The sequence below is a fragment of the Vibrio sp. SS-MA-C1-2 genome (assembly GCF_021513135.1).
GTDB lineage: Bacteria > Pseudomonadota > Gammaproteobacteria > Enterobacterales > Vibrionaceae.
The window spans coordinates 2,595,219-2,652,889 of sequence record NZ_CP090981.1 but is presented as its reverse complement, the minus strand read 5'-3'; the positions used below and the strand labels follow the sequence as shown (position 1 = coordinate 2,652,889).

At 37.0% G+C, this 57,671-nt stretch carries 48 protein-coding genes and 5 pseudogenes (2 of these 53 cut by a window edge); 31 read left to right on the top strand and 22 right to left on the bottom strand.

From position 1 onward, the window contains the following. Positions 1-367, top strand: the final stretch of a protein-coding gene (hydA, locus tag L0B53_RS16405; protein WP_235060670.1) for a dihydropyrimidinase. 1,052 nt of this gene lie to the left of the window's left edge; the window shows 367 of its 1,419 coding nt (coding positions 1,053-1,419); its start codon lies off the left edge, out of view; its stop codon occupies positions 365-367. 101 nt (positions 368-468) lie between these two features. Further along, on the top strand, positions 469-1,371 hold the full coding sequence (gene arcC, locus L0B53_RS16400) for a carbamate kinase (RefSeq protein ID WP_235060669.1): 903 nt from the start codon (positions 469-471) through the stop codon (positions 1,369-1,371). Between the two features lie 149 nt (positions 1,372-1,520). Here the strand turns inward: arcC and L0B53_RS16395 are convergent, their stop codons facing one another. The 11 genes from L0B53_RS16395 to L0B53_RS16345 form a co-directional block, all read right to left on the bottom strand. After that, positions 1,521-1,790, bottom strand: a complete 270-nt coding sequence (locus tag L0B53_RS16395) for a type II toxin-antitoxin system YafQ family toxin (protein ID WP_235062276.1) — start codon at positions 1,788-1,790, stop codon at positions 1,521-1,523. 8 nt (positions 1,791-1,798) lie between these two features. Continuing rightward, positions 1,799-2,050 carry a type II toxin-antitoxin system RelB/DinJ family antitoxin gene (locus tag L0B53_RS16390; protein WP_235060668.1) on the bottom strand — a complete coding sequence of 84 codons (252 nt, stop codon included), beginning with the start codon at positions 2,048-2,050 and terminating at the stop codon, positions 1,799-1,801. Positions 2,051-2,200: 150 nt separating this feature from the next. Continuing rightward, entirely contained in the window at positions 2,201-3,355 is a 1,155-nt protein-coding gene (locus L0B53_RS16385) for a 3-phenylpropionate MFS transporter (protein ID WP_235060667.1), read from the bottom strand. Between the two features lie 251 nt (positions 3,356-3,606). After that, positions 3,607-4,563: a D-2-hydroxyacid dehydrogenase gene (locus L0B53_RS16380; protein ID WP_235060666.1), complete on the bottom strand. Its 957-nt coding sequence runs from the start codon at positions 4,561-4,563 to the stop codon at positions 3,607-3,609. A 140-nt stretch (positions 4,564-4,703) separates the two neighbouring features. Further along, on the bottom strand, positions 4,704-5,918 hold the full coding sequence (locus L0B53_RS16375) for a hypothetical protein (protein ID WP_235060665.1): 1,215 nt from the start codon (positions 5,916-5,918) through the stop codon (positions 4,704-4,706). Continuing rightward, a complete protein-coding gene (locus L0B53_RS16370; RefSeq protein ID WP_235060664.1) occupies positions 5,915-6,304 on the bottom strand; it encodes a GtrA family protein in 390 nt (129 codons plus the stop codon). Before L0B53_RS16370 ends, L0B53_RS16375 begins: the two co-directional genes overlap by 4 nt. After that, a complete protein-coding gene (locus L0B53_RS16365) occupies positions 6,294-6,863 on the bottom strand; it encodes a hypothetical protein (protein ID WP_235060663.1) in 570 nt (189 codons plus the stop codon). The genes L0B53_RS16370 and L0B53_RS16365 overlap by 11 nt, the downstream gene beginning before the upstream one ends. Beyond that, complete coding sequence (locus tag L0B53_RS16360) at positions 6,857-7,309, bottom strand: glycosyltransferase family 2 protein (protein ID WP_235060662.1); 453 nt, start codon at positions 7,307-7,309, stop codon at positions 6,857-6,859. The genes L0B53_RS16365 and L0B53_RS16360 overlap by 7 nt, the downstream gene beginning before the upstream one ends. Beyond that, entirely contained in the window at positions 7,299-7,940 is a 642-nt protein-coding gene (locus tag L0B53_RS16355) for a hypothetical protein (protein WP_235060661.1), read from the bottom strand. The genes L0B53_RS16360 and L0B53_RS16355 overlap by 11 nt, the downstream gene beginning before the upstream one ends. A gap of 249 nt (positions 7,941-8,189) precedes the next feature. After that, entirely contained in the window at positions 8,190-9,566 is a 1,377-nt protein-coding gene (locus L0B53_RS16350) for an L-cystine transporter (protein WP_235060660.1), read from the bottom strand. 570 nt (positions 9,567-10,136) lie between these two features. Continuing rightward, positions 10,137-11,081, bottom strand: coding sequence for a LysR family transcriptional regulator (locus L0B53_RS16345; RefSeq protein ID WP_235060659.1), 945 nt, complete (start codon positions 11,079-11,081; stop codon positions 10,137-10,139). Positions 11,082-11,873: 792 nt separating this feature from the next. On the opposite strand from L0B53_RS16345, the gene L0B53_RS16340 reads away from it, so the two are divergent. From L0B53_RS16340 to L0B53_RS16315, 6 genes are all read left to right on the top strand, one after another. Continuing rightward, positions 11,874-13,085, top strand: coding sequence for a GAF domain-containing sensor histidine kinase (locus L0B53_RS16340; RefSeq protein WP_235060658.1), 1,212 nt, complete (start codon positions 11,874-11,876; stop codon positions 13,083-13,085). Continuing rightward, positions 13,078-13,683 carry a response regulator transcription factor gene (locus L0B53_RS16335; RefSeq protein ID WP_235060657.1) on the top strand — a complete coding sequence of 202 codons (606 nt, stop codon included), beginning with the start codon at positions 13,078-13,080 and terminating at the stop codon, positions 13,681-13,683. Before L0B53_RS16340 ends, L0B53_RS16335 begins: the two co-directional genes overlap by 8 nt. A gap of 413 nt (positions 13,684-14,096) precedes the next feature. Further along, positions 14,097-14,762 (top strand): TrkA family potassium uptake protein, encoded by a 666-nt coding sequence (locus L0B53_RS16330; protein ID WP_235060656.1) that lies wholly within the window; start codon positions 14,097-14,099, stop codon positions 14,760-14,762. A 57-nt stretch (positions 14,763-14,819) separates the two neighbouring features. Beyond that, positions 14,820-16,190: a TrkH family potassium uptake protein gene (locus L0B53_RS16325; RefSeq protein ID WP_235060655.1), complete on the top strand. Its 1,371-nt coding sequence runs from the start codon at positions 14,820-14,822 to the stop codon at positions 16,188-16,190. Between the two features lie 72 nt (positions 16,191-16,262). After that, a complete protein-coding gene (locus L0B53_RS16320; RefSeq protein ID WP_235060654.1) occupies positions 16,263-16,523 on the top strand; it encodes a hypothetical protein in 261 nt (86 codons plus the stop codon). Positions 16,524-16,654: 131 nt separating this feature from the next. Beyond that, positions 16,655-16,897, top strand: coding sequence for a type II toxin-antitoxin system ParD family antitoxin (locus L0B53_RS16315; RefSeq protein ID WP_235060653.1), 243 nt, complete (start codon positions 16,655-16,657; stop codon positions 16,895-16,897). A 130-nt stretch (positions 16,898-17,027) separates the two neighbouring features. Here the strand turns inward: L0B53_RS16315 and L0B53_RS16310 are convergent, their stop codons facing one another. Together L0B53_RS16310 and L0B53_RS16305 are read right to left on the bottom strand one after the other, a co-directional pair. Then, positions 17,028-17,861, bottom strand: coding sequence for a DUF3108 domain-containing protein (locus L0B53_RS16310; protein WP_235060652.1), 834 nt, complete (start codon positions 17,859-17,861; stop codon positions 17,028-17,030). 6 nt (positions 17,862-17,867) lie between these two features. Beyond that, complete coding sequence (locus L0B53_RS16305; protein ID WP_235060651.1) at positions 17,868-19,025, bottom strand: BamA/TamA family outer membrane protein; 1,158 nt, start codon at positions 19,023-19,025, stop codon at positions 17,868-17,870. Between the two features lie 488 nt (positions 19,026-19,513). On the opposite strand from L0B53_RS16305, the gene L0B53_RS16300 reads away from it, so the two are divergent. The 23 genes and pseudogenes from L0B53_RS16300 (at position 19,514) to glmM (ending at position 44,475) form a co-directional block, all read left to right on the top strand. After that, positions 19,514-22,222 (top strand): SLBB domain-containing protein, encoded by a 2,709-nt coding sequence (locus tag L0B53_RS16300; RefSeq protein WP_235060650.1) that lies wholly within the window; start codon positions 19,514-19,516, stop codon positions 22,220-22,222. Between the two features lie 145 nt (positions 22,223-22,367). Then, positions 22,368-23,330 carry a Wzz/FepE/Etk N-terminal domain-containing protein gene (locus L0B53_RS16295; RefSeq protein WP_235060649.1) on the top strand — a complete coding sequence of 321 codons (963 nt, stop codon included), beginning with the start codon at positions 22,368-22,370 and terminating at the stop codon, positions 23,328-23,330. A gap of 356 nt (positions 23,331-23,686) precedes the next feature. After that, a pseudogene (locus L0B53_RS19625) lies at positions 23,687-25,055 on the top strand (ISAs1 family transposase). Between the two features lie 79 nt (positions 25,056-25,134). Continuing rightward, entirely contained in the window at positions 25,135-25,641 is a 507-nt protein-coding gene (gene tagD, locus L0B53_RS16280; protein ID WP_311197303.1) for a glycerol-3-phosphate cytidylyltransferase, read from the top strand. Between the two features lie 280 nt (positions 25,642-25,921). Further along, positions 25,922-26,998 (top strand): dTDP-glucose 4,6-dehydratase, encoded by a 1,077-nt coding sequence (gene rfbB, locus L0B53_RS16275; protein WP_235060648.1) that lies wholly within the window; start codon positions 25,922-25,924, stop codon positions 26,996-26,998. Further along, a pseudogene (gene rfbA, locus L0B53_RS16270) lies at positions 26,999-27,870 on the top strand (glucose-1-phosphate thymidylyltransferase RfbA). It abuts the gene before it with no gap. Next, a complete protein-coding gene (rfbD, locus tag L0B53_RS16265; protein ID WP_235060647.1) occupies positions 27,870-28,748 on the top strand; it encodes a dTDP-4-dehydrorhamnose reductase in 879 nt (292 codons plus the stop codon). The pseudogene rfbA and the gene rfbD overlap by 1 nt, the downstream one beginning before the upstream one ends. 313 nt (positions 28,749-29,061) lie before the next feature. Continuing rightward, positions 29,062-29,484 (top strand): annotated as a pseudogene (locus tag L0B53_RS16260) (transposase); the annotation flags it as partial. Between the two features lie 135 nt (positions 29,485-29,619). Continuing rightward, positions 29,620-29,871 (top strand): annotated as a pseudogene (locus L0B53_RS16255) (transposase family protein); the annotation flags it as partial. Positions 29,872-30,126: 255 nt separating this feature from the next. Continuing rightward, positions 30,127-31,314, top strand: coding sequence for an oligosaccharide flippase family protein (locus tag L0B53_RS16250; protein WP_235060646.1), 1,188 nt, complete (start codon positions 30,127-30,129; stop codon positions 31,312-31,314). Between the two features lie 7 nt (positions 31,315-31,321). Beyond that, the gene (locus L0B53_RS19470; protein ID WP_260115561.1) at positions 31,322-31,915 is read left to right on the top strand and encodes a CDP-glycerol glycerophosphotransferase family protein; all 594 of its coding nucleotides are present in this window, start codon (positions 31,322-31,324) and stop codon (positions 31,913-31,915) included. Then, positions 31,912-32,478 carry a CDP-glycerol glycerophosphotransferase family protein gene (locus L0B53_RS19465; RefSeq protein WP_311197326.1) on the top strand — a complete coding sequence of 189 codons (567 nt, stop codon included), beginning with the start codon at positions 31,912-31,914 and terminating at the stop codon, positions 32,476-32,478. Before L0B53_RS19470 ends, L0B53_RS19465 begins: the two co-directional genes overlap by 4 nt. After that, complete coding sequence (locus L0B53_RS16240; protein ID WP_235060645.1) at positions 32,475-33,686, top strand: O-antigen polymerase; 1,212 nt, start codon at positions 32,475-32,477, stop codon at positions 33,684-33,686. Before L0B53_RS19465 ends, L0B53_RS16240 begins: the two co-directional genes overlap by 4 nt. Beyond that, positions 33,679-34,293, top strand: a complete 615-nt coding sequence (locus L0B53_RS16235) for a hypothetical protein (RefSeq protein WP_235060644.1) — start codon at positions 33,679-33,681, stop codon at positions 34,291-34,293. The genes L0B53_RS16240 and L0B53_RS16235 overlap by 8 nt, the downstream gene beginning before the upstream one ends. 145 nt (positions 34,294-34,438) lie before the next feature. Further along, positions 34,439-35,026: an acetyltransferase gene (locus L0B53_RS16230; RefSeq protein WP_235060643.1), complete on the top strand. Its 588-nt coding sequence runs from the start codon at positions 34,439-34,441 to the stop codon at positions 35,024-35,026. Beyond that, positions 35,023-36,150 (top strand): glycosyltransferase, encoded by a 1,128-nt coding sequence (locus tag L0B53_RS16225; RefSeq protein WP_235060642.1) that lies wholly within the window; start codon positions 35,023-35,025, stop codon positions 36,148-36,150. Before L0B53_RS16230 ends, L0B53_RS16225 begins: the two co-directional genes overlap by 4 nt. A gap of 589 nt (positions 36,151-36,739) precedes the next feature. Beyond that, positions 36,740-36,853 (top strand): annotated as a pseudogene (locus L0B53_RS16220) (ISAs1 family transposase); the annotation flags it as partial. Positions 36,854-37,230: 377 nt separating this feature from the next. Then, positions 37,231-37,782: a dTDP-4-dehydrorhamnose 3,5-epimerase gene (gene rfbC, locus L0B53_RS16215; RefSeq protein ID WP_235060641.1), complete on the top strand. Its 552-nt coding sequence runs from the start codon at positions 37,231-37,233 to the stop codon at positions 37,780-37,782. Continuing rightward, positions 37,782-38,555: a glycosyltransferase family 2 protein gene (locus L0B53_RS16210; RefSeq protein WP_235060640.1), complete on the top strand. Its 774-nt coding sequence runs from the start codon at positions 37,782-37,784 to the stop codon at positions 38,553-38,555. Before rfbC ends, L0B53_RS16210 begins: the two co-directional genes overlap by 1 nt. Positions 38,556-39,172: 617 nt before the next feature. Continuing rightward, positions 39,173-40,243 carry a UDP-N-acetylglucosamine--undecaprenyl-phosphate N-acetylglucosaminephosphotransferase gene (gene wecA, locus L0B53_RS16205; RefSeq protein ID WP_235060639.1) on the top strand — a complete coding sequence of 357 codons (1,071 nt, stop codon included), beginning with the start codon at positions 39,173-39,175 and terminating at the stop codon, positions 40,241-40,243. 179 nt (positions 40,244-40,422) lie between these two features. Next, positions 40,423-41,520, top strand: a complete 1,098-nt coding sequence (gene wecA, locus L0B53_RS16200) for a UDP-N-acetylglucosamine--undecaprenyl-phosphate N-acetylglucosaminephosphotransferase (RefSeq protein ID WP_235060638.1) — start codon at positions 40,423-40,425, stop codon at positions 41,518-41,520. 27 nt (positions 41,521-41,547) lie between these two features. Then, positions 41,548-43,047, top strand: a complete 1,500-nt coding sequence (locus L0B53_RS16195; protein ID WP_235060637.1) for a capsule assembly Wzi family protein — start codon at positions 41,548-41,550, stop codon at positions 43,045-43,047. An 81-nt stretch (positions 43,048-43,128) separates the two neighbouring features. Further along, the gene (gene glmM, locus L0B53_RS16190) at positions 43,129-44,475 is read left to right on the top strand and encodes a phosphoglucosamine mutase (RefSeq protein ID WP_235060636.1); all 1,347 of its coding nucleotides are present in this window, start codon (positions 43,129-43,131) and stop codon (positions 44,473-44,475) included. Between the two features lie 74 nt (positions 44,476-44,549). Here glmM and L0B53_RS16185 read toward each other — a convergent pair whose 3' ends face one another. From L0B53_RS16185 to nhaC, 9 genes are all read right to left on the bottom strand, one after another. Next, positions 44,550-45,179, bottom strand: coding sequence for a hypothetical protein (locus L0B53_RS16185; RefSeq protein ID WP_235060635.1), 630 nt, complete (start codon positions 45,177-45,179; stop codon positions 44,550-44,552). Beyond that, complete coding sequence (locus L0B53_RS16180; RefSeq protein ID WP_235060634.1) at positions 45,172-46,350, bottom strand: site-specific integrase; 1,179 nt, start codon at positions 46,348-46,350, stop codon at positions 45,172-45,174. Before L0B53_RS16180 ends, L0B53_RS16185 begins: the two co-directional genes overlap by 8 nt. A 474-nt stretch (positions 46,351-46,824) precedes the next feature. After that, complete coding sequence (locus L0B53_RS16175; protein WP_235060633.1) at positions 46,825-48,039, bottom strand: 4Fe-4S binding protein; 1,215 nt, start codon at positions 48,037-48,039, stop codon at positions 46,825-46,827. Between the two features lie 647 nt (positions 48,040-48,686). Further along, positions 48,687-50,084 (bottom strand): hypothetical protein, encoded by a 1,398-nt coding sequence (locus tag L0B53_RS16170; protein ID WP_235060632.1) that lies wholly within the window; start codon positions 50,082-50,084, stop codon positions 48,687-48,689. Positions 50,085-50,167: 83 nt separating this feature from the next. Further along, a complete protein-coding gene (locus tag L0B53_RS16165) occupies positions 50,168-50,914 on the bottom strand; it encodes a hypothetical protein (protein ID WP_235060631.1) in 747 nt (248 codons plus the stop codon). 98 nt (positions 50,915-51,012) lie between these two features. Then, complete coding sequence (locus L0B53_RS16160) at positions 51,013-53,295, bottom strand: hypothetical protein (protein ID WP_235060630.1); 2,283 nt, start codon at positions 53,293-53,295, stop codon at positions 51,013-51,015. Then, positions 53,285-54,910 (bottom strand): hypothetical protein, encoded by a 1,626-nt coding sequence (locus L0B53_RS16155; RefSeq protein ID WP_235060629.1) that lies wholly within the window; start codon positions 54,908-54,910, stop codon positions 53,285-53,287. Before L0B53_RS16155 ends, L0B53_RS16160 begins: the two co-directional genes overlap by 11 nt. Before the next feature lie 870 nt (positions 54,911-55,780). Beyond that, positions 55,781-56,947, bottom strand: coding sequence for a MalY/PatB family protein (locus L0B53_RS16150; RefSeq protein ID WP_235060628.1), 1,167 nt, complete (start codon positions 56,945-56,947; stop codon positions 55,781-55,783). Positions 56,948-57,061: 114 nt separating this feature from the next. After that, positions 57,062-57,671: the 3' end of a Na+/H+ antiporter NhaC gene (gene nhaC, locus L0B53_RS16145; RefSeq protein ID WP_235060627.1), read on the bottom strand. The gene runs 845 nt beyond the window's last position; only the last 610 of its 1,455 coding nucleotides appear in the window; its start codon lies beyond the right edge, outside the window; it ends in the stop codon at positions 57,062-57,064.

The window sequence follows — 57,671 nt, the reverse complement described above, 5'->3', positions numbered from 1 at the left end:
GACTCGAATGCCAATCTTGTTTTCTGAAGGTGTATCAAAAGGACGACTAACGTTAAATCAATTTGTCTCTTTAACCAGTGCTAAGCCTGCTCAACTGTTTGGTATCTATCCTCAAAAAGGCAGTCTAGAGATAGGAAGTGATGGCGACATTGTGATTTTCGATCCAAATGCTAATTATTGCCTCTCTCATCAACAGTTACATGATAATTGTGATCATACACCATTTGAAGGAATGGATATTCAAGGTTGGCCGACCGTTACTCTATCTAAAGGACAGATAGTTGCTCAAGATGGGACGTTCTTAGGTAAAGCAGGATCAGGGGACTTCTTGCATCGTCAAGCATTCTCACGTCAACGTTTTGAATAAAAAGATAAAAGAAGAGAAAAGATAAAATTTTATTGTGAAGCTTATTATTAATTCAAACAGATAAAAATTAAAAACTAAAACAGATTATAAGGAATGAAGATATGAAACAGACCGTTGTTGTGGCTTTAGGTGGTAATGCACTGTTACGTCGTGGTGATGCACCGACTTTTGAAAACCAATTAGAAAATATCAAAATTGCTGCACAAGCTATTGCTAAGATTTCAGAAGATTACAATGTTGCCGTCGTTCATGGTAATGGCCCTCAAGTTGGCTTATTAGCACTACAAAATTTAGCTTATGATAAAGTTGCACCCTATCCATTAGATGTACTCGGTGCTGAAAGTGAGGGCATGATCGGTTATATGCTGGCTCAAGAGTTGCAAAACTTGTTACCAGCAACGCCTGTTGCAACTATTTTGACTCGTATCGAGGTGGATCCTCAAGATCCAAGCATGCTTGATCCAACGAAGTTTATTGGACAAGTTTATAACAAAGAAGATGCCAATGTTGCAGCGGAGAAAAACCACTGGATCATGAAAGCAGATGGCGAATATATGCGCCGTGTCGTTGCTTCACCTAAACCAATGGCGATTGTTGATAAGCCTTCTATTGATGCGCTATTAACAGCGGGCCAAATGGTAATCTGTTGTGGTGGTGGTGGTATTCCAGTATGCCGTGAAGGGTCTACTTTCAGAGGTGTTGAAGGGGTTATCGATAAAGATTTAGCGGCAACGTTACTGGCCAAACAGCTTAATGCTGACAAGTTACTTATTTTAACCGATGCAGATGCGGTTTATCTTGATTGGGGTAAGCCTTCTCAGAAAGCGTTGGGTGTTGTTTCTAGCGAAGAGTTAAGTAAGCATGAATTCCCAGCAGGATCGATGGGACCTAAAGTCGAAGCGGTTTGTGATTTTGCTAATTTCGGCGGTCGTGCCTATATTGGTGCTTTAGAGCAGAGCTTAGATGTTCTTGCAGAAACTGCGGGTACTTGTGTGCATAAGTAATAATCGTTATACCCTTCTTACTTGAAGTTGCTAGGTTGTTGGCTACACTCGTTCGCCCCAATCATGTAGTACACCTACATTCATGGGACCTCGCTCACTGTCGCCTACTAGCAACTCCAATTATTTTGAGAAGAGAAGACTATTTTTAATTAAAACAGGTCACTATGGGAACCTATCCTAGCTAACTGTAAGGTATTATTATCTATTCTATAAATAAGAACTAAATCCGCTCTGATATGGCAGTCACGAAATTGACTCCAATTACCAGAAAGAGGGTGGTCGACATATTTTACATCTAAAACATCACCTCTTTGGAGTTGCGAGATAATTCCCCCAATTTCTAGAACTTCTTGTATTGGTAGCTTTACAATCTTTTTGAAATCTTTTTTAAATTGAGTAGAGAACTCAATAAAATAAATTGTTTTTTTTATCCATTCATTAAATCATCAATAGAATTTGCTTTATGTCCTTTACCTGAAGTTAGTTCATGTATTGCAGCGATTGTGTCTCGATTTGGTTTATTTAACTCTACATCAAAAGGAATTTTTCCTTGCTTAATAACGGTATGGGCAAATAGCTTAATGACCTCAGAAGGAGTTAAACCAATTTCATCACAAATAGTGGTAAATGCAATTTTAGTTTTATGATCTATATTGGTACCTATCATTTCACTTCTCATGGTTTTTAGCTCCTACATAATTATTTTCAAAGTCTAACATAATCATTGCACTGTTTAAATATTGAACGATTTCATTATGTCCGAAGTCTTACTTTTGAGTTTTATTTTATGTTAATTTAATTGATGTCTTTGAAGTACAGGGAGACCCCTTTACTCTGTAGTCGCCTGTTGTTGTGGCTGTTTAAGACGCACAAACAGAGAAGCAAACCCCATTGCAGCCATTAACCAAAAGATATTCGCTCCCCATAATTGATATCCCCAACCGCTAATCGCTGTCATTGCCGCCATAAATGCACCCAATGGAATGGCATTATAAAGCGCTTGAAGCGGAACTGTTTTGCTCTCTTGCTCGAGTTGAATATATTTAATTGCCGCAATATGCGCCATCGCAAATGTGACACCATGAAGGAGTTGGATAATGATCAATGCTGATAAATTAGTCGTTGATGCGGTTAATCCCCAACGAACCATTACGCCAATTGAAGCAATAGTAAATAGGGTATTAATTGAGAAACGAGTCAGTAGGTGCTTACCATACATAAAGAGAGATATTTCAGCAACGACGCCTAATCCCCAAAGAAACCCGATGATTTCAGACGAGTGACCCGCCGCATGCCAATGAATAGAACTAAAGCTATAAAAAGCGGCATGGCTCCCTTGTATCAAGGAAATCAAAAGAAGAAAACGTAAGGTCCTAGGCTCTTTCAGTAGTGTAGATAGTTTTATGGAATCACTATTCTCAAGAGGAGCAGATACGGGTGCTGGTGAGATCTTCATAAAACTAATAATAATAGCAAATAGAAAACCGACCATTGCCGTATAGATAATCATATCTGTACCATAATGTTTGACCAAAAAGCCCACTGCTGTCGAACCGACAATAAAGGCAATTGATCCCCATAAGCGGGTACGACCATAATCGAGAATATTTAAGCGATTATAATAATTGGTTAACGCATCCATTAATGGCATCGCTGGGCCACATAAAAAGCCAAAAATAATCGTTGCCAGCATCATTAACCAGAAACTGCCACTAATAAACAGATGACAACCAATGACAATAAAGCTCAAAATACTTAACCATCGAAGCGCAGGAATAATCGTTTCAAATTTATGAAGGCGAGGCGTTAATACCATATTTGATAGACAACGGGTGGCAAAACCCGTACCAATTAAAATCCCGATATCTGAAGGCGAAACCCCCTGACCTTCAAACCAAATCGACCAAAAAGGCAGATAAACGCCATAAGCAAAAAAGAAACCGAAAAGGTACTGTGAAATCCATTTATACGGGGTAGTGAGCATATTTTAAAAGGGCTTATTATCAAAAGGGGGTATGAACTTGATTATACGCAGTTATTTTGAGAGGTGAATAGTCAAAGAAACTTTAAATATGTTTTATCCCTTCGATATTTGAAGCTGCTAGGCTTTATTTTATAACTGTAATGGTGTCGCTCATTCACCCCAATCATATACTATACCTATATGATTGGGACTTCTCTTACTGGCTTTTCGCTTGTTAATAACTCAAATTATTGAACGTATATATTGAAATATTACACTCGATTCTGCTCTTTACCTTCAACAAATGCAGTGATATTGCTGATTAATTGATTAACTAACGTCGTAATTGCAGACTCCGATCCCCAAGCGACATGTGGTGTCAAAATCAAGTTCGGTAAATCGGCATTTTGGACTAAAATATTATCATTGGGGGCAGGCTCTTGAGTAAAAACATCGACACCCGCTCCCGCGATAATGCCACTCTTTAATGCTTCAACTAATGCCGTTTCGTTGACCAACCCGCCACGTCCAGTGTTAATTAAAATGGCTTCAGGTTTCATTTGTGAGAATTCTGCAGTGTCGATTAAGTTTGTTGTGCTTTCAGTTAGTGGGCAGTGAAGTGTCAATATATCTGACTCAGCGAGAACTTGTTCAAATGGCAGATAACCCTCACGACATGAAGTTGCACCTTTTCTCTCTGCAAAGAGTACCTTCATACCCAAAGCGGTTGCTAACACTTTAATGGCTGAACCTAAACTCCCACTGCCGATAATTCCAAGTGTCGAGTTGGCCACATCTTTAATCGGATGAGTGAAAAAGCAAAACTGTTCACACTGTTGCCAAATCTGTTGATTCTTGATGTCGTTGTGATAAGCGAGTAAATTTCGGCGTAGGGCAAAAATCATCGCCACGACATGTTCGGGAACTGTTTTATCGGCATAGCCACGAATGTTTGAAACGGCAATGCCTTTTTCTGCACAATAAGCTAAATCGACATTATTGGTTCCTGTTGCAGCAATTGCAATCATCTGTAAATGAGGTAGCTGCTCAATCAACTCACGATTTAAGATGACTTTATTGGTGATAATAATTGTGGCATCTTTTGCTCGCTCAATGACTTGATTGGGTGAGGTTTTGTCAAATGCTTGCCAATGATGTTCAAATTCAGGCGTTGGAATTGAAATGAACTCTGGAATGGTTTTTCGATCTAAAAAAACAATATTATGCATCTAACATCCTATAAGATAAGTATAAGTTATGACAATATCATACCAGAGGGTGTTGCCATTTTGTTATGTAAATTCGGTTTTTGATATTGCGAGAAGAATCAGAATTTATATGATTCTCGGTCTTCTTGAAACCAAGTGACTTAAACAGCAAAAAATTGATGAGTAAAAAAAGCGATAGTGATAAATCCACTGATAACACTACCAATACAGAGTAGAGGTGTTGTTAGTTTTGATCTTTGTTCTACCAATAAAATAATAGCCAAAAAAGCAGGGTATAGCCCAAAGATATAACGAGGCATCGCATTCACGCCTGAAGATAACGGCAAGATCAACGCTATAAACATAAATATCGCTTCAGCATAAAACCTTTTTACCACCAGATATAGATTTAAACTGAGTCCGATAATTGATGCTAGAGCAAGATAAAGTTTAGCACCACCACGTTCAAAGCCATAACTTAACCAATAAATAGGGCCATGAAGTTCTCGCCCCCAAGCTATTTGAATATGACCAAATGCCAATCCATCGCCTGTTAAATAGTAGAGATAAAGCATATAGCTGAAAAAGCCCAGTGGAATAACCCAAAGTACGGCAATGATCTTGATGGCTTGCGTAGAAAATTGCAGAAAAGCGTTAATGCCATAAAAACTAATGGCAATCCATAAAACAGGGAAGACTAACATGACCCCTAAGTTACGAGTTACCGCCGCTAAACAACCAAAAACAGCCACCCATAACCATTGACGTTGATAACAAAATAAAAAAAGTGCTGAGACAAAAGTGATAAACATCGGCTCAGTATAACCACTCATCGAGTAGACGGTATAAGGGGAAAATACGATAAACCAGATCGCGAACTTAATACTTTTGATGGTGAATTTTAATTGCTGAAGCGTCAGTGTAATAACAAACAGGCTGGCGATAAAAAAGAGGTTAGTGACGATAATTAACGCTAAAGCGGTATCACCCACTATTTTTGCAACAAACGAGGCCAATAAAGGATATAGCGGCATAAACGCCCAATTTGCCCCATTTTCATGTCGTAACCATTGAGGATGAGTGTCATAACCATGTTCAATAATACGTTGAAACCAGACACAATCAAAACGACAAACCGTTTGAAAAAGGTGTTGAACAGAAATTAACTCGCCATTAATAAAATTAGCTTGGTCAGGGGTACCAAAAACTTCAACGCCAGTTAAACCAATAAAATAGAGAGCGATGCGACTTAATAGATAGGCAGATACAATTGTAAAGAATAACTCTCGAGAAATTCGTCGCGGAGGGCTCTCCTTCACCTCTTGATGACTTAAACTTTTAGGCGGACGAGGGTAATTTGGATTAGGATTTATCATGACTTAAACACCCAAACTTTGGCTAAAATAAAGATAATAATTGGCATACAGAGAGTCGAGATAGTGACAGATAGCCAACCTGAAACCAGTTGAGCCTGTAATAACCCAGTCAGAATTAAATTATTCACTAAAAAGCCCAACAGTGCCACGAGCAAAAAACGCCAAAATGAACCTGCTTTATTAAATGTAATGTAACGATGACCAAAATAGGAGACAAAAAAAGCCACTGAAAACGCCGCAATATTCGCAGTATATTCTGAAACAGAAGGGATAAAGTGAAAATAAAGTTTAACGATAGAGAGATGGACAAGTGTCGAAAGACCGCCAATGAATGCAAATCGATTGAGCTGCCAGAAAGCTTTTAGATCAAAAAATTTAGTCATCATCTCGCTCTTTATTCTCGATCTGCTCTTTGGTGTTAGATGATTTAGTCTTCTTTTGATTATAACGCCCATAAATGCCCTCGATTAAGTAAATAGGACGTTGTTTGAGTTCAATAAACATCTTACTTAAGTAACTGCCAATGACCCCTAATGAAAGCAATTGAATCCCACCTAAAAAAAGCACAACGACAATGGTTGATGCATAACCGGGTGTTTTGATATCAAAGAATATCGCTTCAATTAAAAAGACCATCATTAAAATAAATGCACCTAAGGAGATAGCACCACCAATAAAGCTCCAGATTCTTAACGGCCATGCGGTAAAACTAAAAATACCATCGATAGCGAAATTCCACAGCTTCCAATAGTTAAATTTACTCTCCCCAACGTTGCGTTCAGGTCGTTCAAAAGGGATACCGACACAACGAAAAGCCGACCAGGCGAGTAACCCTTTCATAAAACGGTTGCGCTCAGGAAGTTGTTTCATGGCTTCGATAACTTTACGGTCAATTAAGCGAAAATCACCGACATTCTCAGGGATTTTAGTTTCACTAGCTAACATATTGAAGACTTTATAAAACCCCCCGCCGTTTGACGTTTGAGCCAAGTATCGGCAGAACGATCTACTCGTACACCATAAACGGTATCGCAATCGCCTTGTAGCCATCGATCGACAAATTGTAAAATGAGTTCTGGTGGATCTTGAAGATCGACATCAATCAGCACCGCCGCATCACCTTGAACATAATCGAGACCGGCAGTCATCGCTGCTTCTTTACCAAAATTACGCGCTAAATTCACTAATGAGATCGAATCATCTTGGGTGATAAACTCTTCGATCACTTGTCGGGTTTGATCTTGGCTGCCGTCATTGATAAAGACAATATCTATGTGGTCACGAATCGTCGCTAAACGGTCATTAATTGCCTCAAGAAAAGGGGCAATACCTTGTTGTTCATTATAGACGGGAACCAGAATAGAAAGGCTATAGTTCTCTTTATTGACCATGCTGATGGATTCCTGTTGTTGTCGATAGTGGGAGCGTCGTAAATTTAATTGTCGATAGCTTCAATGGTTTTTTCGTTTCTAGTTTTAGATAGAATATTTCTGTTAAATTAGAGATATCTAATTGAGTTAACTTTGATAAAGGTATCTCAGCTTTTAGTACTAAGTTATTGCCTTTGATTGGCTGAAGCTGTGATGTTACCTGGGTTACATTCGATTGAATGAATGCTAATGCAATGGGTGATTGCTGTCGTTCTATCGTGGTTAAGGTAATCATGATATTGGATTTTGGTAACTCAGTTAAATAAAAATAGATCCCGCCATCACTCTTTAATGTGCGGAATGTTTTTTGTTCTTTTTTGTTCCAACCTTGCCGAGAAAGAAAAGGATTATCTGAAATAAGGGAAATGTCTTTATTTAGGGGAAGTTGTAGCCCTAAATTTGTGCGGTCAGTTTGCCAAAAGAGTGTCTCTTTCTTGAGGTAATAAGCTTGGTAAGCGGGAGAGACCTTCGGTGTTAATGCGTGATAGAGAACAGTAAGATAATACGCGGATAGGGAAGCAATCAGTATAATTAAACCTAAGCGGATTTTTCTTTCAGAAATTGATGCTTTAAGTGATTCTAGTTCAGACATAAAAGAAAAATACCATAAAGTTTGTTAGCTTATCTTTTGCGTTATCTAGCTACTTTATTGAAGACAAATACCTAGTTACTTAACTGAAGACAAATAGAAAAAAAGCCGGAATATACTTGTTTATCATTAAGTATAATCCGGCTTTCTCATTATATGTTGAGTTTGATAACATTATCCAATCATCAGTCGTGAATAATATTATTCCCTCTTGTTATATCTCTATTAAATTAATGGGTTATTCACCTTAACTTAACTTTTTTGAGTTGCTAACTTACTGCTGAATTTCTCTTTGGTTTTCAAAATTCGGCTGGTTAGCGTACCCGCTGTCATTGCGCCACTTACATTCAAAGCCGTACGCGCCATGTCGATAAGAGGTTCAATCGAGATAAGTAGGGCAGCAATCGTAACTGGTAGCCCCATTGCGGGTAATACGATAAGAGCAGCAAATGTCGCACCACCACCCACACCGGCGATACCAAATGAACTGATAGTAATAATAGCAATTAATGATAATAGGAAGCTAATGTCGAATGGGTTGATACCCACCGTTGGTGCGACCATCACTGCTAACATTGCAGGGTAGATGCCCGCACAACCATTTTGACCAATTGTAGCCCCAAATGTTGCTGATAAATTTGCAATCGCAGGCGGTACATTTAATTTATTGATTTGAGCTTCTACGTTTAATGGAATCGTTGCCGCACTACTACGTGAAGTAAATGCGAATGTTAATACTGGCCAGATTTTCTTAAAGTACTCTTTCGGTGTGACACCGACTAAAGAGACAAGGAAGCCATGGACAAGGAACATTAATGCAATAGCAACATAAGAGGCAACAATAAAGCTTAACAGGTTCATGATGTCAGCCATGCTTGATGTTGCAACGACTTTTGTCATTAACGCCATCACGCCGTATGGTGTTACTGCCATAATCATCTTAACAAGACGCATAACAATAGATTGAGCAACATCAACAAACTGACGAATAGGTTTAGCAAACTCTTCACGCTCACTGCTGACTTTAAGGGCTGCAATACCGACTAGAATACCAAAGATAACAACAGCAATAATAGACGTCGAACGGGCACCGGTTAAGTCTGCAAATGGGTTAGTTGGAATAAAGCTGACTAACATTTGAGGAATAGTGAGGTCACTGACTGAGCCTAAACGACTTTCCAGTGCTGATGCACGAGCTGCTTCTCTAGCACCTTCGGTCATACCTGCTGCAGAAAGATCAAATAAGTAAGTGACTGCGATACCGACCGCAGCAGAGATTGCTGTTGTCGTTAAAAGTACTCCAATCGTTAATCCACTGATCTTGCCAAGAGAAGAACTCTTTTCAAGTTTAACCACCGCTGAAATCATTGATATCAATACCAAAGGCATGATAATCATTTTCAGTAAACCAACATAGCCCTGTCCAACAACGTTCGTCCAAGCCAATGATTGTTTAATCACTTCTGGCGAGTCAGCATAGAAGAATTGGAGTAAAAGACCATAACCACTACCCGCAACGACACCTAATAAAACGAGTCGCGATAAGGTTGCTGATTTACGTTGTTGTTTATTAAGCAGAAATAGAAGTCCTGCAAAGACAAATAGATTTAATAATAGAAAAGTAGACATTAGATTCCCTTCTGGTGTTACGTCATATCCTTTAAAGCTGATATCCCTTTATTATCTTGAAGTCGCTAGGTTGTTGGCTGCGTTTGTTCGCCCTAATCATATAGTCAATCTATACTTATGGGGTTTCACTCCCTTGCTGTCTGCTCGTCACTCCAATTGCTTTAGGTATCTGCTTTAAATTACAAATAAAATGAGTAAATAAAAGTTTAGATAGAGGTAATATAGGGGAATCAGGTTTTATTAAAAGTAACTAAAAATTATTACATATAACATTTTGTTTTAAGGAAATGTTAAAATAATGATAAATGGTGGCTAGGGAGAAGTGATTTCTTAGCAAAGAGAAAAAGCCAGTATCGTGATGATTCGTCACGATGCCAGCTAATAAGAAGAGTTATTTATACCCTCATACTTGAATCGGTTAGGTTGTTGGCGTCGCTCGTTCACCCCAATCATAGAGTACACCTATACTCATGAGGCCTCATTCACTTGCCGCCTACTAGCCACTCCAATTATTTCAGGGATAGAACAACGGGGTTTAAATTGTTCTTTCAAGCTATTTTTAGCAATGAGTTAAACAACCGGTGCTTGGTATTGGTAGATATCATCAATGGATGAATCTTTAGCTTGTTCTAAACCACGTAACTGTTCACGTAACCACTTATGAGCAAGATCATTGCTACGGGAAGGATGCCAAATCATCGAGACAGGGATGTTATCTAACCCCAATGGCGATTTAGTATATTTTAAGTTAAAGACTGAGCAGAATTTTTCAGCAACTTCTTTAGTGACTAAGCCAATCAGTTCTGAGTTTTCAATAATAGAAAGTAGTTCTGTTGTCTCTTTTGCACGCCATGTCACATTACGCTGCTTGAGTAATTCAATATCCAAATCATTCGCAAGACTACCACGACGATCCCATTGTGAGTGAACAACATGCTGCTCAGCCATAAACTGCTCTACAGAAATAGAATCGTTAATACGTGGATGATTATTATTATAGACAACCACTAATTCTTCATATCGAATAACTTCACTACAAAGTGCTTCATGACTTGGATTTTCAATGCAGATAGCAAGATCATGCTTTTGAAATCTTAAGTTTGTCTCTAAATTATCAGTAAAAAGAGGCTGAGTCTCAATCGTGATATTAGGGGCATTTTGTTTAAGTGATTTCGCTAATTTTGGCATCAACGAGAAGTACGACGCACTAAACGTTGCAATATTAAATACGCGGTTAGACTGTAACGCATTAAATTGACGCAGCGTTGGAATCGTCGATGTGTAGTTATCCATTACGGCTAAAAGCATAGGATAAATATCTAACGCATAGTTTGTTGGTTCAACACCGTAATTAGTACGGTTAAAAAGTGGATCTTTATAAACATCACGCAACTTTTTTAATGCGGCACTGACTGCTGGCTGGCTAATATTCATACGTGCAGCGGCACGAGAAAGGCTATGCTCTTCCATTATCGTAATAAAAAATGGGACAAGACTTAAATCTGTATGCTTCATAATGAACTCTTCAACATATAATCGATAGGATTATTTAAAAGGTATTACATATCTATACCCTTCTTACTTGACGTTGCTAGGTTGTTGGCTACGCTCGCTCGCCTCAATCATATAGCGCACCTATACTCATGGGGCCTCACTTGCTTGCCGCCGACTAGCCGCGCCAATGACTTTGGGTATATATTTATCTGGCAACCAATTATTTTAGATATAGATATGTAAACTTAACTATTTAACTTAAATGAGATGTATCAATTTAAGTGATAATAAGTATTTGCAAATAAAATCCTTATTGTTTACTAAGATCTTTATGAAAATAAAAAGATTAATATAGATAAATTAAAATAATCTCTTATTGATAAGTTTAAAATCTAACATTTTTCAAGTGATTAGATTGATCTAGGTAAAGCAAAAACTATGGGATATATCATAGATATAATTAATTCTAATGACTACTAGGAGTATTACTAGTTATTTATTTAATGTTATAAAACAATTGATTGAGGCTTGTTATTTTTGAGTTTGTCTGTTTAATAATTAAATGGTTGGATTGGCGTAAGTTCAATTCACTATTTGGCGAGTTATGGTGATAGTTATAATTTAAATTAACTCGATTTATTTTGGGTATATACCCAAAGTCATTGGAGTTGCTAGTCGGCGGCAAACGCGTGTAGCCAACAACCTAGCGAATTCAAGTAAGAAGAGTATAAGCGTGTTTTTTAGTGTTATATTTAAAGAAAATATTCCATATCTGTTTTTCTGTATCAATAAAAAGGGTTTCTAGGCGTGTATATGAAAGATAAAAAAAGTTGGGTTGATACAGAGTTAAATGAAGTTGAAAAGTATTTCACTTCAATCTCTAATGGCTTCTTAGAAATAGAGATGAAAGATACAGTAACAAAAATAAAGTCGGTCCTTCATGAGTTATTAGATATGTTTGCTGTTGATCGTATGTCCATGATCCAATTGACAGGCGATAACCAGTTAAAGAATATGTATGTTAGTGCCAGAGATGAGATCAGTACTCCAATTATCACCCTGATACCAGACACCAATGGTATTTACTTAAATACGATACTTAAAGGCGGAATGGTTTGTGTTGATCATTCACCTAAAGATTTAATGAGTGAAGAAGAGTTTAAAGTCGCTCAGATGGAAGGCGTCATTGCACACTTAGTTTTACCTTTATCGTTTAGAGGGAAGATCTGGGGGGCATTAGCCGTGAGTCGATTCTATGAACATGATCATTGGGAGAAAGGGGTCATTGAACGACTTAAAACATTTGGTGAATACCTTGCAGCAAAAATTGAACATTATAATTTATGGTTAAAAACAGAAGAACAACAAGAAAAGCTCGTTCAACTCTCTCGGCAGTTAATGGAAAATCAAGAAACGGAAAGAAGAGCATTGTCGAGAGAACTACACGATAACTTTTCTCAACATATGGCATTTCTTACTATTAAAGCCGGTGCGGTGATTAATCGAGCTGAAAATAACACCATTGATGTTGAAGAGTTGAAAGATTTGCGTTCAGAAATCCAAGTCGTGGCGAAAGATATGCAAGAACTATCTCGTTCACTTCATCCAGCCATTTTAGAAGACTTGGGGTTAGTTGCGGCATTGAAAGCGGAATGTCGCCGTGTTGAACAATTAAAACCCTTTAAAATACACAGTATGATTAAAGCTGTGCCACAATTAAAATTGGTAGTGAAGTTAAATATTTATCGAATATTACAAGAGTCGCTGAATAATATCGCAAAGTATGCCAAAGCAAGTAATGTCTTTGTTACGTTTGAACTTCTCGATGATCTCTTGTTATTTGAAGTGTGTGATGACGGGATCGGTGCCGATTTAGCAAATCTTAATAAACATGGTCAACTCGGCTTAGTGAGTATGACTGAGCGTGCGCAGCAATTTAATGGTAAAGCCCTGTTTGAAAGCGAGCCAAATGAAGGGTTTACAGTGAGAATAGAAATACCGCTTGATAAGGATCTTTATGAGTAATTTAATTTTAGCCGACGATCACCTGTTAGTCGCTCAAGGTATTGCTAGCCTTTTAGAGCCGCAACATAAGATTATTGCAATTGCAAAAGATGGTGAAGAGTTGGTGAAGTTGGTCAAAGAGCATAAGCCGGATCTAGTTATTACCGACATTAATATGCCGGGAATGACGGGTATTGCTGCGGTTGCAAGATTAAAGCGTGATTTTAAAGAGCTGAAAACGATCTGTTTAACCATGCATGATGAAGTGGAATACGCAGAAGGCGCTTTAGCCGCCGGAGCTAATGGGTATATCTTAAAACATCAAGCTGGAGAAGAGCTGGTGGCTGCAGTTACTGCAGTATTAAATGGTCAACGTTATATCTCGAAAGCGATTAATCTCAGCTTAAATGAAGATAAGCCAGTTTTAACCGCGCGTCAGCTAAGTGTTTTGCAATTGTTAGCGCAAGGGAAGTCTGCTCGTCAAGTTGCTGAAGAGCTATTTATCTCCTCTCGAACCGTTGAGTTCCATAAATATTCCATGATGAAATTAATTGATGCAAAAACAAGTGCAGAGTTAATACAGTATGCTTTTAACTATGGCTTGGTGAAAAAAAACTAAGACACCCTTGATAGTTGAAGTCTCTAGGTTGTTCGCTGTACTCACTCAGTTGCCGCCTACTAGCAATTCCGATTATTTTAGGTATAAAAGTACACTCGATTAGGAGGGCGAAAGGTGCCCTCTATCTTAAAATAACGATAATTTTCTATTTCTCTTGCCACCTTGATCTACTCAATAACCTCTCCTTATTATTTTCTTATTGATTTTTATAGAAAAATCCTTAATCGACAAAAATGGAAAAATAGGCTGCATTATTGTAAGGAACTTACAACTTGTAAAGCTAATTCAAAAAGAGCACTATCCTGCGCTTAGTTTCAATATCAGTTCGTTTACCTTGTCTCTAGAAGGCTTTTTAGCCTTTTATTTTCGATGACAATGTTGGCTAACTTTTGGTGAAGTAGTAGAGATAAAGCATGAGTGTAGAACAGAAACAATTTGCGGTGATTGGTCTTGGGCGCTTTGGTATGGCACTTTGTGAAGAGCTAAGTGAGCAAGGTGCAGAAGTATTAGCGATTGATCTAAATGAAGATCGTGTAAAACAAGCCGATGAGATCACTTCTCAAGCAGTCGTTGCTGATTGCTCGAATGCGGATGTACTAGCAGAATTGCGTTTAGATGACTATGACATTGTTATGGTCGCGATTGGCGAAGATATTAAAGCCAGTATTTTAACCACATTGATGCTAAAAGAAGCCGGTGTCAACACGGTGTGGGTAAAAGCAAAAGATCGTTACCATCATAAAATTCTCTCTAAAATTGGCGCAGATATTATTATTCGTCCCGACCGAGATATGGGGGTTCGCGTAGCAAGAAAAATGCTTGATACTCGAGTTTTTGAATTTATCGATCTGGGTAATAATCTCTCGTTAGTTGAGCTTGTGATTTTAAAAGAACACTCAGGCAGACGTCTAAATCAACTACTTTGCTGCAAAAAGAACAGTGCTTGTGAGCTATTGGGCTTTAAGCGTGGTGCTGAGTTAATTAAAGAGCCTGATATGGAAACAGCTTTGGAGATTGGCGATATCTTAATTCTTGCTGGCCCAAATGAAATTCTAAATGAACGATTGAAAAGATTGTAATCGTTTAAATATCTGCAGTATGTTTGATTAGCATGAGTAAATAAGATTATACCCCGTATGAGAATTATTCCAGATAAAGAGCTTGCTACACTCTCACTCTCTAGTCGTAAAAAAGGTCGAAGATGGTCTGAAACGAAAATTATTTTCTTTAGTTTTTTGGCTATTTTACTTCCAGCCGCCTTACTGTTAACACTCCCTGTTTTTTCGGTTAGCGGTTTAAGTTTTATCGATGCGTTGTTTACTGCAACATCGGCGATTAGTGTGACGGGTTTAGGGGTCGTCGATACCGGAACGCATTTTACAACATCAGGACAAATCTTATTAATGCTATTGATGCAAATTGGTGGCTTGGGACAGATGACGCTATCGACGATTTTGATCATTATGTTTGGATTGCGATTGAGCCTGAAACAACAAGCGTTGGCAAAAGAGCAGTTAGGACAAGAGAAGTTTGTTAACTTACGTCAGTTAATTGTTCATATCATGACGTTTGTTTTGATTACTGAATCGATTGGTGTGCTTATTTTAACCCTTTATTGGCAGCCAACCATGGGGTGGTCAAAAGGGCTTTTTTACGCGGTTTTCCATTCTATTTCTGCCTTTAATAATGCAGGTTTTTCACTTTTCCCTGATAGCTTATCTTCTTTTGCTTCTGATCCTATCATTAACTTTACCATTGCAGGGCTGTTAATTGCAGGTGGCATTGGTTTTCCTGTTGTGTCTGATATCAAGCGTAATTGGCGTCGTGGTTTTAGGTTCTTTAGCCTTCATACCAAAGTGATGTTGACGATGACCCCTGCTTTATTGATTTTTGGGACGGTGATGTTATGGCTATTAGAACATAATAATCCCGATACCTTAGGAAAGCTCTCTTTTGGCGGTCAATGGCTAGCGGCATTTTTCCAATCTGCATCTGCACGAACTGCGGGTTTCAACACCATTAATATTGGCGCATTGACACATCCCGCGATGTTAATCATGATTATTTTAATGCTGATTGGTGCGGGTTCTACATCGACGGCGGGTGGGATTAAAGTTTCGACCTTTACTGTCGCGATGGTGGCGACCAAAGCATTTCTTAAACAACAGCCTCAAGTTATTTTGTTTAAGAGAACGATCCCTAATGCGATTGTCACTAAGTGTTTGGCAATTACGGTTGTCAGTATATTGGTACTAGTGATCGCATTATTTGTATTAATGGTGACGGAGAATGCACCGATGGATCGGGTCGTTTTTGAGACGATTTCGGCATTTGGTACCGTGGGTTTAACCGCTGGATTAACGGCTCACTTAACTGTATTAGGTAAAGTGATTATGGTGATGGTAATGATCATTGGTCGTCTTGGTCCATTAACGTTGGCTTATATGTTATCCAAGCCAAAACGAACGTTAATTCGTTATCCAGAAGATAATATTTTTGCGGGTTAATTTCTGTTACTCTTCGGTCTTTATTATCGTTACGTTAGAAGAGATATTGTGTTGCTATCGAATAAAACAAAAATGAGTTTAAGTAAACTTGTTGATGAGATAAAAGACCTTTTAGATTTCGAAAAACGAATTTGGGTCGTCAATATCTATGGATCTGGGGTAATGGAAAACACCTTTATTATCAATGAAGATAGTTTTAATGAACGTTTAGAATGGATGGTAAAGCGAGGCTACTCAGACAATCTACTGCACCGAGTTGATAAACTATCTCGCTCTCAAGTCATTGAATTTTCCACAGGTACTGAAAATCATCGTCTCATGCGAATTAAGTAACTCTTTAATACTGAATGCACACAGCCAACAACCTAGCAACTTCAAGTAAGACGGGTATGTTGGTTGTTTTTTAATCTGATTCTATTATGGTATGCTCTTATGTGCGAATCGTTAATATAGAGAATACCGCTATGAATAGAACAACAAGTGTGACAATTGGAGAATCATTGGGTGAATTTGTTGAGCGCATGATTCAATCGGGACGATATAATTCTACCAGTGAAGTCATGCGTTGCGCGTTAAAATTGCTTGAAGAACAAGAGAATAAACTTGATTTAATACGAAAAGAGCTTATAGCAGGGGAAGAGAGTGGCGAGTCTTCATTAACATTAAAAGAGATTGCTACTTTACGTAAAAGGAAGCTTAATGTATAAGCTTTCTAATAAAGCGGCAGAGGATTTTGGTTGTATATTATCGTACTCGTAAGCTTGATATATTTATTGTTCGGATTTTAAATCAAAAGATGAACCCTGAACTGCACTTTATCCCAACTGCCTTAAATCATTAATGGCACTCTTCAAAAATAGATCTTAGTCTTGCTTCACCACTGAATAGAATTCGATGATAGATAACCCTGACGATTTCATTTTCAAGATCTGGGGCGATCCAGTAAGTAATATCATCAGAGCCTGACTGTTCAACTTTAATAACCTTGATCTCTCCCCAATTTTCTGTTTTCTCGGTAAATGCGCCTAAAACTTGATATTCATAAGGTTCTAAATGGGTGGTTGCTTGTCGTGAGAGTTTAAATTCCTTTTCACCGGCAATCACACGCCGAACGATCTCCAATGACAGACCATCAATATCAAATATCGGTTCTGGACTTTGGTAACTATCGATTTCACCGTCTAAGTTAACTGACGTTTGAGTACCCATGATATTGAGATAATTAACGTTCATGTCTCGATTTCTAAAACCTGAAACAATTTGATGATAAGATTGCGTCGTCCAAACCCTGTTTTTAGGATTGAATCGTAACTGTGTTGTCTGGTCAAATTGGGTTTTAATGCCTAAAACATTAGAGCGGCTATTTGAGGTGATCGATAGCTCGTTACCTTGAACTGTTTCAACTTTTTTAACGCGACCAATATCAAAACGATTAATATATAGCTGATAATCGAGCTGTTTCTCACATCGAGATTGATTCTCCACATCGGCGGTTACGTTTTGAGATAAAGTACTTTGAGTGGATCTATTTTGATCTGAGAAGCTCGGAGTTGCCAAACTGGGGTTGCTCACCACCCCGAAAAGGGCAGTGAACAAAATTGGTGCGCTTTTGGGCACGATATTTAAACGTAATAGTTTGGTCATTGCTGGTTTAATCGTCGCTCGTTTCATGCTTAATTAAAAAACTTCATTAACGTTAATGTAGAAGGTGGTTTCGTTTTTACCACGGCCAACATCGGCACGGAGGTTGATTTTATCTTTAATATTAACTCGGAACCCCGTTCCCACAGAACCTAAAATATCATCACCTAAGCCAGAAACATTGTCAGCTACACTGCCTGCTGCCCCCCAGAAAACCATGCCATAGCGCTGATAAATTGGAAGACGATATTCGGCTTGCATCATCAACATCTGGTTATCACGATAGCGGCCTTTGATATAACCTCGCATCGCTTTTGAGCCGCCTAAATCAGCCAGCTGATACCAAGGTACATCACCAGAAGAGAAGTCACCTTGTACTTGCCAAGCCAGTAAACCGGGGATGGGTGTAAAGTCGATATAATTTGAGAGTTCGACATGGTATTTACCAAAACTGCTGTCAGAGTCGTTGTTGTAATAAAGCCCGGCATCGACATCGAATAACCAACCTTTTGAGGCATTTAACTTATAATCTCGCGAATCATAAGTACTTGAAACAGTTAAGCCTGTTGATGTACTGCTTGCTAAAGGAACTTCTGCGCCGACATCACGTGAAACATCATCGGCTTTGGCATAACTAATATCCGCACCAACGCCTAAGTAGTAATTGTCAACTAACTCAAACTTCCAACTAGGTTGAACGGAAACTAAAATCTCATTAAATTCTTGCTTGTTATCATCATCGTTACCCGCATCGGTTCCAATGCCATAATAAACACTATCTTCGTTATGCGCTTCAAACTCAATATCAAATCGTTGGCTATCTTCCTTCAGGTACATATTATTATCAATAGAAATACCGTAAGAGTTATTGGTTGAGTAGTAACTATTGATGACCAAAGAGGAAGGCTGTACATTTTCTGAGACAGAATCAGTTTTATAAAGACCCACAACCAGTAAACCAATACCAAACTTTTTCTCAGGTGTGTAATATGCGGTCGGGATATAACTCATATCGATAGGTTTTGATGAGTCATAACCGCCATCGGCACCAAATATATTTAATGTTTTATCGATAAAGTTTTCTTGATAGTCATCACCAACCTCAAAAAGAGGAGTAACGGCATAGCTGCTGGTGGAAAAGAGTAGGGCAGAACAGAGAGGCATTGAAGTAAGAACACGAGATAAAGGTTGCATTGTCGTCCTTGAATTTACTTATCTCGCCTGGATAAACAGGAAACAAATGATAAGCACAAAGTAGATATAAATAGTAAGAGGAGAAGAGATGAACATGATTTATACATAAAATCAAGTTTGTAAATCATATTCTAGTCGGTGTAGTAAAAAACTGCGATTTATCGGACATATTTCTTAATTATACAAATTAACAATTCACTTATAGGAGTTTATTGATATATCATTGCAAAACAACAGCTTTTTTGAATGTCAGAGAAGTGTCAAAATTTGAATTGATATAGCATTAAGGGGCTGTAACCTTAGGGCGGTAGCGTATCTAAAATAAAAAGCCTTGCTGATTATTTGAAGATAAAATAAACGCTTTGTTTATATTATAGACTATAAAAACAAAATAAAATTGAATCGAATTTAACCTGAGTACGATTTGATCCCTCATTCTAATAAAACTCATTTTTCTTTTTTAAGCAAATTTAACCAGGATGTAAATAATGCATAAGCGTAATCGAGCGCTGGTACTTTCAGGATTGTTTGTATCAACGTTTGCATTTTCTCAAACCCCAACACCCGAACAATTAGCCCAATTTAAGTCACTACCTAAAGCTCAACAAGAGCAATTAGCTCGTCAATATGGTGTAGATTTAAACTCATTGAATGCAGGGAATAATACCGAACAAGAAGCAAACAATAACGGGCAGAGTGCAATCCCTCAAAGAACTATCGCAGCCAACAGTATTGAAAATCTTTCCCCTTTTGTTGTTGATGATGCAGATGAAATAAAAAACTTTGGTTATGATGCACTGGCAGGGAATGCGACAGACTACACGCCTATCGACGATCTCCCAATCCCAAATGATTACCCTATCGGTCCTGGTGACCAACTAAATATTGAACTCTATGGCAAACAAGATCAAAGCTACTCTGTTGACGTTAGCCGTGATGGTCAAATTACGCTGCCTGAAATTGGTCCTATTGATGTTGCAGGTTTAAACTTTAGCGAGTTACAAGCGAATATCCAACGCATTATTAAAAAACGTAGTATTGGCGTGAGTGCTAAAGTGACGTTAGGCAATATGCGTATGATGCAAGTTTATATCATGGGTGAAGCTGAAAAGCCTGGCGCTTATAATGTCAATGCGATTACCACGGTGACACAAGCCTTGATTGCCTCTGGCGGTGTTAAAGAGATCGGTTCTCTACGTCATATTCAATTGAAACGTAAAGGCCAAGTTGTTCAGAATATCGATATGTATAACCTATTGCTAAAAGGGGATACCTCAAGTGATATTCGTTTAGAGCGCGGTGATACCTTATTTATTCCTGCAAAAACAACAATTGCAACAATTACCGGTGCAGTTAATCGTCCCGCACATTTTGAATTAAGAAATAATACAAACCTTGCGACGTTAATTTCTAACGCAGGTGGCACCAAAGCGAATGCGTATTTGAAGAAAGTGATCATCAAGCGGACAACCGAGCAAGGTGTGGTGGTTAAAGATGTTGACTTGTCATCGGTCTCTGGCAAACAGTTTGTTATTCAAAATGGCGATGAAATACAAGTCACCGAAAGCAATAAACAGATTGTTGATGGTATTGCCGTTCGAGGTGATATTGTTCGACAAGGGGTTTATCAGTATCAATCGGGAATGAAAATATCGTCTATTTTTAACTCTATCGATAGTGACTTGAAGCCTTCAACGGATCTTCACTACGCTTTAATTGTCAGAGAAGACAAAAAAACGAAAGAGATTAAGGTATTACAATTTGATCTCTTTAACGCGATCACCAAATCCAATTCACGCGATGACCTGACGCTAGAGAAAAAAGACCAAATCTTTGTTTTTAGTAATGGTTTAGATGTGGAGTATTGGAGTGAAGCGCAAAACAAAACCAGTGAAGATTTAAAGAAAGAAAAAGAGAAAGAGCAACAGCAGCTGTCTCAGCAATATCAAAATCAGTTATTCCAACAGAATCAGCAGAATTTAGCACAAGCTCAACCGGGTGCTGAAAATACTAATGAAGATGTTCAATATGATAAAAACTTGGGTGTTGTCGTTGAAGATGCTGATAAGATCAAAGATAAAGTTAGCTCAGCTTTAGATCTGGTTGAAGATAACTCAACAAACACGCGTACCAAAGAGATAGAAAATATTATCTTACGTTTACAACAGCAGGCAACTTATCAGAACCCTGTTCAAGTGGTGAATATCTCTGGAGCAGTAAAATATCCAGGGGCTTATCCATTACCTGTAAATGGCGATTTAAATCAACTGATAAAAGCGGCAGGTGGTTTAACGGAAGCGGCTTACTTAGAGTATGCGGATTTAACGCGGGTTAAAAACAATAACAACCTAGACATCGTGAATCAGCATGTTGATTTAAAACATGCCATCGATGATGAGCCAGATACTCAAATTCTATTACAGTCCAAAGACCGTATTACGATTTTAGAAAAGCCAGGTTGGAAAAATGAGGTACTAGTTACGATTCATGGTGAAGTAACTTTCCCTGGACAATACTCATTTAAACGTGGCGATACCATTGAAGACTTAATTGCAAGAGCCGGTGGTTTAACTACATTTGCTAACTCTGATGGTGCTGTATTTGCTCGTGAAAAACTCAAAGCGAGAGAGCAAATGCACATGGATATGCTGCGAGCTCAATTGAAGCAACAGATTGCAGGGTTGACGCTGCGTAAGAATAGTTCTAATGCCAGCTTCTCTTCAACCCCAATGGATGCAATGTCTTTAGTTGATGAATTGGACAACACCAAAGCACTTGGGCGTATGGTCATTAATCTACCTAAAATTTTAGATGGGGATAAAGTTGAAGATGTCATTTTAGAAAATCAAGATCAGCTATACATACCGTCTAATAATCCCGTCGTCAGTATTATGGGTGAAGTTCAGTTTAGTTCGACTTATCGCTTTGATGGCAATAAATCCATTGAAGAGTACATTGATTTAGCCGGTGGTATGAAGAAACAGGCTGATGATGATCGCATCTATATTTTGCATGCAGATGGCTCTATTTCTAAACCAAGTAATGCCTTTTGGTTCCCAGATAGAACGCGATTACGCCCTGGCGATTCCATTGTTGTTCCGATTGATGTTGATTATCTTGATGGCTTAAGTGTTATTACGTCAGCGACGCAAGTTATCTATCAGTTGGGTGTTGCGTATGATGCAATTAAAGACTAATAAACATACCTAAATAATAAGGTATCCACTCAACATGCTTGGCGTTGCTAGCAACTCAAGTATGAAGAGTATAAATAATAATTCATTAATGGATGACAAGAAGCCGCAATGACCCTGTTGTTGCGGCTTATTAGGACTAGATAAAATGAGCTCCAATAAGATAGAACAATATCCTCCTCTACAATACCAGCAACAAGATGATGAAATCGATCTAAAAGCGCTGTTTATTGCGCTTTGGAAAGGAAAGCTAATCATCATTGGCATTACGTTTATTTTTGCCATTGCGGGTGTCTTTTTTGCACTGTCTCAACCTAATACCTATCAATCTAATGCCCTGCTTAGCCCAACTCAAAGTTCGGGAGGGGGAATGTCTGGTCTCGCCTCTAAGTTTGGCGGTTTAGCATCCTTAGCAGGTGTTAGTCTGGGTGGTGATTCCGGTGCAGATCCTAAAGTTCAAGCTCTTGCGGTATTAAAATCGCGTAAATTCATCAATGCTTTTGTGACGAAACATAACCTGCTTGTGCCTCTGATGGCGGCAACAAGTTGGAGTGAAGAGTCAAATAAACTCATTCTTGATGATGAGCTGTATAACAGTAAAACTAAACAGTGGTTGAATGACGATGAGGGTGAAACGTTAAAGCCAACCTTATGGGATGCGTATAAGTCATTTAAAGATGTGATGTCTGTTTCTGAAGATAAAGACAGTGGCATGGTGACAGTAGCCGTCACTCACTACTCGCCTTATATTGCAAAGCAGTGGGTAGAGTGGTTAGTGCAAGACTTAAATGCTTGGATGAAAGCTGACGCATTAGAAGAGTCTGAAAAGAACATTAATTACATTGAAGGACAGCTAGCAAAAACCTCGATTACTGAAATTCAAACCATGTTTTACGACATGATTGAAGATCAGCAAAAGAATAAGATGTTAGCGGAAGTTCAAGATGAGTATGTCTTTAAAACCATCGACCCAGCGGTATTAGCAGAAGAGAAAGCAGGCCCTAAACGCGCCCTAATCTGTGTATTAGCAACGTTACTTGGCGGCATGTTAGGTGTGGCAATTGTGCTTGTTAGGTATGCCTTCAGAAAAGAAGAAGAGCAAGAAGCATAAGTCAGTCTAGCTGCAGGTTATAAAGATAGGCGCTTAAAGGAGAACTTTTGGGTGCCTATTGGGGACTTCAGGTAGGAAATTGATGTTTAGTGGTTTTTCAATCAGTTAAATGAAATCTCCGTCTCAATATGGATGAAAATTGTCACCGGCATGGTTAAAAGTCTGAGTTGAATGCTAGAGGAATCACATGAAAAAGCCCGAACTTAAAGGGCTTAGAGTATCTTATTAATTTGTTACTTCTGTTTTTTCTTTTTACTTGTCAGCTTAAAATTACATATTAATTATTTAAAAAAGGGTCAGCTTGTCGATCATTTTGAGTGTTGTCTAATAACTCCTATCTATTTAGGAGCACGATAATGTCAAAATTAAACAACCCATTTATGCATTTTTCAGTCATTAAAGATTACCGGCAAAAAGGTAAAGTAAACCATAAATTATCAGACATTATTTTACTGACAATTTGTGGTGTTTTATCCGGTCAAGATACCTGGGAAGGTATCAGTGATTTTGGAAAGATACGGCTAGATTTTTTAAAAAATTATGGTGATTTTGACGTTGGTATTCCTTCCGCAGATACCATTGCAAGAGTGATGGGAATGATAAATCCTAAAACAATGCAGCAAGCTTTTGTTGATTGGATGAATGATTGCCACGATTTGACTGCAGGCGAAGTTATCGCTATTGATGGTAAAACAGTGCGTGGCTCATATGATAAATCTCGCGGAAGAGCAGCGATTCATATGGTAAACGCACAGGGAAAAGTCACGAACATACCCATGTTTAAAGGGTTGGCGGCACATTGATATAGAGGAATTAGCTGGAAATATTGTGTTTTATGATTTATCGAATAGTCGTAAATTTTCAGCTTATAATAAAATCAATGACTTATGATTTAGTCGCCATTTGTCAGCTGGTTAAGGATAATGTTTCTGACTAGCTCTCAGCCCTTATGTAGCAAGGATGTTCATGACTTTTCCGTGGGTAAACGCATTTGCGACAGCAAATGGTGTTTGTTTAGCTCAATCAAAAGTCAATGAGAAAACAAATGAAATTACTGAAATCCCTAAGTTATTGGAAGTATTAAATATAGCGGGTTGTTTAGTGACAATTGATGCGATGGGTTGCCAACGTAAAATAGCGAAGAAAATTGTTGAGAAAAGTGCAGATTACCTGCTTGCAGTTAAAGGTAATCAAGGTCTTTTAGAGAAAGCTTTCGATGCTTACTATCATCCATGTATGTTAACTAAATTTGATGGTGATAGTTATTCAAGCCAAATTCAATCTCATGGAAGAACTGAAACTCGCTGTGCTTTAGTTAACAAGGATTTATCAGTTTTAGGTGATTTAGCTTATGAATGGCCATCGTTAAAAACAATGGGAATGATGGTCTGTGTACGACAAGACGCTGATGTAGCACAAGAGCAAGATTTCTCTGTTAGATACTACATAAGTTCTAAGGAATTATCAGCTGAAGAGCTCCACAATGCAACTCGTTCTCATTGGGGTGTTGAAGTTATACATTGGCAGTTAGATACGGCATTTAAAGAAGATGCTTGTCGAATCAGAGTTGATGATCGAGCAGAGTCTTTTTCAAGGATCAGACAGGTTTGTTTAAACCTTTTGAAAAGTGAGACAAGCTTTAAAGGTGGGATTACACGGAAAAGAATGATGTGTGCCATGGATGAAGACTACTTAAGTAAAGTACTTGGAAGCCTTATATCATAGGGTTCTTCATGCGATTTCCGTGAATCATAACTTGAATATAAGTGTTTTTGTATGAAGATTTAGATATTAAGATTAGAAATTGAACCTTCCTGTAAAATTAAAATTAAAATTTGGATTTATCATGATTACAGTAATAACATATGGCACATATGACCTTTTTCATGTTGGTCATGTCCGATTACTCAAAAGATTGAGTGAACTTGGGGATAGATTAATAGTAGGTATCTCATCGGATCAATTTAATGAAATAAAAGGGAAAAAGTCATTTTTCTCATACGAAGAAAGAGCTGAAATATTATCTTCTTGTCGGTATGTCGATGGTGTATTTCCTGAAAATGATTGGGATCAAAAAGTCCATGATATAAAAAAATATGATGCAGCAATTTTTGCAATGGGTGATGATTGGAAGGGAGAATTTGATTTCTTGGAAGATATTTGTGATGTAGTTTACCTAAAGAGAACAGAAGATATATCAACAACAAAAATAAAAAATAAACTGTCGACTTTAAAAAGTTCTGAGTTAGACAAAATTGAAGGTTCACTCCATGATGTAATATCAATTGTGAAAGCTATTTCATCAAGTTAACAGGGAAAAGTCACGAACATGCCCATGTTTAAAGGGCTGACGGCACATTGATATAGAGGAATTAGCTGGAAATATTGTGCTTTATGTTTTATCGAATAGTTGTAAATTTTCAGCTTTTAATAAAATCAATGGCTTATGATTTTGTCGCCATTTGTCAGCTGGTTAAGGATAATGTTTCTGATTAGCTCTCAGCCCTTATGTAGCAGGGATGTTAATGCTGCCTTGTATAACTTAACATGTTTTAAACTATATTATTTTAACTAAATTTAGGAAAGATTTTATGAAAATTTTAATTACGGGTGGAGCTGGTTTTATTGGTTCAGCTGTTGTAAGACACATTATTAACAATACAAATGATAGTGTTATTAATGTCGATAAATTAACGTATGCAGGAAATCTAGAATCATTAATTACTGTAGAAAATGATGAACGTTATTTTTTTGAACAAGTAGATATCTGCGATAAAGCAGAGTTAGACCGCCTATTTATAGAATATCGACCTGATGCTGTTATGCATTTAGCAGCAGAGTCTCATGTTGATCGTTCTATTGATGGCCCTGCTGAATTTATCCAAACCAATATTGTTGGTACGTATAATATGCTTGAAGCTGCACGTACTTATTGGAGTGGTTTATCTGATGAGGCTAAACAAGCATTCCGTTTTCATCACATTTCAACAGATGAAGTATATGGCGATTTAGAAGGTACTGATGATTTGTTTATTGAAACAACTTCATATGAGCCTTCATCTCCTTATTCTGCTTCAAAAGCATCAAGTGATCACTTAGTTCGTGCTTGGCTTCGAACATATGGCTTACCAACGATCGTGACTAATTGCTCAAACAATTATGGCCCTTATCACTTTCCGGAAAAGCTAATTCCGTTGATGATTTTAAATGCACTGGATGGTAAAGCTTTGCCCGTTTATGGTGATGGAATGCAAATTCGTGATTGGTTATTTGTCGAAGACCATGCGAGAGCACTTTATAAAGTGGTGACTGAAGGTGCAGTAGGTGAAACTTATAACATTGGTGGACACAATGAAAAAGCGAATATTGATGTGGTTAAAGCTATTTGTTCGCTATTAGAAGAATTAGTTCCAAATAAACCTGAAGGCATTGCTCATTATCAAGATTTAATTACTTACGTAACAGATCGCCCTGGACACGATGTGCGTTATGCCATTGATGCTTCTAAAATTGAAAAAGAATTAGGTTGGATACCTGAAGAAACCTTTGAGTCAGGCATTCGTGCAACAGTTGAGTGGTACTTAAATAACAAACAATGGTGGTCGCGTGTATTAGACGGGTCATATGCTGGTGAGCGTCTAGGTGTGTCAGTAAAAGGAACTAAATAAATGAAAGGGATTATTTTAGCGGGAGGCTCAGGGACTCGTCTCTATCCAATTACACGCGGTGTATCTAAACAATTATTACCCTTATACGATAAACCCATGATTTTTTACCCACTATCAACATTAATGTTAGCGGGTATTCGAGAAGTGCTTATTATTACCACACCGGAAGATAATGAGAGCTTCAAACGTTTATTAGGAGATGGTTCAGATTACGGTATTCAATTAGAATATGCTGTACAACCTAGTCCTGATGGGTTAGCTCAAGCCTTTATCATTGGTGAAGAATTTATTGGTGATGACAATGTTTGTTTAGTGTTAGGTGATAATATTTTTTATGGTCAGCACTTTTCTGAGATGCTACAGCGAGCAGCAAAAAGGAGTACGGTGCATCTATTTTTGGTTACCAAGTAAAAGACCCTGAGCGCTTTGGTGTTGTTGAATTTGACGAAAATAATCGAGCTATTTCTATTGAAGAGAAACCAGAGGAGCCCAAATCTAATTATGCGGTAACTGGTTTGTATTTCTATGATAATCATGTTGTTGATTTTGCAAAACAAGTTAAGCCATCTACACGTGGTGAATTAGAAATTACTACGTTAAATGAAATGTATTTAAATGATGGTTCGTTAAATGTTGAACTTCTAGGCCGTGGATTTGCGTGGTTAGATACTGGTACACATGAGAGTTTGCACGAGGCTTCTTCATTTGTACAAACCATTCAACACATTCAAGGCTTGAAAGTAGCCTGCTTAGAAGAGATTGCATTTAATCAAGGTTGGTTGAGTAAAGAAGATGTAATCAAGTTAGCTCAGCCAATGAAAAAGAATGACTATGGCCAGTATTTATTACGTCTTATTGGTGAGAATAATTAATGAAAATTTTAATTACAGGAGCCAATGGTCAAGTTGGCTCATTATTAACAAAAAAGCTGAGTGCAGAGAACATCGAGATTTTAGCTGTCAACCGTGATGAATTAGATATTACTGACAAGGATGTAGTGAATACAGTAGTAAAAGACTTTAGTCCTGATTTTATTATTAATGCTGCAGCACATACTGCAGTTGATAAAGCAGAAGATGAAATAGAGCTATCGTATGCAATTAATCGCGATGGCCCAAGGTATCTAGCATTAGCTGCTAAATCAATTAATGCTACCATCTTACACATCTCTACAGATTATGTATTCTCTGGTGATAAAGAAGGGGAATACAGCGAAGAGGATAACGTTAACCCACAATGTATCTATGGAGTGAGTAAACTTGCTGGTGAAGAAGCTGTTCAGTTAGCTAACCCTAAACATATCATTTTAAGAACAGCTTGGGTATTTGGCGAGATTGGTAATAATTTTGTCAAAACTATGCTGAGAGTGGGTTCGCAACGAGATGAAATGGGAATAGTTGCCGACCAATTTGGTGGGCCGACTTATGCGGGTGATATTGCTGATACCTTAATTACAATTATGCATCAGTTGAATGACAAATCTAATAGATCTAAATATGGTATCTATCACTATGCTGGACTTCCTCATGTAAGTTGGTATCAATTTGCCGATGAAATTTTCAATAAAGCGGAAGAATCTGGGTTATTAATTAAACCAGCATTAAATCAGTTAAGTACTAAAGATTACCCGACAAAAGCTAAGCGACCAGCAAACTCTAAACTTAGTTGTAATAAAATTAATACTGAGTTTCAGGTTGAAGCGAGTGATTGGAAGCTGGGCTTAAATAGAATTGAAGAATATATGATGTAATTAAGAATGTTATTGATATAAAAATACAGATATAAAAATTATTGAATCAACAGTTTTTGGTGCTGAGCGTGGTTTCTTGATGATGCAGGGAAAAGTCACGAACATGCCCATGTTTAAAGGGCTGACGGTACATTGATATAGAGGAATTAGCTGGAAATATTGTGCTTTATGTTTTATCGAATAGTCGTAAATTTCAGCTTCCAATAAAATAAATAACTTACGATTTTTTCGCCATTTGTCAGCTGGTTAAGGATAAAGTTTATAACTAGCTCTCAGCCCTTATGTGGTAAGGATGTTCATGACGTTTCCGTGTTTGTCTAATGTGATGAATGTAGATGCAACAGAGATTGCGACATGGTATTGCCACCGCTGGAATATTGAGTCTTGGTTTAAGTTATTGAAGACAGATGTTCACTAGTTAGAAAAGTGGCAGCAAACCTCAGGGGCATCGATATTAAAGCGGTTAATCAGCGCGAGTGTCGCCACAACATTGGTATTTAAGCTTAATTCAGACAACTCAGCTGAAGCGAATAAATTTAAGCATTTTTTGGTTAAGTTAAGTGGTCGCTTAACTAAACGTTCAAAGCCAGTCACGCTATCATCACTACTTGCCGGGTTATGGGTATTCCTACAAATGTGCGAAGTGTTAGAAAACTACAGTATGGATGAGATAAACGCAATGAGACACATAGCTAGCTCAATTTGTGTAGATACCTATGACACGGAAAAGTCATGAAGAGCCCTATATTTACTGGGCTCATTAATAATTAATAATTGATAGTTATCAAATTTATTGAGATTAAAAAAGGATCAACTTGATGATCATTTTCAGTCCAGTTTAATAAGCCCTGAGATTATTTAGGGTTTAAGCATGAACGAAAATCATCCATTTACTTATTTTAATATTATTCCTGATTATCGCCAAGCAGGAAAGGTGACACACAAATTAACTGATATCATTTTATTAACAATCTGCTCAGTTTTATCGGGTATAGATGATTGGGATGAAATATCAGATTATGGTGAGCAACGGCTAGATTTCTTGAAAAAAATCGGGTGTTTTGATGAAGGGATCCCATCAGCGTCAACCATCGCTAGAACGATGAGAATGATAAATCCAACCAGGGAAAAGTCACACGAACATGCCCATGTTTAAAGGGTTGACGGTACATTGATATAGAGGAATTAGCTGGAAATATTGTGCTTTATGATTTATCGAATAGTCGTAAATTTTCAGCTTCTAATAAAATCAATGGCTTATGATTTTGTCGCCATTTGTCAGCTGGTTAAGGATAATGTTTCTGACTAGCTCTCAGCCCTTATGTAGCAAGGATGTTCATGACTTTTCCGTAATGCCTATGATGACAATGAGCATAAGATGAATAGAAAAAATATAATTTATAATTTAATATCAAATGTTAGCAATGCTATAGTCCCAATAATAATAATACCTATTTTGATCAATAATATGGAATTGAAAGATTACGGAATCTACGTTACATATATCTCATTTTCAATTATGATTTCGGTATTATTAGATTTAGGGTTGAATATGTATATGCCTAAGTTAATCTCTGAGTATGCTGAATATCATGAAAAAATAGCAGTAGAGGTTTCATTTTTCTATAGCATAAAACTTATAGTAAGCTTTGCCTTTGGTTGGATTGTGTTTTTATTCTTTGAGTTGGATTTAATTACAGGCTTTCTTATCTATACCTATATTATTTTATTGTGTTTAAATCCTACTACAATCTTTAATTCATTGGAAAAATATGATTATCTGAGTATTGTTACTGTATTGAGCAAACTGGTATTATTTATATCAATTTTTATTTTTAACTATGGTGAAATCGATATTGTTAAGGCATTGTTAGCCCAAGTAATTGCGAATTTGTTCTTTAATATTGCTTTAACTTTAAAAGTATATCGTCTAGATTATTTTCGATTAAATCTAAATATGAATAAGTTTAAAATTAATCTTTCTGCATCCTTTAATTATTACATATCTAGAGTTTTTGTTAATATATACCAAGCGGCTAGTACGTTTATTGCATCAAAGTTTCTATTAAGTGAAATTGTTGCTTTATACGCTATAGGTTTACAATTATACAATGCAGGACAAATGGTTATCGGTTCAATATCACGAGTATTATATACATCTATGTTAAGGGGCTACGATAAAAAAATTATTATAAAAACATGTTATTATTCAATTTTAGTCTATTTTTTAGGATTATCCATTATTTTACTTTTCGGTGATTCCATACTAAATTTTATCTTTGACGTTAAGAGTGAGGATCTATATAATTTAGTATTTATCCTTTATAGTGCATTGTTTTTTTCAATGGTAAGTAGTTTTCTAGGATATCCAGTATTGGTACCAAAGGGATTGGAGAGAGAGGCTCACTTAACATTAATATTGTCACCAATTACATACTTTATTGTATTAATAACAAGTATGACACTCGATATAGGATATGTAGGTCTCTACTTGTTTGGTTGGGCTATATTTTTTGCTGATATGGCAAGTGCTGCTCCTCGGTTGTATATGTTTAGGACTAAATGAAATTAAAATGAAATTATTCAAGTATGCTGTTAGATTAATTATATCTACGTGGCTTTTTTTTGTTCCGAAAAGTAACCGAGTATGGGTGTTCGGTGCTTGGTTCGGAAATCGATACTCAGATAATACAAGAAGTTTTTATGAGTATGTGCAAAAAAACTCGACGGATATTAGGCCTATATGGATTTATAAAGATGAGGCCTTAAAAGCCACATTAGATTCATTTGATGTTGAAGCATATTATTTTAAGAGCTTAAAAGGAATTTATTACCAAGCCATAGCAAAAGTAGCTTTTGTAAGCCACTCTATATCAGATGACTTAAATCCAATTTTTATATCGATAAATACGGTCAGAGTACAGTTATGGCACGGGATTCCATTAAAAAGAATCGGTTACGATATGCCATCAGTATCTCCACTACTTAAAAAGTACTCAAAGTTAACGAAGTTATTAATGAATAATCATTATGATTATTACATTACTAATGGTGATTACTATACGAACACTTGTTCTAGAGCATTTTTAGATCATAAAGATAAGTTTTTACTTACAGGTTTTCCTAGGAATGACCTGTTAATTCAGAGCGAAAAAAAAGTAGTATAAACATAAAAAAAATCTTATACGCTCCGACATTTCGAGAGTGTTATCAAAATGAAGAATCTATATTTAAAAACTTTGGGTTGATGGGTAATGAACTACAAATATATTTAGAACAAGCAGAGGTTGAGTTAGATATAAAGTTGCACCCTTACTCTAAAATTAAAAGTGAATTAATAAATATCACTAGTGTTAACGAGCGAATAAATATAATTAACATTGAAGATGTTTCATCAGTATTCTCTGAGTATGATTTATTAATAACTGACTATTCAAGTTTAATGTTCGACTTCACTATTTTGAAAAAGCCTGTTCTTATTTCATCGTTCGATTTGTCTGACTATATGATAGATGAACGTGGTTTTTATATTAATTTTGAACTTGAATTATTATCAATTATGTGTAGAGATTGGAATGACATTATTGTAAAAATAAAAGAAATGAATGAAAAAAAACATTATAAAGTACCAAGAATATTAGAACCATTAGTGTTGGATGAAACTAATCTACAAGAATGTAAATTACCTTACTCCACTGCTCTATATGAGAAAATCAAGAAAATATTATGATTTATATAATTTTTAACCCATTACTGATATTTTCTTTATCATTGCTTCTAAGCTTGTTAAGTACTTACTTGGGGTGGAGCGATTTATTTGATAAGGTTGGGTCTGAAACAATAAATATCTACTTGGTATCTTCTTTGTTTGGTATTATAGTTGGATTAGGGTGTCAGCATAAAATTTCCAAGATTTTGAAAAATGAAAGTGAGAAGATACTTTGTTCTTTTAAGTATAGTCGAAATGACAAATATCTCGTTATATTAATATTTACTTTCTTTATTGCTGAATATGTGTACTCAGGTTTTCTACCAATATTTGTAGGAAATTATGATAACTTGCTTGAAATGAGTTTTGGACTTCCATTGATTCACGGCTTATATTTGTCATTTATTAGTTATATATCGATTGTTTATTTCCAAAAGTATCAATATTGCCGTAGATATAGAGTGAAAAATAACTACTTACTGTATGTTTTTCTTTTTAATTTATTGTTTCTTTTATTAGCTCGGAGAGGAACAATAGTTTTTAATGTAATATGTTACTTTTTTATATTTGCATACTATTACATATCTTCAGGAAAAAGTTTAAAAAAACTGGTTGGAGTGAGTTTATTATTTGCTGCTTTATTTTTATTTGGTTTTAATTATGTAGGTAATGTTCGCCTAGGTAAGGATTCTACAGATTATATTTTAGATGTAGGCAAAGCATCTAGTGAGTTTAAAGATTCATATATACCTAAACCCTTTTTTTTCGGTTATCTCTATATTTCTACACCAGTTAATATTTTTGACGTCAATAGAAATAACCATGATGAAACATTAAATACCTTTCTCTTAAATAATATTATTCCTGACTTCTTAACAAAAAGAATAGGATTTAACAATGAAATAGAAGTTGTTAAGGTTAATGGGTTCAATGTCGGTGGTATATTTTTAGAATCTTATATGTATAAAGGGATTCTTGGTGTTGTCTTAATTTTCCTATATTATATTTGTTTGTATTTATGGGTGCTCTATTTTCTAACAAGAGCCTCACCTAGGGCTCTTGTTGGGCTTGTGATTTTTTTATCTATATCGTTATTACTGTCATTTCAGAACTTGCTAAATGCTAGTGGTTATATTCTTCAGTTTTACTACGCTTTATTTTTTATTACACTTTCTAGGCTAAATTATGGTAGCCGAAAACTACTTCCTATAAGAAAAAATTATGATTAAATATGATATTTGTTTTTGTATTGTGCTTTATAACAAAGAGATCGCCTCAAGTAATAGTATTTCATCTATCTCAAATTTATTAAATCAAGGATGTGAGAAAAATATTAAAGTCGTAGTTTTTAATAATGGACCACATAAAATCTCGAATGATAGTGTTGAATGGCTTGAGGTAAATCATGTTTTGATTAACGGTTCTCTTTCAAAGATATATAATAAGTTTTTGGAACAATATTTATCAGAAAAATATGTCATTTTGGATGATGACACTACAATTAATAAAGAATTTATGGATAGTGTTTTATTGGATGAGTTTAACATTATGTTTCCCAATATTTACTGTAAGGGGAGTAAGCACTATCCAGTAAAAGATGGTAAAGTTGTTCAGACAATATCTAGTGGTTTGAGTTTGAGTTATAACGGAATAAAACTAATAAAGAAAATACGAACAACTGTTTTTGATGAATCATTCGAGCTTTACGGAATAGATAGTGAGTTTTGTAACTTTATATACAAAAATAAGTTGCCATACTTACTTTCTGAAGCAAATTTACAGCATGACTTATCTCACATCAACGGAGACGGAACATTTCGAAGGGGGAGGTACTAATTGCTAATTGTGTTACTTTGAGGAAGTATTTTAGTATGAAACTACTAATGAGAACTATGAGAGGTTTATTTTGGTCTCTTAAGTGTAGGAAGTTTAAGATTTTATTTCAAGCTACTCTTTCTTTTTTCGCTAAAAAGGTTATTAGATGATGCTAATGGGATATACTTTTATTGGCTTTGTAAAGTTAATTATTGATGTGCTATTTTCGCGTGTTTTTTATCCCGGAGTTAGATTAATTCGTATTCCATTCTATATTAGAGGAAAAAAGTTTGTTAAAATTGGTTCAGGCTTCACTTGTGGTGTTGGATTACGTATAGATTGCTTTCCCACTGATGAGTTAATTCCAGATTTATCAATTGGAACTAATTGTCAAATAAACGATTATGTTCATATTGCCTGTATTAATAAGGTTTATATTGGGAATAATGTACTTATGGCAAGCAAAGTTTTTATCAGTGATCATAATCATGGTAATTTTCCTTTTGATAATGAAATTCATAAACCTCCAGCAGATAGAAAGCTTTCGTATGCGGCTGTTTTCATTGCTGATAATGTTTGGCTTGGCGAGTCAGTTCATATATTACCTGGGGTGACGATTGGTAAAGGTGCAATTGTTGGTGCTGGTTCAATTGTGACTAAGAATATACCCGATTATACAATGGCAGTTGGTAACCCTGCTAAAATAATAAGAAAATTCAACTTTGATAGAAATGTTTGGGAAAGTAATTCATGAAAATTGTAATTTCAGGTGTAAATTTAGTTGAAGCTGGACCTTTAAAAGTTTTCTTAGATATAATCGATGCATTTTCTAGACAAAGTACCTGTAGTATTATTTGTTTGGTTAATGATGTGGATTTATTTGATCATAATTTAAGTAATGTTGAGTATATCTCCCTGCCAAAAGCAAAAAAAAACTGGTTAAATCGTCTATATTATGAATATTTTCATTTTAATCTTCTCGCAAAGAAGATTAGGCCCCAGATTTGGTTATCAATGCATGATATGACCCCAAGATTGGATTCTAGACTTGGCATTCGTCAATACGTTTATTGTCACAATGCTGCTGTGCTTTATAACCCAAAGTTTTCTGATTTATATTATGAGCCTAAGTTTTACTTATTTTCTAAATTTTATAAATATCTCTATAAAATTAATGTTAGTAAAAATATTAGTGTTATTTGTCAACAACATCTATTAGGTGATTTTCTCGTAAACAATGTGAAGGCACCATCTTGTATTATATCAAAACCTAGTAGTATAGTCGTCAATAAATCACTCGACTTTAAACGAGATAGTTATGAGTTAAAATCTGACTTTATTATTTTTTATCCAGCGTTACCTAGAGTTTTTAAAAATCATGAATTATTATTTAAAGCTATTCATTTGCTTGAACGAGAGAACTCAAAAATAAAAATTAAAGTTCTAGTAACTTTTGATGGCTCTGAATCAAGATTTTCAAGCTATCTTTATCATAAATATTCTGGATTAAGATCTATTGAATTTCTAGGGAAATTGGATAGAAAGTTAGTCGACTATTACTATTCTAAATCTGATGTGGTTGTTTTTCCATCTAAATTGGAATCTTTGGGCTTACCTATTATTGAAGCGAAAGAGCTTTGTTTACCAATAATTTTATCTGATCTACCTTATGCTCATGAAACTCTAGGTGAATATGATAGAGCATGTTTTATAGATGTTAATGATGCGGAAAATTTGAAAGTAAAATTAAAATTGATGATGACTGGAAAATTGAATTTCTGTAAGACCAAGTCTAACAGTGATACTAATATTATATTGGGATGGGATAAACTAGTTGATAAGTTAATCTTAGATGCTAATGAATCTCTTGATAAATAGAATTTTTTTATTAGTTTCCTTTTAAGGTTAAAACTACCGACTTTAGTCGGTCAGTTTTAGCTATGATATTATTTTAGTCTTTCCTGTCATTGGCGAAATCTAAATGGATTATAGGTATGGCAGTCATCCTGTCTTAAGAGATGATGTAGCACTTCGAATTCGATAGATCATTCGACAAATATGTAATATATTTCAAATTGAAATATTAAAAGATGTTAAGTGTAAACCATGTGCGTCTTCTGGTATCAGTGCTTCGAATATGTCACCAAGTGAAATAATGCGGAGAGTATAGGGTACACGGAAAAGTCATGAAGAGCCCTATATTTACTGGATTCATTAATAATTGATAATGTTTTAAAGTTCGAACTTTTTTGATAGTTATCAAATTTATTGAGATTAAAAAAGGATCAACTTGATGATCATTTTCAGTCCTGTTTAATAAGCACTGAGATTATTTAGGGCTTAAGCATGAACGAAAATCATCCATTTACTTATTTTAATATTATTCCTGATTATCGCCTAGCAAGAAAGGTGACACACAAATTAACTGATATCATTTTATTAACAATCTGCTGAGTTTTATCTGGTATGGATGATTGCTTGTGTTGAATTAACTGATGGTGAAGTTATTGCTATTGATGGTAAAACCGTTCGAAGCTCTTACGATAAAGCCTCAGATAAAAAAGCCATTCATATGGTTAATCAGGGAAAAGTCACGAACATGCCTATGTTTAAAGGGTTGACGGCACATTGATAAAGAGGAATTAGCTGAAAATATTGTGCTTTATAATTTATCGAATAGTCGTAAATTTTCAGCCTATAATAAAATCAATGACTTATGATTTTGTCGCCATTTGTCAGCTGGTTAAGGATAATGTTTCTGACTAGCTCTCAGCCCTTATGTAGCAAGGATCTTCATGACTTTTCCGTAATTTAAGACGCTTGTCAGAATAAGTATTATAATGACTTTTCTCTATCTAGTATGGAGAAACCCACTTTAGTAAAGCTCTTTGAACCCCTGTATTATGGAGTTCTTCTTGAGTTTTAGTAGTAAGATATTAAATAATATATGGTATAAATATGAAAGTAATAGATACAGCTATTCCTGATGTTAAAATTATAGAGCCAACAGTTTTTGGTGATAAACGTGGTTTTTTTATGGAAACGTGGAATCAAAAGCAATTTGAAGAGTTAGTAGCCGGAAAACCAACAATTTTCGTACAAGATAATCATTCTAAATCTAAAAAGGGAATCCTTCGTGGCTTACATTATCAAACCAAAAATACTCAAGGCAAGTTAGTTAGAGTTATTTCTGGTAAGGTTTTTGATGTTGTTGTTGATATCCGAAAACATTCACCAACTTTTGGTCAGTGGGTTGGCGAAATTTTATCAGCTGAAAATAAACGACAGCTATGGGTCCCAAAAGGGTTTGCACATGGTTTTTATGTAATGAGTAATGAAGCTGAGTTTGTTTATAAATGTACTGATTATTATAATCCTAACGCAGAAAAGTCAATTCTTTGGTGTGATGAAACGTTAAGTATTGAGTGGCCTTTAGGTAGTAACCAAAAGCCATTTTTATCACCGAAAGATGAAAGTGGTATTCTATTCTCTGAAAATACTTCATTATAATGACTATTTTTATATCAATAATTTCTCATAAACATGAGCGGCTTATCAAATCTTTAGACATAATCAAAAATTTAACTAAGGATTACGTCGTAGTTCTAAAAAGTAATGCAGAAGGAGATGATTTTTCGGAATATATTTCTCCGAACTTTCATTGGATAAACAATGAGTTTGGTTTAGGCTTTGGACATAATAATAATGTAATATTCCAATATTGTGAGTTAAAGCTTGGGATGTTAGAGAGTGACTATTTTATAGTTTTGAACCCAGATGTAATAATTAGTAATAATGAGATTTACAATCTTGTTTCAACTATGCAGACTCAGTCACACAAGTTAGCTGCAATTAATTTATATAAGGATGATGATTATACAATTTATGATAACTCTATTCGTTCATTTCCTATGCTTACGCAATTTATATCCTCGTTTATTGGAAAAAAAAATACAGCAGTTATAGATAAAAGTACTATAGACCATATAACAGATGTCGATTGGGCTGCAGGTTCTTTTCAGGCGTTTAATGTACAGCATTACAAGCAATTACAAGGTTTTGATCAACGCTATTTTATGTATTGTGAAGATATAGATATTTGCTGGAGAAGTCATAGACTTGGTGAGTCTGTGAAATTTTATCCTAATATTAGGGCATTACATTTAGCTAAACACGCAAATAGAAAGATATTTTCGAAACATTTCTATTGGCATGTAACAGGAGTTTTTCGCTTCCTATTTACTAAAATTGGTATAGGTAAAAGCACTTCAAGTATCAAATAACGGGAAATCGCATGAAGCAGCCCTAATTTAAAAGGGTTGTGGCTCAGGACGAGAGTATGAGTTGATTTATTGTTAAATTCCACAAATTATTAATTATGAGATGTTTGTTTGAAAGAGCCTTTCATTTTATCCTGTTTGTTTCTTGAATGAATAAACTAGGACTTGCACAGCTCAACTCTTAATGCAGGGAAAAGTCACGAACATGCCCATGTTTAAAGGGCTGACGGCACATTGATATAGAGGAATTAGCTGGAAATCTTGTGCTTTATGTTTTATCGAATAGTCGCAAATTGTCAAACTCAATAAATCAATGGCTTATGATTTTATCGCAATTTATCAGCTGGTTAAGAATAATATCTTTGTCTTGCTCTCAGACCTTATGTGGCAGGGATGTTCATGACTTTTTCGTGATGTTTTATTAAGGAGCAATATGACTTCATGCCTACTTGCCATATTATAATACTCGTCATGTCAGCCAAATGTTAATTGCACAGACTGATTTGGTTTTTTGTGCTGAAGTTATCGCATTTCTATTGGGTTAAATTTGATATGCGACTAGAATTAATTCAAAATGTATTTAACTTAAATTAACCGACCATTAATGATTAAGACGAACTATGTTACATAATATATTTGAACTTCTTTTTACTTTCTTTTTTTCGATGACATCGCTCTACTTTTTGTCCAAAGTCGCCATTAAAGTTGGACTTGTTGATAAACCCAATGAACGTAAACATCATAAAGGTTCAATTCCACTTGTCGGTGGTCTATCTGTCACTATCTCTCTGCTTTTTTATCTTTTTCGACACTATGAATCCATCACCATCGCCCCTTTCTTTGCTCTTTCTGTGATCGTTCTTGTTGCTGTCGGGGTTTGGGATGATAAGTGTGATATTAGTTTCAAGATTCGACTTTTTGTTCAGGCGGTATTGTCATTAATCTTGGTCTTTGTGGTTAATATAAAATTGCATACGGTGGGTAATATCTTAGAGGTCGGTCATATCGATTTCGGAATATTAGCCTCCGTCATTACAGTCTTTGCTGTTATTGGTGCAATTAATGCGTTTAATATGGTGGATGGGATCGATGGTTTATTGGGTGGGTTAAGTATCGTTACGTTTGCTAGTATCGGTATTATGACGCACTTAAATGGAATGCCAAGAATCAGTTACCATTGTTTAATTGTTATTGTTTGTATTCTTCCCTATTTATTATTTAATTTGGGTTTCATTGGCAAAAAAAGAAAAGTCTTTATGGGTGATGCTGGTAGTATGCTGATTGGGTATACTATTATTGTCTTTTTACTTGCTGCAACTCAACAAACAATTACTGATCATCGTGCTTTTCGACCTGTGGTGGCGTTATGGTTTATCGCTGTCCCATTACTTGATATGATCGTCATTATGATCCGCCGAATTCGTCGTGGCGATTCACCCTTTAAGCCAGATAGAGAGCACCTCCATCATATTTGTCAACGTATTGGTTTTACCTCCAGACAGTCACTTGGCTTGATTTTATTGATCGCTTCCATATATTCGTTTATCGGAATGATGGGGGAGTGGCTTCATGTAAGAGAAAGCATCATGCTTATCTTATTTTTGATCCTTGGATTTTGGCACTATTATGCTATTACACACGCATTTAAGCTGACGAAATATATTCGTTTGCAACGTAGAAAATTTAAATAGTACGTGTCATATACAGATATTAAAAAGTGATTAATAAAAACGGATTGGGTACATTGATTCAACGAGAATAGCGTTAATATGTTGAGTTAGTAGATATTTTGTATTCCTACCGACTTATTGAGTCTGTAGGGATCTTAATTGCCTTATTATGGTAAAGATTGAAAATCAAGGATGAAACAATGTGGTATGCAGTTATTGAACTTATTGGTATCTTTTTATTTGCGATAACCTCTCTATTCTCTTTAAGAAAGCTTGCCGTCGTCGTCGGATTAGTTGATAAACCCAATGCGAGAAAACATCACAAAGGTGTGATCCCTTTAGTTGGAGGAATATCCATCCTTCTTTCTCTTCTTTTCTTTATCTCTATTAATTATCAATCGCTTCCACTAGGTGGTTTCTATGCGACATCTATTGTTATTTTGGTTGCTGTAGGCGTTTGGGATGATAAGTGTGATATTAGTTTCAAAATTCGCTTATTTGTTCAGGTTTGTTTGTCTCTTGCGATGATCTATATTGCGAATGTTGATTTACATACATTAGGTAATCTCTTTAATCTAGGTACGGTTCAGCTTGGTTGGTTGAGTGTGATTGTGACTATTCTTGCTGTTGTTGGAGCCATCAATGCCTTTAATATGGTCGATGGTATCGATGGATTGTTGGGTGGCTTAAGTATAGTCAGTTTTGCGAGCATTGGTCTCTTGGGCTTTCTTAACGGCCATGATCGACTTGCCTACTTTTGCCTAGTCTTTATTGTTTGTATTGTTCCTTATGTGCTCTTTAATCTTGGTTTTATTGGGCGTAAAAGAAAGGTGTTTATGGGTGATGCGGGCAGTATGTTAATTGGTTACTCGGTTATCTTTTTTATCCTGTCTACGACACAAAATACCGATCCAGCAGCGATTGCGTTTAGACCTGTGACGGCGTTGTGGTTTATTGCTATTCCACTTATTGATATGGGTGTTATTATGGTGCGTCGTATTCGACGTGGTGATTCGCCATTTAAACCAGATAGAGAACACCTCCACCATATTTGTCAACGGATTGGATTATCTTCACGACAATCATTAAGTCTCATTTGTGCATTGGCCTTAGTTTATTCAGCCATTGGTATTGTTGGTGAGCTTTTTGATATACCCGAAGTGATGATGCTTGGTCTATTTTTACTCATGGCATGTGGTCATTTTTATATGATGTCACATTCATGGAAGTTAACGATATTTATTAGAACAATATTTTCAATCAATAAAAAATCAAAATTACAAGAAGTTGTTAATTAATCAATTAACCTTCGTTAAGGACGTATTTTGCTAAAAAAACTCATACGGTATGGATTTCTTTCATCATTATTTATCAGTGGTGGCGCATCAGCTATCTCATATCAATGGATTGAGGCAGATGATTTACATTTGCGTGCTGATATTCAAACATTGTCCGATGCAGGCATCATTACGGTACCAACCACCACGTATCCACTTATGTGGAGTGGTGTCATTGGTAATTTAAATAGAACGAGTAGTACTAAATTAGCGGACGTTTCTCCGATGATTAAAGATGCTTATTTGCGCGTAAAGCATCGCTATCAAAGTATTCATCGGAAAAATTATGTTGTCGAGGCCTCCGTGGGTGGTGGAACCGATGAAGCTGCTCGCTTTCAACACTTTGGATCTCCTTTACGTGAAAAAGGTGAAGCTACTGTTGGTGTGAGTGGGATGGATGGTGCGTTTGCTTATAATATAGAAGCCACTTATGCGCTAGATGCTCAAGATGACGAAGATTTCCGTATGGATGGTAGTTATATTAGTGCTATATGGGGAAACTGGATCTTTAGTGCGGGGCAATATAGTGAGTTTTATGGCCCGGGTTGGGATACTGGGCTTATTATGAGTACCAATGCTCGTCCTATACCTTCTATTAATTTAACACGAAATAATCCTGAAGCATTTGATGTACCTGTATTAAAATGGTTGGGTCCATGGACATTAACAACAGGTTTAGGCTGGATGAATGATGATGATTATCGCGCGGTCGATAATACTCTGCTTTGGAAATTTAGAAGTACCATTAAACCCATCCACCAGTTAGAGCTTGGCTTTTCACGTACAGCTCAAATGTGTGGAGATGATCAAAGTTGCGATGCGAATGCTTGGTGGAAAATGCTAAGTGGTGATTCGAATACGACTGTTGATGATCCTATTGATGTTGCTAATCAAGGAGCGACAGTGGATGCACGCTGGGGTGATACAGCGTTTGGGATTCCTTATGGTCTGTATACGGAAATTTATGGTGAAGACAGTTTTGATATGTCGCGTTTCCCTGTTCCATTTGGTAAGAGAAGTTATCTTTATGGCGCGGATATTACCTATCAAATCAGAAACCAAGCGATAAAAACCTTTTTTGAATATACCGATAACCAATGCCGGGATAACCTCCCTAATTGTACATATGAGCACAGCACTTACACTGAAGGGTATCGTTATTACGGTCGAAGCTTGGGGAATACGTATGATAATGACAGCACAACTTATGTGTTAGGCTTTATAGGAAACTCTGCAAATGGTCATCAATGGAAAAGTAACCTTCGGTATTTAGATTTAAATAAAGATAATACTAATGCAGCTCCTCCAGGTGGTAACAGAGTTGCTCTCATTGCTGAAAAAGCGACTCAATTTGACTTTAGTTACATTTACCCTATTTGGATAGGGAAAATGGAAACTGGGGCTAGCTATACTTATTCAACGTATGAAAATGATATCGATAATGATAACCAATTTGATGTGTGGACCAAATACACCATTGCATTTTAAGTTTCCTTTATAACACTAAATATCATATTCATTGAAAGTCAGCGTACATAATAGAAATGCGCACAATATAGGAATAAAAAGATGTCACGTAAATATTTTGGTACTGATGGTGTTCGCGGTAAAGTGGGTGAGTTCCCAATCACACCAGATTTTGCATTAAAACTTGGCTGGGCTGCAGGTAAAGTTTTATCACGTGCTGGCACTAAAAAAGTGATTATTGGTAAAGATACGCGTATTTCTGGTTATATGCTGGAGTCGGCATTAGAAGCAGGTTTGGCGTCTGCAGGTGTCAGTGCTGTATTTACTGGTCCAATCCCAACACCTGCAGTTGCTTATTTAACGCAAACATTTCGTGCTGAAGCGGGTATTGTTATTAGTGCTTCACATAATCCATTTTATGATAATGGTATTAAGTTCTTCTCAGGAAAAGGGACTAAGCTTCCTGATGATATCGAGCTTGCGATTGAAGCCGAACTTGATAAACCACTGACATGTGTTGATTCAGCTGAGCTTGGTAAAGCAAGCCGATTGAATGATGCTGCTGGGCGTTATATTGAATTCTGTAAGGGGACTTTCCCATCAGAGTTATCTTTAGAGAAACTGCATATTGTTGTCGATTGTGCTCATGGCGCGGCGTATGACATTGCACCTAAAGTGTTCCGTGAGCTTGGTGCCAAAGTTACCGCAATTGGTGTTGATCCAGATGGTATGAACATCAATAAAGAGTGTGGCGCGACCTCTATGGGGTTAATCCAATCGACAGTGCTTGAAGTCGGCGCAGATGTCGGTATTGCATTAGATGGTGACAGTGATCGTATCATGATGGTAGATCGTGATGGTAAGATCATCGATGGTGATTTAATCCTTTATATCTTGGCTAAACATGCTTTACTGACAGGGCAGCTTCAAGGTGGCGTTGTTGGTACATTAATGACTAACATGGGTATGGAGCTTGCTTTAGGTAAGTTAAGTATTCCATTTATACGTGCCAATGTAGGCGATCGCTATGTTATGGAGCAAATGCTTGAACGTGATTGGTATTTAGGTGGTGAGAATTCTGGTCATGTTATCTGCCGCAAGCTCGTTACGACGGGGGATGCAATTGTTGCTGCACTTCAAGTCTTAAAAGCGATGGCGCACAGTAAGCAATCACTTACAGAGTTGACGCAAGATGTGAACATGATGCCTCAAATCTTGCTTAATGTAAGATTTAAAGAAGGCACTGATCCATTAGAAAGTGATGCTGTTAAGCTAGCGGTCTCTGAAGCGAGTGAAGCACTCAATGTGGGTGACAGTGATGCACTTGGTCGTATTTTGCTGCGTAAGTCAGGTACTGAGCCCGTATTTCGCGTGATGGTTGAGGCGAAAACTCAAGATTTAGCTCAAGACTGGGCGCAACATATTGCAGATGCAGTAACGATTAAATAATAGCTTATTAATTAAGTCATTATATCTTTAGATAAGCCAGACCCAATACAATATTGAGTCTGGCTTTTTAGTTTTTATTTTACTGCTTTCAGACTGACAAAATCCTTAAGATCTTGATGACAATATAAGGGCCTATGCTTAATTTGATAAGCACCATGTTGAAATGTCACATGAGAGTCATGGCTAAAATAGTATAAGCTCTTCTCGGTCATATCATCGATAATGACAGACATCGCATTATACTTTATGGCTGCATCAGGGAATATTGACTTTAGCTTTATCGCTTGCAGAAGGTATAGACAATGTCGAGTATGCCTTAACCATAATGTTTTTCGCTCAATACTGTCTTTTGTCCCTAAAGCAGAATAATAGAACATCACAAGGGCTAACTTTTTATCATTAAGGTGGCTATCTATGTCATAAAAAAACTGTGATCTAAAACTTGATGGCGTTAATAAGTACGCTTTGTATTTATTAAGGAGAATCATCATTTTTTTGTTCTTTTTAAGTACGTTCAAATGAGCGTTGGCTTTTCTTTCTAAATATTGCCATCCCTTTGTATCGTGAACGTCATGGAGTTGCTTTAATTTCATTTCAATAGTTATTTTATTGTCGGCCATACCCGCAGCAAAATACTCAAGCTGTGTTGGACCAGATAAATAAAATTCAGCAAAATATAACTCTTTCAATAATGCCTCAGACATAACGCTTTCCTCCAACATCAGCCATTAATTGATTAAACTTCTTCCCATCTTCTCTTGCGGCATTGGCCACATAAGGTGCGTATACATCAAATAATAAACTTGTATCGCTATGACCGAGCATATGAGAGATATAGAGCGGGTTTTCTAAGGCGCTGATATGTAAGACTGCCGCAGTATGGCGAGTCTCATACGCGCGTCGCTTTTTCAATCCAGCTTTTTTCAGCGTTGGGTGCCAGATTTTATTACTCACATAGTGAGTATCAAGAGGACGCCCATTTTTATCCATAAACACAAAGGCATCAGCACTGGCATCATCGGCTTTGGCTTTTATTTGTTCAAACGCAGCCAATAAAGTTTCACTCATGATTAAGTCACGGCGGGAGCTTTCTGTTTTTAACGCCCCTAACTCTCCATTGACCCAGTTTTGGCGGATTTTTATTAAGCGATGGGTTAGGTCGATATGTTTCCACATTAAACCATGCGCCTCACAGCTTCGGATCCCTGTCCAGAAACGAACAATAAAGTAGTCTCGCCATGTTTCATCAACGGTACTTAAAAAGCATTCAACCTCACTGACACTCAATGGATTGACATCCGATTTTTGATGACGCAAGGGCTTATAACGCTTAAAGGGATAATCAAACTTAAAGACATCCGATGCTTCATGCATGATAGCAATGAGCGTCCAAAAAATACTATTAATACGATTGTTCGACAAGGGTCTAGCGCGATCTTTATTACTATCCATTAATTGATAACGAAACTGCTCAATGTGATAGAGCGTTACTTCACTGACCAATAGATTCTTTAGCTCTGGAATTAAATAGCGATCAAGGTTAATACGAACAAATTCGCAATAACTCGGTTTCCATTTTGGGCTTTGACGCTCAAACCAATCGTTGGCATAAGTATCAAAAAAGGGGAAGAGTCTATCAGGGTGCTTTTCACGCTGTAACTGTTCAAACAGAGCAATTTTTTTGCTTGTTGGAAAGTAGTCACGGTATTGGAAAGTCCCTAAATCAATCTCCGCATTCATCTGCTTGAGTTGTGCTTTAGCGATAGCGAGGTTCTTTGGGGTAGCCATCATTTTCGTGCCTTCACGGAAACGTTGACCATAAATGTGCATATCAAACTGAATACGTCCATTTGGACGTGTGCGAATGTGAGCCATATCACGGCCTCCATCAAAATAGATCTGTCCCTATCCGATGGAATTCGCTAGAATTTACCCATCGGCTGGGTCTGCTTTAAACGTCAGTGCAGCCGATACGGGGTAGGGAGGTTGCCGCCTTCCTACTCCAACTGCTTTCTCTTACCTAATCGCAAAGCCATGAACAACCGTCTTAGCCAATTGATTAAATAATTACCATTTATCATAATCTAAGCTGTGTATTTGTCCAGTATTTTTTGTTTAAAAATGAGACAATATTTGTTTTATCTTTATCATAAAGCGAACGGTTTTTACTTTATGAGCTTGCCTCATAAGGAAAAATTCGCAAGGCTAGCGACACTAAAATAAACCAAGGTACTCACTTAAAATGATAAGACCATTGCATTGTATTGGTGTTATTTTTTCTCATTTGTCGTCACCAACTATCTTGACAAACACCGCTATTTAGCAACGTCAAGTAGGAATGAGGATAAATTAATGGCTAATGTAGTTCATCACTTGAAGTAACTGCATTCGAACCTCATTGCTGGTCTGGCTATGCCAAAATCCTGCTGTATAAGCGATAAGTGGAAGACCAAACATAATAATTAAAACGATAACCATTAACGATTTACTTGATACCTGCCAACCATTTCTAGTTTTAAATCCAAGCGCTTCTTTTTTAGGGCAAGCAGAAATACAACTCATACACGCCTGACATTCATCGGTACGGATTTGATCTTTAGTATGAATAACAATATTAGATGGACAAGCTCTTGTGCATTTATTGCAACTCAAATCACCATGTTCATTTAAGCAATGAACTTTATTTCGTCTAATTTTTAATGGGCTAGCAAAGCTAATCAGCCCTAACAAAGCACCATAAGGACAAAAATAACGACAAAATGCCCGCTTTTGTAATAACGTCAACCCTAAAATTATTCCTAATACAGATAGCGTGATTAACCCAGGATCAACAAACACCCATGCGGTTTTAATATCGGCAATTTTGTGATAATTGCCTTTTAAATAGTAAGGAATATTGTTGATTGGCATGCCCACTGAAATAAAAGTAAAAAAAGCTAATAACAGATATTTTAATGAGCGTAGTGGCCAATCCAACCAGCGAGGTATTTTGATGACGTGTTTAAAGTATTTTGTTCTAAGGTTATAAATATATTCTCCAACCAATCCAATTGGACAGATCCAACCACAAAAGGCTCGCTTACAAAGTACACCCGTTACCATCACAGTAAGCAACATGACGGCCCCTGCTGGATGGACAGGATCCCAATACCCTAGCGTCACAATGGCTTTAAGCTCTATCGCTGCAGCGATTGGTAAGAACGCATCAACGACATCTGGACGTAAAAAATCAGGACTAATATTCATCGCTAACATCGCAGTGTGAAGACTATATTGTAATGCAACAAAGAAAAAAGAGAGTGCCATCGAATGTTGGCATAGATTGCGTAAAAAGTTGGGTCTTTGTTGTGCTTCAATCAACTCTTTCTTACAATAATACATCGCTGTCATAACAATAACAGCGCCTATTAAAGCAAATAATAGAGGCCAATAAAACGCCGTCGTTATTGCGACTAATACCATCAAAAAGACAAATATTGCCCCGAACTTTTTACCGCTTGTATATAAAAGCATTGCGCTATAAATAAGCGCTAACATTAATGTAAATGATTCAATAAAAGACAAAGAAAAATACCTTATTTTTCTTTTATTTTATCATTTTTAATAATATTAAAATATGATCTATATACATAAACTTATACTTAAAGTCATTGGATCTTCAAATAGGTGACAAGTGAGTGAGACCCCATGAGTATAGGTGTACTATATGATTGGGGCGGGCGAGTGCAGCCAACAACCTAACAACGCCAAATATGAAGGGTATAGATATTTCGAGCTATGTATCTCCTACCTTTTTTCTTTCTCGATTTTTCTTATCACGCTTCATCTCTTTTCTTTTTCTTCATTTCTCTTATTATTCGCGACTTTTCTCATCTACCTGTTTTTATTGTCTTTATTTTCTCTGCCACCGGTATTCTTAACTTCGAGTTTCATGTTTAGCGTAAATGAAGCCTATTCATATCGAGAAACTGAAACAATCTCCCGATGAGGATGAGGATGAGGATAAATCCGTTATTACCGTTTAGTCTTCTAACCGTCTCCCTCTTCATTGAACTGCCCTTACTGGATGATTGCTAGTTAACGCAGACTTACCGACGACATGGTTGATGTTAAGACATCAATCATTCTCACGTTACCACGATAAACATCGGTTAAAATGAAGACCCGCGCTGTGATTAAGGTTCTATTTTTTATCCAGATGGCTACGATAGTTAAAACGATTCATCTAAATCCACGTCACCTAAATCCACGTCTAGATCTAGACTGAAGTTAGTATGTTGTTGTAGTGGCTTCGTGACGCATTTATTGGGATCATTTTCCGTTTCATGAATGGTTTTTTTCACCAAATCTTGTACTTTACGATCGCTGATGATTAAAACGGGCAGTGATTGGTCTGGCTCTTTATGGCTTGAGTCTTTATAGAAGCCTAAATGATGTTCTCGTGAGTTTGCACGCTGATACAAGCTGACCCTGACTTGTCTCATTGTCGTGATATCTTTTACCTTTAAATGCTGAAACTCTTTTAGATTGATTTGGACAATATATTGTTCTTGAAAGTGCTTGGATAAATTATCAATGATGATTGGTTTGATATGTGATTCATTTTTATCATGATCTAATGCAACGACATAAGACTGTGGTTGTTGAATAACCAGCATGGCGGTGTCTTGATGAAGCATGCTATTTTTTCTCAGAATGGCAAGCTCTGTTTTGAAGGGGAGAAAGTCTATTGTAAATTGGACGATATGGTTGATCGCTTCTTCCATGAGGCGTTTAAACTGATGAATGGACTCAAGTGAAATAGCCGCATGCATATCTGATGTTTTGATAATGAGCTGTTCACTCTCTTGAACAATAGAAATGAACGCATCTGAGGTTGTTTCTGCCGCGATGGCAAGTAACTCTAACCCTTCTTGCGTGCTAATAAGGGGCTTATCTAATCGACAAGGCAGTTGGGTCTTTTTGATTTCAATATTTCCATCTCGCATCACTTTTAATGTGTTCCCGTCTGGATCAAACTCAATCATCTCTAAGGGAATATAATGCTCGGCTTCATAACATAATTGCTCACAGCTTTGTTTAGAGACTTGCTGATATTGGCGTTGATTATCTTGCTGGTAAAACTCAACGTGTCGCTCAAATGGGAGATCGGTTTGAAGTTCTCGACGACAGCTATTATCCAAGATGATCTGCACTCTTTCAGCGTTAACGCAATGATCAACGTTGGTCGGAAGAGACAGTGCTTTTAAATCATAGAAAACCAAGTGCGGTGTCTGAAAACTAGGGTGGTTATTTAATCCTATAAACAAAAAAGGTTCTAATGTTCTTCGTTGTCTGTCGATAGCGGTCTCTAACCAGTCAGTAAACACGGAGCCTGGTATCGCAAAATCACCGATAGGATGACGTGTGTTTAACGTATCACTCAAAGGAAAGTGAAGAGCAAGATAACGGCGACTGTCATGCCCCCCGATGATTTGACAGCAATCGTTTTCACTATCCAATAAGAACGTGACAATATAATCATCACTTTTTTTCATCAATGCCGTATTGATGTCCTTAAGATAAGGAACATGTGATAACGGGATGTGTAACGTGGCTTGATTTGGCATAGTGATTCCTTTTTGTCTCTATATTGTTAATCACACCCTTTGATGTGGTCAGTGTCAGTGGTTAAGTGCATAAGATTAAAGGTTCAATCTTCTCTTTGTTGATAATAAAACAAAATATATTCACAAATCTGATCTTGGGTTTCTTTAGCAAGCCCGATGTCTTTATTACATTCAAGGTCGATATAAAACGCTGTCTTTCCTTCATCTTTCTTTGTGATATGAATACGCGTGTTTCTCTTGGCAAAATAGGTTTTGATGATGTTCTCTGTCCGTGTTGAGTCCGTTTTTCTATTCATTATTAGATGAAATGATGGGGCAAATAACGTTCTTCCTAGATCTTCAATGACGGCATGATAACGCTTGGCATAGGCCTGATTGGGCTCCATTGATAACCTTAAGATGGTGTTATTCTTGTCATCGTTGATACGCTGTATATTGGGGATCGTTTGCAGTGATTTTATCCACTTTTTACTGTCTTTTTTCTGCTGATGTCTTGACGTATTCAACCAGATACGACTGAGATCTGAAAACAGATACGAGGATGACAGCGATGACAGTGATGACGAAGATCCGGATGATTGCATGTTTAGGTTCTCTTGATTGAACTGCATCGTAAACACACTACTGAGTAGATCGGCCTGATAAGAAGGGAGCACGGTTTGAACTGAGGAGTGAGGATCTCTTTTTCCATTTTTTAGATGAGTCAGTAGCGTGGAGAGATGTGTATACGCTTTTTTATGCGATGCTTGTGTTGCTTTTATACGCGCGGTTGCTGCGGTTGAAAAAAGATGATCCTTGATGGTCATTTCACTCAAATACACAGGAGTCACTTTCTTTGCTTGTGCATCGCGTTGTTGGTAATCTTCGCTTATCGCGTTTAGGTGACGAGAGAGATCGTTTGAGCCTTTTTTTAATCCGAGTAAATAATTTAATTCAGCCCGTGTGTAGAGACGTGAGATTGCCTCATGATTGTGCTGACGATAAAACGGGTAGAGCCACTCGATGCCATGTATATAGTGTTTGCGTGTTGTGGCAATATGCTGATGACCGATTTCTCGGATAAATTCATCAAATAAAATATGACCATTCTTCTCAATAAATGGTAGCCCCTCAAGCCAGTAGTTAAATTTTGAATCCAGCACTTTTTTTGCAGCATCGACTTAAATCCCTCAGAGATAGGGAGCACATCACTCTCTAAGTCATAAGCTAAAGTCAGGTGCTGTAAATACGAAAGAAACGCCCCTGAGTGACGAAGGTGATGAAAACGACACTGCGCACCACACACCGCTTTAATGGCACGTGTTGCAGGTAACAGGTAATAACGCTGTCTTGATGAAAAGGATTCATCCTCAAAGCCCAGCAGTGGCGTCTGAGAAGAGCAGTTTTTTCGTCCAATTTTTTTTGCAAGTTTGGGCTTAATTTTAATGCACATTCGAATGAGACTAGCAAAGCGTGCCGGCAGATAAAGATGGACTGAACGTGAATGCCCATCTTTGGTCTTTCCTTCTCCTGTATGGGTGATGTAGAGCTCAAATCGCTGCTCAGTTTGTTGCTGAATATCTTTAATACGTAATCGCGTGGCTTCCCCACGTCGAAGGCATCCAAAGTAGCTAAGGATCACCGCAGAGGCACTGAATAATCGTTGAAAAAATTGACCTTCTTTATTGCTCAGCAGGGCATCCACAATTTCATCTAATTGTTCGATCTCGATTAACCCTGCATCAACATGGGTCATTGATACCGGATTCCCAAGACCGCTTAAATCAATATTATCGGTGAGATCTTGGGTACTTAAAAACTTAAAAAAGCGCAATAAATGATGTTTACTCTCAGATTGTTCCGTATTTTCGTACACGTTTAATGCCCACTTCATCAATGCCAGGTGATTTTGTGACGCATCAAAACTGAGTGGGAAGTCGGTTAATAGGGGCTGCAAAGAAGAGGTGTAAGTATAGATAGTTCCTTCTGCTAATCGATGCTTACGTTGCCCACCATATAAAACCAGGTTTCTCACGTACAAGCACGCCATCTGTGGCAATATATTCTCAGCCTCCCATTTATCGACATGGTATTTAATCTGTCGAGAACGCGTCTTAAATGCGCGAGTCATTAATTGTTTATATTCCCATTTTACTTTTTTTGGCGTGGCGAGCTCGGTGACATTAGGCTCACACCAATTTTGAGTATAAATCGTTTTTAATGCTCGCTGTTTGTCAGTTTCAGAGGGTAATTCAATATCGATAGCCACATGACGCTGAGGGTATGCAATGTCTCTTAGCAGGGTCGGCAGTCGCTGCTCCCGACATAACCAGACCGCTTGTAATAGGTGGTGAACTTCATTGTCTGTCTGGACACTATATTGGGGATCAAATGGCCCTAAAGGGATGAGCATCGAGTTAATGAGTGTAGTCAGCCGAGATAAAAATACGTCATGGTTGACGGATCTTTTCTTTTGCGTCGCAATATGGTGGTCATTTAGGGCGCGAAAGGCCAATAAAGGCAATTGATACCGTGTAAAGGCGACACGCTCTGAAGACGTCGCTAGGGATTGTTGTTGTGGGTGTTCAAGTCTGAGTGTGGTTTGGGTGCCATTATTTTCAATGCACGATGGATTATTCAATATTTGAAGTAAGTATGTTACAGGAAGAGGCGCGACTTCCATTGCAACGATGACTGCAACCCATTCAGAAGAGAGGGGAGTGCGGTCATGATAAAAAGTGGTTAATTGCTGTTGATATTGCTCAATGAGTCGATGAGGGGTTAATACATCTTCATGTAGACGCTGAATATGTTGAGCATCATGGTCAATCAGGCGCTTTTTTTCTTCTTGCGGTAAACGCCAGTCTAATACTTCATTCAAGTAACGCAAAATGGCGTTAAGCGCCGTGTTAAATTCACTTTTTAACTTCGAAGCGTAATGTTTCCAGCTCGCTTTTAATTGCAGTAACGTATCTTTTGTAATTTCTCGATCAGATGTTTGCTCAATCGGCCAGTGTTTGAGTACCCAAGAGAGTCCCTCAATTGTCGGGGACTCATTGGAATTTTTATGCGCATATTCATAAATCGCATTGGTATCAAGTGCTTGTAATAGCGTGGAGTATGCGATTTTTGTATTTGATACAGACCCAGTTTCCGCATTGGATAGGATTGTCGTCTCTGGCGCGCTTTCTGCTTGGTCAACCACCGAAAGAGATGGGGTATTAGCGTGCATAGTGGACCTCTTGCAGCTGAAAGTTGACCGTTAAGGCATCTAAATGATGAATTAATTGGGTTTTGTGTTGAGGAAAAAGATGATCATTGCCAAGATCTTCCCCCATCCTCATGTGTCCCATCAAGTGATCAACTTGAGAGTTTGTTAGTTTATTATCGATAGAAACAAGGGCATATTGTGCAAATGCATGACGCAATGAGTAAGCCACAAAGGAGGCGTTTTGTGACTTTAAATACTTTCTCAGTACGGAGGCGGATAAGTATGTTGCTCCTTCCTTGGCATCGAGAAAATACCATAATACGTGTTTAGGGACGCGGCACTTATTGACATTAAACACGGGAGAGAGAGTGTGAATTAATGTATTTTGAAGTTCTTGATAATGTGCAATTTGTCGCGATAAATGTGTGTTAATCATGATGTGGCGATAGCGACCTTTATCACTGACCGTCGCGTGCTGATTGGGAAAGTAACGGGTACGCTCAATACTGATATGATGGGTCGGTCGTGTTCCGGTACAAAGAATAAAGGTCAGTGCAAGATGAAGAGTACATAAATTATGGTAGTCAATGAGTTCAGTTTGAGATAATACCTGCGACTTTTTGTTGTCAATTTGTTCGCATATTTGCTGGAAAAAGGTTTTGATATCAACAACAGGGGTATATCGTTGACTGCCTACTCTGAGGTTTGGCATCGCACCATCAGGTTGAGTGGCGTGTTCTTGGTAGTGCAGTTGAGCGATGGTTTTGACGCTCGGTGCAAGCTCCGCAGGAATGCGAGGTGTGGAGGTGGCATCAATAAAATAGAGAGTTTCACTGCTGTCTTTGGTTTTGTTTTTACGCGTATAGGTAAACTTATTTTGCCAATCAAACTCTCGAATACCCACGACTAGACGTTCAATATAATCATTATGACTATGGAAAATGTGCGCACGAATATGCTCGGTAGTGCTCGACTGATAAAACCGAGCGTAAGGGTGATGGAGGGCGTCATGTTTAAAGATAACGATATATCTAGCGATCGCGGGCAGTAAATTATCATTGTGAGCGCAGATATTAAAATAATCAATTAATACATCTTTTCTTAACACCGAGCGTTCTAACGTATTTAAACCGTGATAATGCCATCGCTTTTCAATAAGTTGTTTTAATTGTTCTCGCTCTTTATTGGTTAATAATGGGGTGTCATACGCTTTTTTTGCAATAAAGCGTTGGAAGAAGGCATTAAATTGAATGGGAATAGGTTGCCATTGGTAAATGACTTCCTTATTGATGGTATAGGCCAACCCATACTCAACCCAGGGAATATTTCCATACATAACTGTGCGGATAGTATTTTTGCCACAAGGCTGATAGCCCCTCACTCGTACAATATCAGGCAAGGTATAGTCTGAAATTTTGGCGCTGTTGTTCTGTTTTCGTAAATCGGCAAGCTGACCGGTAAACCATAGATAGATAAATGTGATAAAAAACTTTTCTTGTTGATTTGTCGTTAGCGTTTTTTTATTTATACTATTAAACATGCGCGCTAAAGAGGAAAGGGTTCGCTTTAAAGGTGGATACGGTCCGCCGCTTTGATCTTTTCTATTGGCTTTATTTATGCTACTGGCTTTTCCCATGACTAAAATCCTTTCACCGTTGTTAATAACGCTACATTTCAATATGTTGTGTCATATATAAATATAAGGTCAATATGTGGTTAATATCTACGGCTACGTGTGAACGTAATTTATGGAAAAAATGGGTGATTTATTTTATCTCTTATCGTGTGAGGGAAGTCTAAACGCCTTTCATCCTTGCTTGGAGCAGGGATGAGTATAAATACGGTGGCCGTTTTTTTTCATAAAAAATAGCAAAAGATGAAAGAATAAATATTCAAAATTGTGATATGCCTCGAAATATTTAGATTGGATTACTCAACGTGCTGTGGAGTCGGGTGGTATATATTTTGGTTTTGATGGATAGAGTTATGGCGACAGGAGTGAGTTAGCCTTGATTATTTATTCAGCATTTATAATCGCTGGAATGGAGATGTTTATTTTCTATGTTAGTCGTTATTAAAGGTTGTTGATCGTTCACATCGGTAGCCTAATTCTTGCACAAGTTAAGCTAAAGCTAGCATACTATCAAAGTGAATATTTAAATTATCATACCTTGTCATGCTACTCTATATGAAAAATATATGGAATTAAAGAAAGTAGCTTAATGACTCTCCAATATTAGTAGACCATTACAGGGGGGAGTAGACCATACCATTAGGCCAGTGCTCTGCTACTGACAGACTCTTTAGATGGTTAAAGTCTGTCAGTAGCAGAGCTATCCAGCCACACTATTGTGTAAAGTCCTTTCTGTAAACAGAAGTACTTATCATTACTGGAAAAACGAGATAAAAAGTTAAACATTGGCCAATTAAGTTGAGCACAATATTCTTACTTTTTGCTATTTATCGACATGCATAATGCACAGTTTTGATTAAAAATCGAGTATTATTATTTTAAAACAGTGCGAAGTCGTTCTATTTTTTCTAATAGAATGGAAGTCGGGCACCCTAAATTTAGACGAATAAAACCTTTACCTGCAGACCCAAAGTTATACCCCATTGTCGGAATGACGCCACATTCATGAAGACTCTTTTCTAGTTCTTCATCGCTTAAGCCCATTTCTCGGCAATCCAACCAAGCAAGGTACATTGCTTCTTGTTTTTTATATTTGACCTTCGATAGACTATCGACAAACGTGGTTAATACTTGATTATTATTATCAAGATAATCTAGTGTGTTATTTAGCCACTCACGACCATGACGATATGCTGACTGATTCGCGATTAAGCTTAAAGAACTGTAAACATCAATCCCATAGGCTAATAATTTTGATTTTAAGCCACTCGCTGATTCTTCATTTGGAATGATGGTGTTGGTTAAACGAAATGATGGAAGACCAAAAGACTTAGTACCAGCAATACAAACCGCTAATTTATCTTGGTACTTCTTATCAACTCTTAAACAACTGTAAAAAGACCCCTTATCAAAAACAATATCCGCCCAAATTTCATCAGCAATGACATAAGTATCGTATTGATGACAAAGCTGTAGGATTTTATTGATTTCATCTTCTGTCCATACACGACCAACGGGATTATGTGGATTACATAGAATAATCGCTTTGATACCATTTTTTAATTGTTTTTCGAAGTGCTCAAAATCAACGGTGTAGTGTCCATCGTTGTTCACTAATTCAGAAGTAACAACATTACGGTCGCAGTTTTCAATGGTACGATAAAATGCATGATAAACAGGGCTAAAGACCAAAATATTATCGTTAGGGCGACTCCAACGTTCAATCAGCATTGCAATTGCAGGTAAACTTCCTGGGGTTGTATGAAACCATTCTTTTTTGAGCTCGACTTGGTGATTATCTCTCCACCAATCGATGACTGAGTTAAAATACTCATCACTTCTTTCTGAATAGCCAAAGATCCCATGTTCGATTCGTTCTTGCAGTGGTTGGGTAATAAAAGAAGGTGCTTTAAAATCCCAGTCTGATACCCAACTTGGAAGTGCATCACCTTTTGGTACATCTAACCACTTCTCCATGTAATCCCACTTTAAACAGTCGGTATTGTAGCGGTTGATGACGGTATCTAATTCATTCTTCATGATTATTCTCTGAATTCGGTAAGCTGATAATGAGAAAAGAGAGAGCATAGACTCTCTCTTTTATATTGATTCATAGATTATTTGCTAAAGAGAGCTTTTCTTCTCGTTATAAGATTAAGCGACACTCGGCTTTTGTTCTGATTTTTTATTTTCTTTATCCGTGTTTTTTAATTTTGCGATACCAAAGCCTGTTGATGCCCAAATCATAGCGAAAATCACGCCCGCATAGTTTTGAATGGCCCAAGGTAGGTAATCTAAGGTTGATACACCCAGTGTTGCCGCCATGAATACACCGGCATTGGTCCATGGAACTAAAGGTTCAATGACTGTACCCGCATCTTCGATAGTACGAGATAGGTTTTTAGCATCAAGATTCATTTTTTTGTAAGTATCACGGAATAATTCTGATGGAATTAATAGAGCGAGTTTGCCATCTGATGTTGTACATACTACCGTAATCGTCGTGACAATTGTTGCGTTAATAAGACTAGCTGTTCCTTTGATGCCTTTAGCCAATAAATTAACTAATACTTGCAGACCACCAGTAAGAGAAAGCGCTCCGGCAAAAGAGAATGCACAGAAAACAAGCAGTACGACACCCATCATCGAAGACATACCACCACGATTAACAAGAGTTAATACGTCGCTCACGATATTTATAGAGCCAAGACCTGCACTTTCAAACATTGATGCATTGAAACCACCTAATGTTGCTTTAAGCGCG

What these genes read in the sequence shown, in the direction of transcription:
- L0B53_RS16380 (WP_235060666.1), bottom strand. Translation starts at nt 4,563, where the DNA reads ATGCATAATATTGTTTTTTTAGATCGAAAAACCATTCCAGAGTTCATT.
- L0B53_RS19470 (WP_260115561.1), top strand. Translation starts at nt 31,322, where the DNA reads ATGAAATTATTCAAGTATGCTGTTAGATTAATTATATCTACGTGGCTT.
- L0B53_RS16340 (WP_235060658.1), top strand. Translation starts at nt 11,874, where the DNA reads ATGAAAGATAAAAAAAGTTGGGTTGATACAGAGTTAAATGAAGTTGAA.
- L0B53_RS16250 (WP_235060646.1), top strand. Translation starts at nt 30,127, where the DNA reads ATGAATAGAAAAAATATAATTTATAATTTAATATCAAATGTTAGCAAT.
- L0B53_RS16330 (WP_235060656.1), top strand. Translation starts at nt 14,097, where the DNA reads ATGAGTGTAGAACAGAAACAATTTGCGGTGATTGGTCTTGGGCGCTTT.
- wecA (WP_235060639.1), top strand. Translation starts at nt 39,173, where the DNA reads ATGTTACATAATATATTTGAACTTCTTTTTACTTTCTTTTTTTCGATG.
- L0B53_RS16235 (WP_235060644.1), top strand. Translation starts at nt 33,679, where the DNA reads ATGATTAAATATGATATTTGTTTTTGTATTGTGCTTTATAACAAAGAG.
- L0B53_RS16300 (WP_235060650.1), top strand. Translation starts at nt 19,514, where the DNA reads ATGCATAAGCGTAATCGAGCGCTGGTACTTTCAGGATTGTTTGTATCA.
- L0B53_RS16385 (WP_235060667.1), bottom strand. Translation starts at nt 3,355, where the DNA reads ATGCTCACTACCCCGTATAAATGGATTTCACAGTACCTTTTCGGTTTC.
- L0B53_RS16325 (WP_235060655.1), top strand. Translation starts at nt 14,820, where the DNA reads ATGAGAATTATTCCAGATAAAGAGCTTGCTACACTCTCACTCTCTAGT.
- L0B53_RS16315 (WP_235060653.1), top strand. Translation starts at nt 16,655, where the DNA reads ATGAATAGAACAACAAGTGTGACAATTGGAGAATCATTGGGTGAATTT.
- L0B53_RS16365 (WP_235060663.1), bottom strand. Translation starts at nt 6,863, where the DNA reads ATGTTAGCTAGTGAAACTAAAATCCCTGAGAATGTCGGTGATTTTCGC.
- L0B53_RS16225 (WP_235060642.1), top strand. Translation starts at nt 35,023, where the DNA reads ATGAAAATTGTAATTTCAGGTGTAAATTTAGTTGAAGCTGGACCTTTA.
- arcC (WP_235060669.1), top strand. Translation starts at nt 469, where the DNA reads ATGAAACAGACCGTTGTTGTGGCTTTAGGTGGTAATGCACTGTTACGT.
- L0B53_RS16360 (WP_235060662.1), bottom strand. Translation starts at nt 7,309, where the DNA reads ATGGTCAATAAAGAGAACTATAGCCTTTCTATTCTGGTTCCCGTCTAT.
- L0B53_RS16295 (WP_235060649.1), top strand. Translation starts at nt 22,368, where the DNA reads ATGAGCTCCAATAAGATAGAACAATATCCTCCTCTACAATACCAGCAA.
- wecA (WP_235060638.1), top strand. Translation starts at nt 40,423, where the DNA reads ATGTGGTATGCAGTTATTGAACTTATTGGTATCTTTTTATTTGCGATA.
- rfbD (WP_235060647.1), top strand. Translation starts at nt 27,870, where the DNA reads ATGAAAATTTTAATTACAGGAGCCAATGGTCAAGTTGGCTCATTATTA.
- L0B53_RS16320 (WP_235060654.1), top strand. Translation starts at nt 16,263, where the DNA reads ATGAGTTTAAGTAAACTTGTTGATGAGATAAAAGACCTTTTAGATTTC.
- L0B53_RS16160 (WP_235060630.1), bottom strand. Translation starts at nt 53,295, where the DNA reads ATGCACGCTAATACCCCATCTCTTTCGGTGGTTGACCAAGCAGAAAGC.
- L0B53_RS16240 (WP_235060645.1), top strand. Translation starts at nt 32,475, where the DNA reads ATGATTTATATAATTTTTAACCCATTACTGATATTTTCTTTATCATTG.
- L0B53_RS16370 (WP_235060664.1), bottom strand. Translation starts at nt 6,304, where the DNA reads ATGATGACTAAATTTTTTGATCTAAAAGCTTTCTGGCAGCTCAATCGA.
- L0B53_RS16375 (WP_235060665.1), bottom strand. Translation starts at nt 5,918, where the DNA reads ATGATAAATCCTAATCCAAATTACCCTCGTCCGCCTAAAAGTTTAAGT.
- L0B53_RS16185 (WP_235060635.1), bottom strand. Translation starts at nt 45,179, where the DNA reads ATGTCTGAGGCATTATTGAAAGAGTTATATTTTGCTGAATTTTATTTA.
- L0B53_RS16350 (WP_235060660.1), bottom strand. Translation starts at nt 9,566, where the DNA reads ATGTCTACTTTTCTATTATTAAATCTATTTGTCTTTGCAGGACTTCTA.
- L0B53_RS16390 (WP_235060668.1), bottom strand. Translation starts at nt 2,050, where the DNA reads ATGAGAAGTGAAATGATAGGTACCAATATAGATCATAAAACTAAAATT.
- L0B53_RS16355 (WP_235060661.1), bottom strand. Translation starts at nt 7,940, where the DNA reads ATGTCTGAACTAGAATCACTTAAAGCATCAATTTCTGAAAGAAAAATC.
- L0B53_RS16210 (WP_235060640.1), top strand. Translation starts at nt 37,782, where the DNA reads ATGACTATTTTTATATCAATAATTTCTCATAAACATGAGCGGCTTATC.
- L0B53_RS16155 (WP_235060629.1), bottom strand. Translation starts at nt 54,910, where the DNA reads ATGGGAAAAGCCAGTAGCATAAATAAAGCCAATAGAAAAGATCAAAGC.
- L0B53_RS16180 (WP_235060634.1), bottom strand. Translation starts at nt 46,350, where the DNA reads ATGGCTCACATTCGCACACGTCCAAATGGACGTATTCAGTTTGATATG.
- L0B53_RS16345 (WP_235060659.1), bottom strand. Translation starts at nt 11,081, where the DNA reads ATGAAGCATACAGATTTAAGTCTTGTCCCATTTTTTATTACGATAATG.
- rfbC (WP_235060641.1), top strand. Translation starts at nt 37,231, where the DNA reads ATGAAAGTAATAGATACAGCTATTCCTGATGTTAAAATTATAGAGCCA.
- L0B53_RS16150 (WP_235060628.1), bottom strand. Translation starts at nt 56,947, where the DNA reads ATGAAGAATGAATTAGATACCGTCATCAACCGCTACAATACCGACTGT.
- glmM (WP_235060636.1), top strand. Translation starts at nt 43,129, where the DNA reads ATGTCACGTAAATATTTTGGTACTGATGGTGTTCGCGGTAAAGTGGGT.
- L0B53_RS16335 (WP_235060657.1), top strand. Translation starts at nt 13,078, where the DNA reads ATGAGTAATTTAATTTTAGCCGACGATCACCTGTTAGTCGCTCAAGGT.
- L0B53_RS16310 (WP_235060652.1), bottom strand. Translation starts at nt 17,861, where the DNA reads ATGAAACGAGCGACGATTAAACCAGCAATGACCAAACTATTACGTTTA.
- L0B53_RS16170 (WP_235060632.1), bottom strand. Translation starts at nt 50,084, where the DNA reads ATGCCAAATCAAGCCACGTTACACATCCCGTTATCACATGTTCCTTAT.
- L0B53_RS16230 (WP_235060643.1), top strand. Translation starts at nt 34,439, where the DNA reads ATGATGCTAATGGGATATACTTTTATTGGCTTTGTAAAGTTAATTATT.
- rfbB (WP_235060648.1), top strand. Translation starts at nt 25,922, where the DNA reads ATGAAAATTTTAATTACGGGTGGAGCTGGTTTTATTGGTTCAGCTGTT.
- L0B53_RS16305 (WP_235060651.1), bottom strand. Translation starts at nt 19,025, where the DNA reads ATGCAACCTTTATCTCGTGTTCTTACTTCAATGCCTCTCTGTTCTGCC.